The following is a 57,671-nucleotide window of genomic DNA, read 5'->3' as shown; positions in this document are numbered from 1 at the left end:
CTCGGGCAACAGGGTCAGATCCGATTTGAAGCCCCGCCAATCGCCGCCATGGGTGACCATGCGACGGCCGAGCGCTGAGTCCACCAGCTTGAAGCCGAAGCCGTACGGCACCTTGCTGCCATCTGACAGCGTGGCCGACGTCGTGGCCAGCGCCCAGTTGGCCTTGGACATCGCCCGGCCCTGCTGGAGCGCATCGGCCCACAGCTGCAGATCGTGCGTGGTGGAATAGATGCCGCCGGGACCGACGGGATAGAAGTTCGGAATCTGGTCGAACGGCTTGCGGCTGCCGTCCGGGCGGACGATGAAACCCCATGCGCGCGGCTGGATCAGCGCATCGTTGTCCGGCAGGCGCACGCGCGTGTGCATCATGCCCAGCGGCTTGAAGAACTCCCGCTGCAGGTACTCGGCGTAGTCCATGCCCGAGACGCGGCCAACGATCTGCGCGAGCAGGATGTAGCCGGTGTTGCTGTACTCGAAGGCCGAACCGGGCGCGAACAGCGGCGGCGCCTTGTGCTGCGCCAGCAGCGCGACCGCCTCGTCGCCGCGCATCGCCGTGGCGACCTCGCCCCGCTTGAGGAGCTGCGTGTAAAGCGGGAAGACATCGGGCACGCCCGAGGTGTGGGTGAGCAGCTGGCGCAGCGTGATGTCGGCATAGGGCAGCTGCGGCAGGTACCTGGCGGCCGGGTCGTCCAGGGTCAGCTGACCCCGCTCGGCCAGACGCAGCACGGCCGCGGCCGCGAACTGCTTGCTGACCGAGCCGATGTCGAAGGCATCCTCTACCGTCAGCGCGACCTGCGCGCTGGCGTCGGCCTCTCCCAGGGCGCCCTGGTAGACGACCTTGCCGTGCTGCGTGACCAGGAAGCTGCCGTTGCAGACCCTCACGGCATGGCAGTTCTCGAAATAGCGCGCGACCTCGGCGGACCGAGCGGGGCCCGCGTCGGGCACGCGCGCGAACACGGGCAGGACCGCACAGGACATTGCAACAACGGCCAGGCGCGGCATGCGCTGGGCCAGCTTGCGTAGAGCATCCATCGGAGTTTCCTCTGTTTTTCTGTACTAATACAATTAGTACAGATGGGATAAAAAAGACGCCTGCCGATGCAGGCGCCGTGGCGATCGGCCAACCGTGCTGGACAGCCGTCGAAGGCAACTGTACTATTTGTATTAGTACACATCAACAGGAGCGACGACGTGGCCCGTACCGCAGCGCTGATGATCCAGATCGCCACCGGCGATCCACGTCCCATCGTGCGGCAGATCACCGATGCGGTCCGCATGCGGATCGCGACCGGAGAGCTGGCCCACGGGCAGCAGCTGCCCAGCGTGCGCGGGCTGGCGCAGCAGCTGACGATCAATCCCAACACCGTGGCCAAGGCCTATGCCGAGCTGGTGTCCGAAGGCTGGCTCGATTCGCGGCAGGGCATGGGCTTCTACGTCGCGCCACCTCGGCAACGGCTCTCCGATGCCGAGCGCGAACGCCGGCTGGATGAGGCGGTCGCCACGTTCGTCAACGACGTCGTCCCACTCGGACTGCCGGCCAAGACCGTGCAGCAGCGCATCGCCGACGCGTTCGAGCGCGCGCTTCCGCGCAAGCGTGCGTGATGGAGACTTCCGACACGTTCGGCGCCAGGGACGGCGCGCACGATCTGGCGATCGAGACCGTGCGGCTGAGCAAGCGCTACGGCGACAAGTTCGCGCTGGACGGGCTGGACCTTCGCATCCAATGCGGCCAGATCCACGCCATGGTGGGCGCCAACGGCGCGGGCAAGTCCACGCTGTTCCGCATCTTGCTCGGTTTCCTCTCGCCCAGCGGCGGACAGGCGCGCATCCTGGGCCGCGACAGCCAGCGGCTGACGCCCGGCGACCGCGCCCGCATCGGCTTCGTCAACGAAGAACACACGCTGCCGGGCTGGATGCGGGTCGAGGAGATCACCGCGATGCAGCGACGCCAGTATCCGCAGTGGCGGCAGCCGATCTTCGATGAGGTCATCGGCCACTACCGGCTGCTGCCCACGCAGAAGATCGCCCAGCTCTCGCGCGGCGAGCGCGCCGGCTTCAACCTGGCCCTGAGCCTGGCGCAGTGTCCCGAACTGCTGATCCTGGACGAGCCCACCCTGGGACTGGACGTGGTCGCCAAGCGCGCCTTCCTCGAATCGCTGCTGCACAGCAACGTCATGGAAGACCGCACGGTGATCTATTGCTCGCACCAGATGGAAGAGATCGAGCGCGTCGCCGACAACCTCATCCTGCTCGAGGACGGCAGGCTCAGGCATATGTCGGCGCCGGAAGGCTTCTGCGAGCGGGTCACCTACTGGATCGCGGACATCCCGTTCAAGGGTCCGCCGCACGAGACGATTCCCGGCCTGATGGAAGCGCGCCGGCTCGACGGCCTGCATCACTACCTGGTGCTGGATCAGGACGAGACCTTCGCCGACTTCCTGCGCGCCGCGGGCGCCCGCTCGATCGACGCCATGCCGGTCAGCCTGGACCGCGCGGTCAACGCCTTCCTGTCGATGCGCCACGCGGCCCCGCCCGCCCACTGACGCCAGTCCTGAGACACATCATGTGGAGCCTGTTCAAGGTCGAATGCGTGCGCTTCCGCACCTGGGCCGTCATCGCCGCGCTCGTGCACCTGTGCGCGCTGGGCTTCGGCACCCGCCTGATGGATCTGGCGCAGCAGACCCTGCCCATCCATCGCGCCATCGGCGGCGTCTACGCGCTGGCCGGTGCGCTGCTGGGGCTGTATCAGATAGGCGGCTATCGCCGCGGCAGTCACTGGGTCACGCTGCTGCATCGCCCTGTGCCACCGACGCGCATCGCGCTCACGTTATGCGGCGCGGCTGGCGTGGTCCTGCTGGTCGCGGTGCTGCTGCCGACCTTGCTGCTTGCCGCCTGGCAGCAGGGCACGACGGCGCGCGTGGTCGATCTGCGTCATTGGCTGCTGCCGGGCGCCGCATGGCTGAGCGCGATGGCGGGCTATCTGGCGGGTGCCTTCTGGGCATTGCGCGGGCCGCGGACCGCGCTGGCGGCCGTGGCGCTGCTGGCCTGGCTCGCGTTCGCCGATGCGACCGGGATCGCGATGCTGGCGGTCGAGCTGCTGGTCGCCGCCTGGCTGCTCGCCCTGGTGCTGTGCGCCTTCAGGCCCGATGTCGGGGCCACGCCGCGTGGCCCGTGGGCGAGCGCGCTGCTGGCGCTGCCCCTGAGCGCGGGCGCATATCTGGTCGTGCTGCTGATGCTGTTCGGCGTGGAGTTCCTGTGGATCGCGCAGGGCTCGCATCCCCTCAACACCGCCGTGCCGCCGCCCGGCGGCCACACGGAGGCGGAGAAGATGGAGCCGCGCGCGCGCATGCTGAGGGCGCTGCACGACGCGCGGCCTGCCGATCTGGAGCGGCTGCAGGCTGCGGTCGAGGCGGGCAAGCCGCAGCGCCTGATCGTTCGCTTCCGGCAGCTGCCCCAGCGCAACGCACTGAGCAACCTCACATCCCTGCAGTTCGACGATCCGGAGCGCCACGTCCGCTGGACCTTCAGCCATGACCGGATGCGCCTGCAGGGCGAGAACCTGCTCAACGGGCGCGCCGTCGGCACGTTGGGCATCGGACCGCAGCGCGAGGCGTTTCCGCGCGTGGCCGTACCGATCGGTCACCTGCCCGGCCTGCCCGACGACGACACGGTGCTGCTCGCCGGCGACACCTTGTACCGGTACGACAGCGCCTACCAGATCATCACGCGCTGGCTCGCTGTTCCCAACGACGAGACCATCGCAGGCGTCGGCCGCATCGGTGGGCGATGGGTCCTGATGAGCGACAAGGCGCTGTACTTCTTCCGTGCCGATCCGGCCCTGGATGATGCGGCTTCGTCGAAACTCCTGACGCGCATCGCGTTACCTGCTGCCGCCGCACGACTGAGCAGCCTCGACATGATCGCCCTGAGCGACGGCGTGCTGGTCTGCCTGGTGGACTCGGAACTGGCGCATACCGAGGACGGCACGCGACCCGCGCTGTTCCTGCTGCGCGGCTTCGATGACGGAAGGTCGGCAGTGCTGCATTCCACGCCCCTGTCCTTCGACTACCCGGCCCTGCATCGCTATCGGAGCTGGTGGCCTTCGCCCGCGCTGCACGCTGCGCTGGGACAGGCGCGCGCCGTGTTCGCGCCCACCTCGCCATTGTCCGCTGCGACGCCCGCGCCCATGCCCATGCCCATGCCCATGCCCATGCCCATGTCGATCATGGCGTTCGCAGGGTGCCTCTTGTTGGCTTCCGCCGCGTGCGCCTCTTACTACGCGCATCGCAGAGGTCTTGCAGGACGAGTCCGCCTCGCGTGGATCGTGTTCTGCGGACTCGTCGGTCTGCCGGGGCTGGCCGCCATGATGCTGATGAGACCGCGCGCACGGCCCAGCTTCTGATGTTCGTCTCTCAGCGCTGAGGCGCGCGCCGGGGCCGTCCCGGCAGCGCCTTGCGGTCACGCCGATACCCATGGTCGCCGACACCTAAATTCAGCGCACTCAGATCGCACCGACGCGCTCCAAATTTCCGGCGCGATGCGTGTACGATCGGGCGCGGGGAGGCGGCGCGACACGGACGGGGACACGCAGGATGGATCCAGTACGGTCCAAGACGGCACTGCTGTACAGCACGGTCAGGCGCGCCCTGCAGTCGGGGCGCTATGTCCCGGGCGAACGCATCGACCCGGCATCGCTCGCCCACGAGTTTCATATGAGCCCGACACCAGTGCGATGCGCGCTGTATCGCCTCGCGGGCGAAGGCGTGATCGCCGATCACCCACGTCATGGCTTCCAGGTGCCGCTGCCGACCGAGCTGGGCCTGCGCGACCAGTACGACTGGATGGAGCAGCTGCTGGTCCTGGCCTGTACCTCGCCAGTTCGCAAGGTGTCGCCGTATCCCAGTGTGCTGGCCGCAGCTGACGACGACGTGCCGAAACGGACGTGGAAGCTGTTCGATGCGATCGCACGCAGCGGCGGACAGTGGTCGCTGCATCAAGCCGTGCGCCGTAACAACGACCGCCTGGCGCCGATCCGCCGCGCCAAGCGGGAGTTGATGATCGACGATACGGAGGAGCTGGATCGGCTCCAACAGCTTTTCCTTGATCGTGACGCTCGGCACTTGGAGCAGGCGCTGCGGGAGTATCACGCCCGCCGCAAGCAACTGGTCCCGCAGATCGTCGCCCTGCTGGCCGAGCGCTGCGACCGCCTGCATTGAAGCGGGTCAAAAGAATTCTTCAAATACACAACAGAAATTACTTGAGAACACGCCCTCGCCATCCCAGGCTGACCCTGTCATGGAATCGCCATGACACAACCCAAGGAGACAGCGATGGACACCAACGAGAAGGCACGCGATACCGCTTCCACGGACATCATCGAGCTGGGCGTGGCCAGTGTGGAGACCAGGGGGAGTGTCGGTTCCAATGAACCGATAGGGGGCCACCCCGGTCCGGGGATTTCCGAGGAGTAAGGCAGGGGCGCGCCGAAAGGCGCGCCTCTCTCCAGGGGGCCGCATGAGCATCCAATTGAATCCTGATCTTTCGTTCTGCGAGCTGGATGGCCGGCTCGTTTTTCTGGATATCGAAAAGGACCGGTACTTTTCGCTTTCCGACGAGCTCGAGCGCAGCTTTCGCCGCTACTGCGAGACTCACAATCCGCGAGACCTGGATATCGAACGCCTCGTCGCGCACAGAATTCTGCAACAGGAGCCGCCAACGAGTTTCTCCAATCCGCCCGCGCCTCTTGAAACTCCGGAGTGGAGCGCAGTGGAGGCGAGTCGGGCGCCGAGGGGGTTCCCGTTTCGCCTGATCATCGATGTCTTTCGCGCTGTGATCGGGGCGCGAAATTGGCTCGGGACACGCACCCTTGGAGAGGTCGCCAGAGCGCTGCGCAGGAACCGGACACACGGCAGGACCTCTGATCGCACGGCGCCGAGCGACGAGCTGCTCCTGCTGGCCGCCAGTTTCAACATCGTCCGACCCTACGTCCCCATCCAGATGCGCTGCCTGATCGACTCTCTGGCCCTTATTCGCTTCCTGCAGGAGCATGGGCATGACGCACAGTTGGTAATTGGCATCGCGTGCGATCCGTTCTCCGCGCACGCATGGGTGCAAAGCGGCTGTTGCGTACTGAACGACACGCTGGGCTCCGCGGAGTCCCATGTGCCGATCCGGGTGATCTGATGCCCTACGACTACATCGTGCTCTTCGCCGAAGATGCAGAACGCGCAAGCGTCCTCGCTGAACTCACCCGTCTGGGGATGCGATCTCGCGGCCAGGTTGGCCGGGCGACGCTCTTCGCGCCGTACACGACGCCTGTGGCAAAGCTGCCCGGCGGCGGTCTATGCGTGGGAAAGCTCTACGACAGTCGCGGGCGTGAGGCTGAGCTCACATCCGTCCTTCCGCAGCGGACGGAGAAAGGAATCATATTCAGATGGCTGCTCGAGCACTTCTGGGGCCAATATGTGCTGCTGCTTCCTGACGACGACCAGAGCGAGGCCATCTCGGTATTGCGTGATCCTTCCGGCGCCGTGAGTTGCGCCTTTCAGGCGCGTGAGTCTTGCCGCTTTTTGACCTCAAGCGTCGCCATCGCCGCCGCTGCTGGACTGTATCGCAGCGTGATCGACTGGACGTTCATCCAACACTGTGTGGCCTACCCTCACCTCAAGCTGGAACGTACGGGGCTGGACGGCATCCAGGAGCTGCTTCCTGGCAGCACCGTTACTCTGACCGCGCAAGGCGGCGCGGACGGCCAAGCGGTGTGGACGCCGTGGCAGTTCATGGGAAGAGCGCAGCACCAGCGCGATCCTGAGGCAGCGGCCGGCGCGGTACGTGAGTCGGTGACCAAGGTGGTCGATGCCCTGGCCAGCGAGGATGGCAGTCTATTGCTTGAGCTTTCTGGCGGGCTGGATTCCTCCATCGTCGGCGCATGCCTGGCCAAAACGTCCGCGCGAGTAGCGTGCTGTACCGCAGTCACGCCGCTGCGCGGGGCGGACGAGCGCCGCTATGCCGCGCTGATCGCCGAGCTACTGGATGTGGAACTTCGCGCATGCACGCTTGACTTCGATGATGCACAGATCGACTTCCCGGTGCCGGCGTCGTCGTTGCGCCCGGCCGTGTGGGTCCTGAGTCGTAGTGTCGGCCGGATCATGGACGAGGCGGCCGAAAAGGCCGAGGTGAGCGCGATGTTCTCCGGCGGCGGCGGAGACACGGTGTTCGCTTACCTGACCACGGCCTCGCCAGCTGCGGACGCGTTCCGGGCTTGCGGATTGGCGGAGGGATTCAAGGCGATCGGCAACCTCAGCCGGCTGCACGGCTGCACCTTGGCCAAGGCCGCAAGGCTGACCCTGCGCAAGCTCTATCGGCGGCCGCACTGGCCTCCCGCACCGGACACACGGTTTCTCAGCGCAAGCTGGCAACTGCCTCCCCTGAAACCCCACCCCTGGTTCAGCGCGCCTCGGAGCGCGCTCACTGGTGACCGGGAGCGCGTCCTGGGGCTGATCGGCACCCAACTCTTCGGCGACGCAACGCCGAGGGGCAGCGGGCGTCGCGTCCGTATGCCCCTGCTCGCCCAGCCCGTGGTGGAGGCCTGTCTGCGCGTCCCCAGCTGGATGTGGATTGACGGCGGACGGAACCGTGCCATCGCACGCGATGCGTTCTGCGGGAATCTGCCCAAAGCCATCCTCAACCGACGCAGCAAGGGCACTTTCATGAACTACACCGCCGGCGTGTATCGCAGGCGCAGGCAGGCCATCGCCAGCTTCCTGCTGGAGGGCAGCCTTCAATCCCAGGGCCTGCTGGATCGAGCGGCGCTCGAGCGTTATCTGACACAGCCCCCGGTCGCGCGGGACAACACTTTCATGCGCCTCTTCGATCTCTGCATGATCGAGAACTGGGTGCGTCATCATCGCTGACGCGACGGTGCGGAATTCTCGGCAGGCATGGGTTTGCCTTGCCTGCGCATCTCACGCCAGTGAACGTACTGGGCCTGCTTGTTCGGGGACGGGTCTTCGGCGCCCTGCAGCCAGAACCTGAACCAGTCCACATTGCGCTCATAGACCGCCAGCTTGTGCCGGGGCTGGAACTTCTGATGCGGCTCGTTCGGGAACACGTAGAGATCCGCCCTTCCCCGTCGTATCAGCTCCACCGCATAGTCCAGCGCCGGAAGGTATTCCTGCTCCGGCATCTGGAACAGGATAGGCGCCTGGATGCGGTCAACATTGAATTCCGGCGACAGCAATTTCCAGCGCTCGGGCGTCTGGTCGGGAGCGCCCAAGCCCCAGAGTTCCTTCAACCCGGCCGTGAACATATCGCCTTTCAACGATCCGAACAGATAATAGGTGGAAGAGACCGAGGGCGAACTGACCGACGCCGCCGAGAGCAGATCGGTTTGCATGGCGACCCACAACGTCACTTCGCTGCCGAAGCTCAGGCCGCCCATGCCTACGCGGTGCGGGTCGATGCGATGCTCGCCGGCAAGCTGCCTGACCGCGCTGTCCACCGCCGAGCGCGCGTCCTCGTAGCGCGACAGCGGATCCAGCCGATACGGCGTGTCGTTAATGCACAGTGCGGAGATCCCGTTTGCCGCGAGGCTGGCGAAGGGCCACTCATCGCCTACCCCGCCACGGACGAAGCCCGAGCACAGGTAGTAGTTGACGAACAAGGGCGGCGCCGGCTGCCCAGGCGATAACCTGGCGGCATAGAACTGGCCAGTGAAGACCTGCCCGCGCGCGTCGCTCCAGCGCAGGGGAATGGCGGGCGTCGAAGCGGCGAGCGCATGACCCAGGGCGGCGTTGGGATCATGCAACACGTACGTACTTCCACGATCGATGTCGATGGCCTCCAGACGTGGCGGCTGGTTCGCGCTGGCGCGGACGCACACCAGCGTGTGGGCGGATACCCCGCATCGGCTGCCGATCTCGCGGCCGCCGTTGAGCAGCCCAGCCGCCCTGGCCACCGCGTGGACCTCGCCCGTCCGCACATTCCATCGAAAGATGGACTGCGCGCCGCCGGCCAGACGATCGGTCACGGTGAACAGGACCTCGTCGCGTCCCGGCCGCCACTGGATGGTCGAGATCGCCTGACCCGTACACAGCGCATGCGTGCATACGACGGGCGGGCGGCGGTCATCGAGCGTGGCCGCCGACAGCCTGACGTTGGGCGGCGACTGCAGACCGGCCTTCTCGCCGAAGCGGGTGAGCGAAGCGACCCAGCGACCGTCGGCGGACACGGCGGTTTTCCACGCATCCGGGAACCGACGGACGATGCGCGCTTCGTCCGGGGTGACGCCCTCCGACGCCTGTCCGGCCTCGACGAGCGCTCCGGTCCAAAGATCCAAGGCCTTCCAGCGGTCCGGCACATCGGCCAGCAAGGAGGCGCGATCGAACCAGACGCCAGCGTAGCGCTGGGTCGCCAGCCTCCCATCGACGGCACCAGAGCGCACCAGCCCCTGCCCGATGGGCACCGTGCCGTCGATCCGGACGCCCCGGTCGTACTCGGCCTGCTCTGCGGCCGCGACAACCTCGCGCTCGGCGCCAACGCTGTAACGCAGGCTACGACCATCCCGCGAGAGCGAGAATGCCCGCACATCAGACGAGTCTTGTGTGGCGGGCCGCGCCCCGCGCCCATCGGCCGAGGCACGCCAGACATCGAGCCTGCCGTCGATCAAGGCGCGGTAGTAAAGCCATCGCCCATCGCCAGACCAAAGCACCGTGGCGGGCAAGGGCGTGCCGGCCGAATCGCGCAGCACCACACCACCGTCGGCGACCCGCCTGGGCAAGGCGCCCGGCTCCAGCGACTGCACGTACCAAAAGGCGTCGTAGGTATTGCGCTCCACCGAGGCCTGCTCGACCCGATAAGCCACTGAGCGGCCATCGGGCGAAATCACCGGCGCCCCGAAATCGGCGACTTCCACCAGATCCCGTGGCTCGACCGCGGTCATGGCGACCGCGTATCCGGGCACCAGCAGGGTCAGCAATATCAGCCGTCGCATGTCCATCACCAGTGCTTGGAGATGGACATGCTGAGGAAGCGCCCGATGGCCGAGTAGTTCGTCGAGTCATAAGGTGCGTAGCTCGGCGAGGGCGCGAGATAGGAGGGCGGCGCGCGATCAAGCAGGTTCTGTCCTGCAAGCTCGAACGCAAGTTCGCGCCAGGGCCCTCTGCCGGGGTCGGTCTCATAGCGGAGCGTGGCGTCGAGGGTGGTGAAGGAGGCGCCGCGGGTATCGCGCGTCACATCCCTGACGCCTTCTTTGTAATTACCAAACAGACTCGCCGTCATGCCCCGCCGGTCCCACACCATTCCCAGCCGGGCGCTGATGCGGGCTGGATGAAAGAGCGTGCCTGCCAGCGCAACGGGTGCCTGATCCGCCGCGATGGATTGGTTGCTGTCCAGCCAACTCGCCGCGCCCCGGACCGTCAGATCGCCCTCGCCGGCCTCGAAGCGATAGGCGCCGGAAAGATCGACCCCTTTGATCCGCTGGCGCGACGCATTGACATAGCGGCCATCGATGATTGCCGCCACTTTGTTCGAGTCATAGGGCGAGCCGGCGTAGTTGTAGAAATCGCTCACCCCGACCAGTGCCGCGGACTGCTCGCCGGCCGTCGGCGCCAGCGTCACAAAATCCGCATAGGTCGCGTTGCCGAACACATCGTAGGAGGTGATGGGCTGCAGAATGCGCTGGGTGTAATCGATGTCGAACCAGGTCAGCTCGGTCTCCAGCCCCGGCAGGGCCTCGGGATGCAAGGCCAGCGACGCGCTCCAGGTCCGCGCACGTTCCGGTCGCAGATCGCGGTTTCCGCCGGAGAGCCAGAGCGCGGTGGCATCCGCCGGAAGGCCCGTCGCGCCGAACGTCGAAGCGAGGTAATAGATACCGGTCTGCCCGGAGAATCGCTGCATCAACGTTGGGGCCTTGAATGACCGACCCCACGCCGCCTTGAACGTGATTCCGGAGCTCGGCGAATAGATCAGTCCCAGCTTTGGCGTGTTGACCCTGCCGTAATCGCCATCCTCGGTGCGGACCGCGCCGGTCAGTTCGAGACGGTCCACCCCACCAGCGCCCTGCGCGGCATCGATGAGTGGGACGCTGACCTCCGCGTACGCGAAGCGGCTGGCCTGGGCGCCGTCGGCATATCGCTGGTAGAGAAAATCGTTAGAACGGTATCCCGCGCCAGCCGCCAGCCGCGCATTACCGGCAGGCAGGGACAAGAGCGCGCCCTCCACGCCAAGCTCATAACTGTGGCTGGCGTTGCTGTAGGCGCCGGTGCCGCTGCTCAGCGACTGTCCTGTCGCGGCCAGGATCGCCGGCTGGGCGAACGCGGTCTTGTCCTTGCCGAGCGCTGCGTCCAGCTGCAGGGTCCAGTCGTCGCTCAGGCGCCATAGCAGGCTCGGTGCCACCAGCGTGGTATGGGTTTTGGCCCGATAGGGGTAATAGACGCTTCCGTAGGACTGGGAGGTCTGCGTTTCCCTCGCGCTACGCAAGCCGTCCAGCCGCAGCTCGAGCGTCTCTCCCAGTGCTTGGTGCAGGCTCAGCACGCCGCTGCGCAGTTCGCCATCGGGCCACAGCGTGGAGGGGCGCAGCATGGCACCCGTGTAGTCCCGTTGATCGGAACGGATGGGGTCGTTCGAGGCCTGTTTCCACGCCGCCACCAGTCCACCGCCTGCCCAGGTGGTGCCGGCGGTCGCGGTGGCCTCATGCGTGGCCAGGCCGCCATCGGTCGCGCCGCCATAGCGTGCGCCGAGCGTGATCCCCTCGAAGTCGAGCTTGAGGATGACATTGGCGACACCGCCGACCGCGTCGGAGCCGTACACTGCGGAGGCCCCGTCCGGCACGATCTCAAGCCGATCGACCGCATCCAGCGGAATCGCGCCGAGGTCGACAGCCTGGGCGAATCCGCTGTACGCCAAGCGGCGGCCGTTTAGCAGGGTTAGGCTTGCATCCGGGCCCAGGCCGCGCAGGTTAAGACTCGATCCCCCGGTGATGTTCTGGTTGGCCGGGCCGCCCGCCGCCGCGCCGGTGGCCACCCCCGGATTCTGTCCGCCCCCGAAGTTCTGCGGCAGGCTGCGGATCACCTCACCCAGGTCGGTGAAGCCTTCCTCGCGGATGCGCGTGCTGTCGATGGTGATCACGGGCGAAGGCGTGGTGCCGCCCTTGATGCGGGTGCCGGTGACCTGGACGGTGTCGAGTTGAACGGCGGACGGGGTCGACTGGTTGTCGTGCCCTGAGTCCGTGGGCTGCTTGTCGCTATCGGTCTTGCGTGTGACTTCCTGTGCGTCGACCGCGCCGCTCAGCGCGACTGCGACCCAGAACAGCATGCTGCGAACGACATGTCGTGATTGCCGCGAATCCATGATGCGTCTTCCCCGTTGGCATCCGACAGGCACGACCTGAGCGTTGCGGCTGTCGGACAGCCGCAAACGAAGGCGTATTCCCGTCTGTTGACTTGCTTTCCCCACGCCCACGCCGAGCGGCGGCCGCACGCGCCAGCTCTCAAGGCGAAAGGCCCCATGGCTACGATATACGTAGCACTGTGAACACTACGTTTTACGTAGTATCGATGTCAAGCGCCGTTTCTGAAGCTTCCGCATATCGAGGACTGATATGCACGCATGACGCGGAAGCCGCCAGGCAATGTCTACGGCCGACGCCTGCGCGAGGCGCGGGATTTCTACGGGTTCTCCCAGATCCATCTGGCGGTCGCCGCGCGCCTGGATGAGTCCGGTGCCAGTGCGCGGATCAGTCGCTATGAAACCGGCGTCCATCAGCCCAAACTCGGGTTGCAGAAGCTGTTCGCCGACGTTCTGGCGCTGCCGATCAGCTTCTTCTACATCGAGGATGACGCAGAGGCGCTGAGCGTCCTGGACGCGCATCGGAGTGAGGAGCCCTTCCGCACCCTTGCCAGGGTCATGCGCCAGCTGGGACAGGCCTGATCTTCGAGGAAGTTGATCGCGGGAGAGGTCTGACGACGCGGACTCGACGGCCACGTCGAAGCCATGGGCCGACCGCTGCCCAAAAGAAGCGCTGAAACAGTTCTGCTTTAGCAGAGTCAGCACACACCTGACCAAGACACGCGCCTCGGCGCGTGCAGCCGCACCGCGGCCGACCAAGACAAACTTGGCCGTACGCCGCGTTCTACTTGCGCAACTTCATCGCCGCGCTCGCTAGGCTACGTAAATCGTAGTATCGAGGCAGCCCGGGCGACCGGAAGCTTTCCTGCATGGAAGGCACACAAGTACGCGCCCGTGGCTGACAAGCCGCCGCTCCCCGTCTACAGCCGCAGGCTACGTCAGGCGCGCGAGGCGCATGCGATCTCGCAGCGCGCCCTCGGCATCGCCGCCGGCCTGGACGAATTCGTCGCCAGCACGCGTGTGAACCGTTACGAGACCGGCGTCCACCAGCCCGACCTGCAGACCCTGCAGCGGCTGGCCGCCGTGCTCGAGCGCCCTGTCGCCTACTTCTACGCTGAGGACGATGACCTCGCCCAGCTGATTGCCGAGTTCAAGGAGCGGCCGAGGAGCAAGCGCTAGTCCGAAGCTGCGACGCTAGCGGGGCCTCGCGCGTTCCGTCCCGCACAACGGGCCGCCAGCGGGTGTCGACGAGACGTCCTTACAGTCGTCCCGATTGCCGCGTGCTTCATGGCCCGGACTTAGACGTGTCGTACCGCCGTTCGAAGACAAAAGCGCCCCGGCGGGGCCGGGGCGCTTGGTGGGTCAGGCTTCCAGGCCCCACTTGTCGGGGTCGGCGGGCTTTTGCTTGTAGATCGTGCCGGCGAAGTCGACGTGCAGTTCGGTCCAGTCGCCCTCTCCCTGATAGGCGAGCACTTCGAAGTGTTTCGGTTTGCGTTCCGGCTTGCCGTGGGTGGTCCATCCGGCCTGTTTGACGGCGGTCAGGGCGGCTCGCGGATCGGCGGGCACATCCGGGTGGTGATGGTGGTGATGCTTGGGACCGTGGTGGGGCTTCTTGTGCTCCACCTCGACGAAGCGTCCACCCTTCTTGCTGATGCGGGTGACCTTGATCTCCGAGGGGCGTTGTTCGCCTTCCAGTCTCACTGAGAGGCCCTGATGGAGGGGAAAGGCTTCGGCGCCTTCGGGACCCAGGTCGGCCAGGTGAACCTGGTCGCCGGACTGCAGGGTGAAGCGATGCGCGAAGACGTGTTCGACGACGCCGGTCAACGCGACGGTTTCATGGTGCGGCATGCATTTCTCCTAAGAGCGCCCAACCGCGGGCGCGGCAAGGGAATGCGTGCGGGCTGGGCGCGTTTCAAGCGGAGTGCTGCGAGCGGTTGGCGGGCGTGCAGGTTTGTGGGTGGAGATGCATGCCGCAGTTCTTCTTCACCGCGGCATGCAGGGAGACTCACCACTCATCGCTACGCGGCCCAGCCGACACGACAGCCGGGGGGCCCGGCTGTGGCGGCGTGGGACGCGGTGCGGCGGGTCGCGGGTGGTGAGCGGAACGTCCATGGATTCCCGCTTCCGCGGGAATGACGGGCTGATGGAGATCCTGTGGGAGCCGCCATGGCGGCGACGGGGCTCTCACCTGTAGAGCGGAGCTTGCTCCGCTGGGGCCTTCCCCACTAACCGAACGAAAAGCAGCGGAGCGAGCTCCGCTCTACAGACGGGCGGCTACGAGATTTGAGGAGAGTTGCTCCCATCTTGCAGTCGGCGACCGGATCAACCCGGCGCGGCCGGGCGCTCTCCGGGTCGGCGCAGGCGTGCGCGACGAGTGGAGACTCGTGACGGGTTATCCGAACCTGCCCGTATGCGGTGGCGTTGAGGCGATGCCTAGGTCCCAGTAGATGCCTGGGACCCGGTACACGCCAGGGCCCCGCGTCACGCGGGGCCCGACCGGCTTACTCGCCCTCGCCGCGGTTGGCCAGTTGCTCGCGGATCTGGGCGTCGACCGCGGCGATGGCGGTCATGTTGAGCACGCGGCGCGGGGTGGCGCTGGCGGTGAGGATGTGGACCGGCTTGGACACGCCCATCAGGATCGGGCCGATGGCCACGCCCTCGGTGAACACGCGCACCAGGTTGTAGGCGATGTTGGCGGCCTCCAGGTTGGGCAGCACGAACAGGTTGGCGCGGCCCTTGAGCGTGCTGTTGGGCATGATCTGCCGGCGCAGGGTCTCGTCCCAGGCGGTGTCGCCCTGCATCTCGCCGTCCATGTTGAGATCGGGCCGGCGCTTGAGCAGCAGTTCGCGCACGGCGCGCATCTTCAGGGCGTCGCGCGAATCGTGGCTGCCGAAGTTGGAGTGCGACAGCAGCGCGACCTTGGGCTCGATGCCGAACAGCTTCAGGCGGAAGGCGGCCTGCAGCGTGGCCTCGGCGATCTGCTCGGCGGTCGGATCTTCCTGCACGTGCGTGTCGACGAAGAAGAACGCGCCCTGCTGGTTGATCACGCCGGTCATGGCCGAGGTGGAACTCACGCGCGGCTCCAGCGGGATGACGCTGCGCGCATAGCCGAGCTTCTTGTGGAAGCGTCCGACGATGCCGGTGAGCATGGCGTCGGCCTCGCCGCGGGCCACCATCACCGCCGCGATCAGGGTCGGCCGCGAGCGCATCAGCTCCTTGGCCGCGGCCACGGTCACGCCGCGGCGTTCGGTCAACGCGTGGTAGGTCTGCCAGTACTCGTTGAAGCGCGGGTCGTCGTGGATGTTGGTGACCTCGAAGTCCTGGCCGGCGACCAGGCGCAGGCCCATGCGCTTGATGCGCTGGTCGATCACCTCCGGGCGGCCGATCAGGATCGGGAAGGCCACGCCTTCATCGACCACGGTCTGCACCGCGCGCAGCACCACTTCCTCCTCGCCTTCGGCGTAGACCACGCGCTTGCGATCGGCGCGGGCGCGGTCGTAGACCGGCTTCATCATCAGGCTGGTGCGGTAGACGAACTGGCTCAGCGTGTTGCGGTAGGCCTCCATGTCCTCGATGGGGCGCTCGGCGATCCCCGAGTCCATCGCCGCCTGCGCCACGGCGCTGGACAACTCCACCAGCAGGCGCGGGTCGAGCGGACGCGGGATCAGATAATCGGGGCCGAAGCTGGGCGTCTCGCCGCCATAGGCCGCGCCCAGGTCGGAGGCCTCGCGCCGGGCCAGGGCGGCGATGGCGCGCACGCAGGCGACCTTCATCGCCTCGTTGATGCCGGTGGCGCCGCAGTCCAGCGCGCCGCGGAACAGGTAGGGGAAGCACAGCACGTTGTTGATCTGGTTCGGATAGTCCGAACGACCGGTGCCGATGATCGCGTCCGGGCGCGCCTCCTTGGCGACCTCGGGCATGATCTCCGGGTTGGGATTGGCCAGGGCGAAGATGATCGGCTGCGGCGCCATCGACTTGACCATCTCGGGCGTCAGGATGCCCGGGGCCGACAGGCCGAGGAAGATGTCCGCGCCCTCGACGATCTGCGCCAGGGTGCGCTTGTCGGTGTCGCGCGCGTAGCGCTGCTTGTCCGGATCCAGGTCGGTGCGACCGGTGTGGATGACGCCTTCGCGGTCGAGGGCCAGGATGTTTTCGGGCTTGAGGCCCAGCGAGACCAACATGTTGACGCAGGAGATGCCGGCCGCGCCCATGCCCGTGGTCGCCAGCTTGACCTCCTCGATCTTCTTGCCGGTGACGATCATGGCGTTGAGCACCGCGGCGCCGACGATGATCGCGGTGCCGTGCTGGTCGTCATGGAACACCGGGATGTTCATCTTCTCGCGCAGGGTGCGCTCGACCTTGAAGCACTCCGGGGCCTTGATGTCCTCCAGGTTGATGCCGCCGAAGGACGGTTCCAGCGAGGCGATGATCTCGATCAGCTTGTCCGGGTCGGTCTCGTTGATCTCGATGTCGAACACGTCGATGCCGGCGAACTTCTGGAACAGCACGCCCTTGCCTTCCATCACCGGCTTGGCGGCCAGCGGGCCGATCGCGCCCAGGCCCAGCACCGCGGTGCCGTTGGTGATCACCGCCACCAGGTTGCCGCGCGCGGTATAGGTGCTGGCGGCCTTGGGATCGGCGGCGATCTCCTCGCAGGCATAGGCCACGCCGGGCGAATAGGCCAGGGCCAGGTCGCGCTGGGTGATCATCGGCTTGGTGGCGATGACCTTGATCTTCCCGGCGGGCGACTGGCTGTGGTAATCCAGCGCGGCTTGCTTGAATTCTTCTTTGGACATCGGCGTGGTGGGCATCTTCGATGGGGGTTGGATTCTAGCGCCGCGATCCTGAGTGGACCGGCAGTGGCGGCGGCGGGGGGTCCCACCTGGCGGGAACCGGGCGCTTGCGCTCGGTCATGGCGTCAGACGCAAGAGGCCGGGCTTGTGGGCCCGGCCTCTTGAGGCATCTGGCGCGGCAGGGCCTTACGCGGTGATCGGCAGGCGGTCCGGATCGGACTCCAGCTTGCCGTCCAGGGCCGCGTTGAGCTTGTCGCGGTCCAGCGCGTTCTCCCAGCGCGAGACCACGATGGTGGCCACCGCGTTGCCGGTGAAGTTGGTCAGCGAGCGGCATTCGGACATGAAGCGGTCCACGCCCAGGATCAGCGCCATGCCGGCCACCGGGACTTCCGGGACCACCGACAGCGTGGCGGCCAGGGTGATGAAGCCCGCGCCGGTGACGCCGGCCGCGCCCTTGGAGCTGAGCATGGCCACCAGCAGCAGCGTGATCTGGTGACCCAGGGTCAGCTCGGTGTTCGTCGCCTGGGCGATGAACAGCGCGGCCAGGGTCATGTAGATGTTGGTGCCGTCCAAGTTGAACGAGTAGCCGGTCGGCACGACCAGGCCCACCACCGACTTCTTGCAGCCGGCCTGCTCCATCTTCTCCATCAGCGAGGGCAGCGCCGACTCGGAGGAGGAGGTGCCCAGCACCAGCAGCAGCTCGGCCTTGAGGTAACGGATCAGCTTGAGGACCGAGAAGCCGCACAGCCGGCAGACGATGCCCAGGATCACCAGCACGAACAGCAGCGAGGTGATGTAGAAGCTGCCCACCAGCCAGGCCAGGTTGGCCAGCACCGCCAGGCCGTACTTGCCGATGGTGAAGGCGATCGCGCCGAAGGCGCCGATCGGGGCGGCCTTCATCAGGATGTGCACCAGGCGGAACACCGGGGTGACCAGCGCGTTGAGGAAATCGACGATGGGCCGGCCGCGTTCGCCGGTCATCGCCAGCGCGATGCCGAACAGCACGGCCACGAACAGCACCTGCAGGATGTTGTCGCCCACGAACGGGCTGATCAGCGTCTTGGGGATGATGTCCATCAAGAAGCCGGTGACCGTCATGTCGTGGGTCGCGTTGACGTACTGGTCGACCTTGGTGTGGTCCAGGTCGGCGACGTTGACGTTCATGCCCGCACCCGGCTGCACGACGTGGGCGACCACCATGCCCACGATCAGCGCCAGCGTGGAGAAGAACAGGAAGTAGATCATCGCCTTGCCGAAGACCCGACCCACGCTGCGCAGATGGGTCATGCCGGCGATGCCGGTGACGATGGTCAGGAAGATCACCGGGCCGATGATCATCTTCACCAGCTTGACGAAGGCATCGCCCAGCGGCTTGAGCGCCTCGCCCAGCTTGGGGTCGAAGTAGCCGACCAGCACGCCGATGATGATGGCCACGATCACCTGGAAGTACAGGTGCCGGTAGAACGGGAGCGGCTTGGACGGCGCCACGCCGGCGCTGGGAATGTGCATGGTCGGTGGACTCCTGAGGAGAGAGGCGCGGGCGGACGGTACGACCCACGGAACGAGGCGCACGGTAGCCCCTGCCGCGGCGGCGGGCATTAGCACATTGGTACTAAGCGTCATTAACAGGCCTTTGGCGGCGTTTCCACGGCTGGCCGCGACGCTTTTGCCCCTCCCCTTGCCCGCAACGCGGGCAGGGGAGGTTGGGAGGGGGTCGCTTCTTGCGCGGTGGCTGGAGAAGCGAAGCAAAAGCGACCCCTCCCCCTCAGTCGCTAGCCGCGACTTCGAGCTCCCCTTCGCCTTCGGCGAAAGGAAGCGACCGTTTCTGCGAGCTGCTGGCGCTTCGCATGCGACGGAGGAGGCCGGGAGGCGACGCTCGCGCTCGGCCGCGCTTTGCGCCCCTCCCCTTGCCCGCAGCACGGGCAGGGGAGATTGGGACGGGGTCGCTTTTTTGCGCAGTGGCTGGAGAGGCGAAGCAAAAGCAACCCCTCCCCAGCCCTCCCCTTCGCCTGCGGCGAAAGGGAGGGGGCCGGTCTTGCGCTCTGCGGGTCTCTCGCACATGCCGGAGGAGTGCGCGCGCTCAGGCTCCGCTTTCCATTTGCTCTTGGCGTACAGGAGCAGCACGCTCTTTCGCTTGGTTCGCCCTAATCGCGGCGCGGCGTCGGCGCCTGCGTCGCGGCATGCTCGCCGTGTGCGACCATGCCGCGCTCGTGCCCTGCGCGTTCGTTTCCATGCCTCAGCCGTGCCCCGCCTCTCTCCACGCCTGATCCGGATCGCCGGCTGGTCGCTGCTGGCCGTGGCGATCGCTTCCACCGCCATCGGCGCGGCGGTGCTGGCGCGCAAGGCCGCGCTGGAGAGCGAGCAGCGGGCGCTGGCCGACCAGCTGCACCTGCGCGCGCAGTCGCTGCAGCGGCTGATCGAGCGCTACCGGGTGATGCCCACCGTGCTGGCGCTGGATCCGGAACTGCGCGCGGCGCTGCAGCAGCCGCAGCAGGCGCGCGATGTGGCCGCGCTCAACCGCAAGCTGGTGGTGGCCAACGGCGCCACGCACGTGTCCACGCTGACCCTGATCGACCGCGAAGGCATCGCCGTGGCGGCCAGCAACTGGGACGACCCCAGCAGCAACGTCGGCCAGGACTACGCCTTCCGCCCGTATTTCCGCAACGCGATGCGCGACGGCACCGGCACCTTCTACGGCATCGGCGTCACCACCGGCGTGGCCGGCTACTTCATCTCCGAGGCGATCCGCGATGCGCACGGGCGCCGGCTCGGCGTGATCGCGGTGAAGATCACCCTGGACGCGCTGGAGACCGAGTGGCGCGACAGCCGCGACCTGCTGTTGCTCAGCGACAGCCACGACATCGTGTTCCTGGCCAGCCAGCCGCGCTGGCGCTACAGCGAGCTGCGCCCGCTGACCGAGCGCGACAACGCGGACCTGAACGCCACGCGCCAGTACGCGGGCCAGCCGCTGCATCTGGCCGGCCTGCAGGTGGTGGATACCCTGCCCGGCGGCGACCGCCGCGTGCAGCTGCGCAACCCCAGCGCACGCGGGCTGTGGCTGTGGAAGTCGCTGCCGCTGGACGGGCCCGCGTGGACCCTGCACGCGCTGCGCCGCGATCGCAGCGTCGCCGCGGCCTGGAGCGCGGTCGCGGTGGCGGTGGCGTGCTGGCTGCCGCTGATCCTGCTGGGGCTGTTCGTGCGCCAGCGCGTACGCCTGGCCGAGCACCGCCGTCGCAGCCGCGAGGAACTCGAACGCATGGTCGCCCACCACGCCGAGGCGCTGCGCTCGGCCCAGGACGGGCTGGTGGATGCCGCGCGCGCGGCAGCCTCGGGCCAGTCCAGCCTGGAACACCTGCCGCAGGGCGTGAGCGTGGTCGATGCGCAGCTGCGCCTGATCGCCTGGAACAGCCGTTACCAGGAGATGTTCCAGTTCCCCGCCGAGATGATGCAGGTGGGCCGGCCGATCGAGGACTTCTTCCGCCACAACGCGCGCAAGGGCTGGCTGGGGCCGGGCCAGGCCGAGGAGGCGATCCAGCGCCGCCTGGACCATCTGCGCAGCGGTGGGGCGCACATGCACGAGCGCGAGCTGCCCAACGGCCGCGTGCTGGAGATCCGCGGCAATCCGATGCCCGACGGCGGCTTCGTCACCAGCTTCGCCGACATCACCACCTACGTGGCCGCCGCGCGCGACCTGCGCACGCTGGCCAGCACGCTGGAGCGGCGCGTGGAGGAGAGCACGGCCGACCTGCGCGCGGCCACCGCGCTGGCGGAGAACGCCAACCGCTACAAGGCGCGCTTCGTCGCCTCGGCCGTGCACGACCTGCTGCAGCCGCTCAACGCCGCGCGCATGTTCCTGGGCGCGCTGCGCGGCAAGCTGCACGGCGAGGAGGAGCGCGACCTCATGCAGCGCGCACAGACCGCGCTGGCCGCGCAGGACGACCTGCTGGCCTCGATGCTGGAAGTGTCGCGGCTGGAGGCAGGCGTGCTGCAGCCCAAGCTGGAGGACGTGGCGCTGGGCCCGCTGCTGGCCGGGTTGGCCGAGCAGTTCGGCATCCTGGCCCAGGCGCAGGGCCTGGTCCTGCACACGGTCGGCACCCGCGCGCGGGTGCGCACCGACCCAACCCTGCTGCGCCGGGTGCTGCAGAACCTGCTGTCCAACGCGCTGCACTACACGCCGCACGGCAAGGTGCTGCTGGGCTGCCGCCGCGTGCCCGGTGCGGTGCGCGTGGAGGTGTGGGACACCGGCGTGGGCATCCCGGAGAACAAGCACGCGGCGATCTTCGAGGAGTTCGCGCGGCTGGACAACGGCCTGCGCCACGACCGCCGCAGCGCCGGTCTGGGCCTGTCGATCGTCGAGCGCACCGCGCGGCTGCTGGAGCATCCGCTGTCGCTGCGCTCCTGGCCCGGACGCGGCAGCGTGTTCGCGATCACCGTGCCGTTGGCGGCGGCGCCCCCTCCGGCGGCAGCCGCCCCGCGTGCGCCGGTGCCGGGCGCGCTGGCCGCACAGCCGCTGCAGGGCACGCGGGTATGGTGCCTGGATGCCGATGCGCAGGCCTGCGAGGCGCTGACGGCGTTGCTGCGCAGCTGGGGCTGTCAGGTCGCCGGCGGCAGCGCGCCGCAGGCGCTGGAGGCGCTGGCCGGCCAGGAGGCGCCGCCCGACCTGGTGCTGATGGATCTGCGCTGGCGGGACGGGCGCGGTGCGGCGGCCGTGGCTGCGCTGGAGCCGGTGCCGCCGCTGGTGCTGATCGGCGCGCCGGGCGAGCGCGCCGAAGCGCTCGAGCACGGCCACGGCTTTCTCGCGCGGCCGATCACGCCGGCTGCGCTGCGTGCGGTGCTGACCCAGCGCCTGATGGCGAGTGGGAGGCTGCGCTGAGGCTGAGGCGTTGGTCTTGTCGCAGGGGATGATCGGGCTTTCCCGGGAGAGCCTCATCGCTGCCATTGGCTGAAAAAGGCCAAAAGGGCGGCAGCCCGTGTAGAGCGGAGCTTGCTCCGCTGCTCTTCGTTCGGTTCTTGGGAAGGCCCCAGCGGAGCAAGCTCCGCTCTACAGGCAGGATGCTGCGAAATTTGAGGACACAGTTGCTCCCACCAAGACCCTACAAGGCGTCGTCGTGGCTGGGGACGTCGTCCAGCTCGAGGGAGCGCGCCATGACGGCGGCCTGGGTGCGCGAGCGGCAGCCGAGCTTGGACAGCACGGCGCCGACGTGGATCTTGACCGTGTTCTCGGCCAGCCCCAGCGCGGCGGCGATCTGCTTGTTGAGCAGGCCCTCGGCCACCAGCATCAGCACGCGGAACTGCTGCGGCGTCAGCTGCGCCAGGCGCGCGGCCAGCTGGGCGTCGGCCTCCGAGCGCGCGGCGGTCAGCGGCGGGAACCAGGTGCCGCCCTCGAGCACCGTGGCCACCGCCTCGCCGATGGTTTCCACCTGCGAGGACTTGGGGATGAAGCCGGCCGCACCGAACTGCTGGGCGCGGCGGATCACGCGCGGATCGTCGTTGGAGGAGATCACCACCACCGGCAGCTCAGGGCGCTCGCCGCGCAGCAGCGCCAGCGCCGACAGGCCGCGCGCGCCGGGCATGGCCAGGTCCAGCAGCACCAGGGCCACGTCCGGATGCTGCTCCAGGGCCACGCCCAGGGTGGAGACGCTGGAGGCCTCGACCGTGGACACGCCCGGGAAGCGCGAAGCCAGCGCGTGCAGGACCGCGGCGCGGAACAGCGGATGGTCGTCGGCGACGAGCAGGGTCGGTGGCGTCATCCGCACAGTCTAGGACACCGCGGGCGGGCGGCGCTCAGGCCGGCGCCGCGCGCAGATGTCGGATTCGCCATGTGGCCGGACCCGCGCGTGCGGGTTGTTGTGGATTCGTAAAACGCGCCGGACATGCGCAGGCATCCCGTGGACAATTTTTCACCACATCAAAGTTGCTCGCACTTGCTGCAATAACGCTTCGCGTCGTTGAACCCGATGTAAAGAATCCATGAAGCGTCGCCAGCGCGATCGTCGCGATGGACCGCGCTTGTCATGCAACGTTCATGCATCGCTTGTCGACTCGAGAAATTCGTGGCTAGTCTCGGGATGTCGCTTGTACGGAAAGACACCCAACGCATGTCCTCGTTCGTCCTGACCCTTGCCCTGCTGGCGATGGCCTGTCTGTTGTTGATGTCCGGCCGCGGGCGAGTGTGGAAGGCGTGCGTGCTCTCGCTCCTGGGCGTGCTGCTGAGTACGTGGTGGTTCATCGACCGCCTCAGCGGCGATGGCCTCAACGCGGCCACGCTGTATCACCTCAGGGCCGGGATGGAAGGCGCGGGCGTCTCGGATTTCGCGGGCGACATCGCCGCCTATGTCGCGTTGCTGCTGGCCTCGCTGCTGCCGTTGGGTCTGGCGCGTGTGCGGCGCTGGCGCCTGCACGGCCATGCGCGCGCCACCTCCGCCGCCTTCCTCGCCGCTGCCGCGATCGCCATCACCGCCAGTCCGCTGCCGCGCGATGGCATGCGCCTGTATCGCCTCGGTCAGCCGGTCGATGGCAGCGTGGTGGCGGGCGAGTACCGCGTCCCGCGCGCACCGCTGCCCACGCGCAAGAACATCGTGTGGATCTATGGCGAGAGCCTGGAGCGCACCTACTTCGATCGGAAGGCCTTCGGGGGGATCACGCCGCACCTGCAGCAGCTGGCCAGCGAAGGGCTGGACTTCCGCAACGTGACCTCGGCCGACGGCGGCGGCTGGACCATCGCCGGCATGGTGTCCTCGCAGTGCGGCGTACCGCTGACCGCCGCGCCGGGCGATGAGAACAGCTTCGGCCGCATGCACAGCTTCCTGCCCGAGGCGCAGTGCTTGGGCGACTATCTGCGCACGCAGGGCTATCGCAACGATTTCATCGGCGGTGCCGATGGTGCGTTCGCCGGCAAGGGCAGCTTCCTGGCCAGCCATGGCTACGACGATGTGCGCGATCTGGCCTGGTTCCAGCGCCAGGGCATCGATCGCCGCCACTTCTCGGCCTGGGGCGTGCACGACGATGTGCTGCTGGACCAGGTGTGGGACAGGTTCCAGGCGCTGTCGCGCGCGGGTCAGCCCTTCATGCTGACCACGCTGACCATGGACACCCACCATCCGGCCGGGCACCTGCCGGTGGCGTGTCAGCGCCAGGGCCAGGACGCGGTGAGCATGCGCGAGGCGATCGGCTGTTCGGACCGATTGATCGGCGAGCTGGTCGCCAGGATCCGCAGCAGCCGCTGGGCCGACAATACGGTGGTGGTGGTCGCCTCCGATCACCTGGCCCTGCCCAACGAGCTAGCCGACACGCTGCGCATGCTGCACCGCGAGAACCTGCTGCTGATGCTGGGCCCGGGCATCGCGCCCAAGCAGGTGGACACGCGGGGCGGCAGCACGCTGGATTCCGGCGCCACGCTGCTGTCGCTACTGGATCCGGCGCTGGGCGCGATCGGCTTCGGCCGCTCGCTGCTCGACCCGCACGCCAAGCCCAGCGCCAGCGCCGCCTTCGCGCAGGCCGACGGCCGCGACTATCGCCGCTATCTGGCCTACGCCAACCAGCTGTGGACAGGGCGGCAGACGCGCACGCTGCGCGTGGACGACGATCGCCTGGTCGTCGGCGTGCAGGAGCTGCGCCCGCCCGTGCTGCTGGATTACGACAGCAGCTGGAACCTGAAGAACATCACCCTGGAAGACACGCCGCGCCGCTTCCGCAAGGCCAGCCCGGAGAACACGCTGGCCTATGTCGACCGCTGCACCGCCTTCGACAACGACTCACCCGACAGCGGCTGGTGCGCGCTGCTGATCAACAACGCCCGCGATGCGCGGCTGTACCGCAGCGGCGAGCTGGCGCACGGCGTGCGCGTGGACGCGCCGCTGCAGCGCATGGCCGGCGCGCGGCTGGAGCCGCGCCAGCCGGTGATGGTCGGCTCGGCCTTGCGCCAGACCGCGCCCGGCCACTACCAGGTCACGCTGACCACCTCGCACCGGCCCAGCCACGCCTTCTGGATCGAGGCCATGGATGCGCAGGGCAAGGTGCTGGCCCAGCACTGGGCGCTGCCGGATCCTTCCGGCCGCATCGAGATGAGCCTGGACCTGGACCGCGAAGTGGACGACATGCAGATCCGCGCCTGGCTGGGTTCGCCCGACGACATCGGCGTGGACCACGATGTGGCCCTGGTGCCGGCGCCGACGCGCGGCAAGCGCTCGTAACCGCGCTCAGTAGGTATAGGTGATCGCCCAGACCGCGCCGGGCTCGGTGCGCCGCACCAGCAGCGGGCTGCCCTGCACCTGGCCCCCGTAGCGCGTGGAGGTGAGCTGGGTCGTGGAGGTCCAGTGCGTGTCGAACTTGTGTTCCCAGCCCAGGCCCAGCGCACCGGCGTACAGCCCGGCATCGGCCTGGAACGGCGCGAAGTCCGAGCGCGCAGCCTGGGCCTGCGTCACGCCGAACGCGGCCTGGTTGTAATGCGCATCGCCCCACCAGGCATCTACGTCCACGGCCATGCCGTCGTGCGCGGTCTGGAACAGCCCCAGCTCGGTGCCCAGGTGGAACTGGGTGCGCGGCGCGGACTGGCGCAAGGTGCGCTCGGCCTCGGCGCTGACCGACAGCCAAGGCGTGAACTGCGCCTCCAGCATGGTGTGCGAGGTGAAGGCGTCGGGCACCTGGCCGATGCCGGCCAGGCGCGTGCTGCCGGAGCGCCAGCGGCTGTCGTGATCGACGCGGCCAAAGTCGTAGGCCACCGACTGCGACAGGGTGAACACCGGCCCGAGCTGGAACTGCAGGCCGGCGCCGTGTTCCTGATCGGCGAACAGCACGCCGTGCTGCAGCGAGAACACCGGCATGGGCGCGAAGCGACTGCCGCCGCCGCCCGGATAGCGCGACTCGAGCTGGGCGGCCATGCCGATCACCTGTTCGTTATCGCTGGTCGGCTGAGTGACGGTCGCGTCCTGCGCTCTGGCGGGCAAGACCGCCAGCGTGCCGAGGGCCGGCACCGCCAGCAGGAGAGAAATCAAGCGCACATGCATGGTCTAAGGTCCTAGGCGGCCCGGCCTCGCCGGCGGCCTCCCGCCGGGCGAGGCGTGGGTCGGCGCGGCGCGAATCCGCTGGCGAGCCCGGGCCCATCGGTGACCATTTTCTGGCAGAAAATGTCGGGACGATGTCGTACTTGCCGGAGCCGGAACGGTTCCGTTCATGCCCCACGCGTCCGCCGCGGCGCGCGATCGGCCTCAAGGCGCCTGCGGCTGGACCAGCGCGTGCCAGTTCTCCAGGAACTGGCGGCGTTTGAGCGTATCCAGGTACACCAGCAGGCCGGGCCCCAGCGCGATCGGCCGCAGCGCCTCGCCGGCCGGCAGGACCGAGCCCAGGCGCGCCTGCTCGGTCAGCACGCGCTGGCCGCGCGGCGAGAGCAGATAGTCCAGGAAGGACTGCGCCTGCGCGGGGTGCTGCGCCGTGCGCGGGATCACCGCGGTGCGCAGCGCCAGCAGCGTGTAGTCCTCCGGCTGCACCAGACCCAGCGGCGCGCCGGCGTCGATGCGCGCCTGCGCGTAGGAGCCCAGCACGTTGTAGGCCAGCAGCAGCTGGCCGCGCGCGACCCGGTCCAGCAACGGGCCGGTCCGCTCCTCCAGCTGCACCGCGTTGCGGCCCAGCGCGGCCAGCAGCGCGGTGGACACGCTGCCGCGCTGCGCGTCCTGGGTCGCGAACAGATAGCCCACGCCGCTGCGCGCGATGTCGTAGGTGCCCACCCGGCCGCGCAGCGGCGCGTCCGGATCGCGTAGCAGGTCCAGCAGCTGGCGGCGCGTGCGCGGCACCTGGTCCGGCTTGAGCAGGCGCGTGTTGTAGACGATGGCCACCGGCTCGGTGCTGACGGCGAAGACCTCGTGCCGCCACTGCGCCCAGTCGGGCAGCGCCTCGGTCTGCGGCGAGCGATAGGCCAGCGCGTGGCCGTCGTTGGCCAGCTTGGTCTGCAGGTCCATGCTGGCGCTGATCATCAGATCCGGGCCGTGCGCGTCGTTCGGGGCGCGCAGGTAGCGCGCGTACATCTCCCAGGAGACCACTTCCTCGTACAGCACCTCGACGTCCGGATGCAGGCGCTGGTAGTCGGCGATGACGCTGGCGAACACCGGCAGATCGGTCGAGCCCTGCACGCGCAGCTGCGCCCCGGCCTTGCCGGCGGGCGCGGGGAAGCGGCGCGCCTTGTCCGACTGCGCCCAGGCCAGGGGCACCACGCACAGCAACAGCAGCACGGCGAACAGACGCATCGGGCGCATCAGGCGATCCTCGGCAGGCGCAGGGTCACCACCAGCCCGCCCTCGGGCTGGTTGGACAGGTCGATGTGTGCGCCATGGCTGTCGGCCACGCGCTTGACGATGGCCAGGCCCAGGCCGGCGCCGCCCTGTGCGGCCCGCGCGCCGCGGGCGAAGCGCGCGAACACGGTGTTGGCCTCGGCCGCCGGGATGCCCGGCCCGTGGTCGGCGATGGTCACCACGCACTGCGCCGGCTCCACGCGCAGCGCGATCTCCAGCGGCCCTTGCGCGCCGCCGTGCTTGAGCGCGTTGTCGATCAGGTTCTTCAACGCCTCGCGCAGCAGCAGCGCATCGCCGCGCACGTACGCTGGCGCCGGGTCCATCTCCAGCACCAGGACCGGCTGCGGGCCGACCGCCGGCAGCGCGTCGTGCAAGGCCTGGCGCAGCGCCTCGGCCAGGTCGCAGCGCGTGAAGTCCTGCAGGTTGGAGCGGTGCAGCACGCTGGCATCGCTGAGCAGTTGGTTGAGCAGGCGGCTCATGTGGGTCGCATTGCGCTCCACCGCGACCAGGCTGCGGCGCATGTCGGCCGGGTCGTCCTCGTCCAGGCCCAGCTGCGCCTGCGCGCGCAGCGCCGCCAGCGGCGTGCGCATCTGGTGCGCGGCCTCGGCCATGAAGGCGCGCAGGTTCTCGTTGCTGGCCTGCAGGCGCTGCATGAAGCGGTTGAGCGCGCCGACCATCTGCTGCATCTCCTGCGGCGCGCCCTCGGGCAGCGGGCGCAGGTCGGAGGGCTCGCGCCGCGACAGGTCGCCCTCCAGCCGCGCCAGCGGCCGCAGCGCGCGCTGCACGCCCAGCCAGACCAGCGCAGCACTGAGCAGCGAGAGCAGCGCCAGCGCGGCCAGCGCGCGCAGCACCAGCTCGCCGGCCAGCGCCTCGCGCGCGCGGCGGGTGTGCCCAACCTCCACCAGCACCTGCGCCTGCGCCGCCGGCGTGGTGATGCGCCGGGCCACCGCCGCCACGCGCACCGGCTCGCCGCTGTAGCGCGTGTCGAACAGCACCGGCTGCCCATCGCCCGGCGGCCGGCGCGGCATCGGCAGGTCGCCGTAGCCGGTGATGGTGCGGCCGCTGCCGTCGAGCACGCGGTAGAAGACGCGGTCCTCCGGCGCCATCGACAGCATGTCCAGCGCCGCGTACGGCAGATCCACCTGCCACTGGCCATCGGCCAGGGCGACGCTGTCCAGGATCGACATCGCCGAGGACACCAGCAGGTGGTCGTAGGACTGGTTGGCGGCGCGGTTGCCATACGCGCGTGCGGCGAAGAACAGCACGGCGATGGCCAGCGCCGACAGCGCGCCCAGGTACAGCAGCAGCGTGCGCCGCAGCGAAGGCGCGGCGCGGCTCATGGCGCGGCGGCCTCGGCCTTGTAGCCCACGCCGCGCACGGTGGTGATGCGCAGCGGTCCGTGTTCGCCCAGCTTGCGGCGCAGGCGGCCGATGTACAGCTCGATGGCATTGGGCCCGGCCTCGTCGTCGAAGCCGAACAGGCCCTTGGCGATCTCGTCCTTGCTCACCACCTGCTCCAGCCGGCCCAGCAGGATCTCCAGCAGGCGGAACTCGCGGTTGGGCAACTCCAGCGCCACGCCATCCACATGCACCGTGTGCGCGGCGGCGTCGAACACCAGCGTGCCCACCTGTATCGCGGCGGTGGCCTGGCCGCGGCTGCGCCGCAGCAGCACCCGGCAGCGCGCCTCGAACTCGCGGAAGTCGAACGGCTTGGCCAGGTAGTCGTCGGCGCCCACGTCCAGTGCGTGCACGCGGTCCTCGATGCCGTCGCGCGCGGTGAGCATCAGCACCGGCGTGGCGTCGCCGCGCTCGCGCAGCTCGCCCAGCACGGTCAGGCCGTCCATGCGCGGCAGGCCGATATCCAGCACTACCAGGTCGAAGGCTTGGTAGCGCAGCACGCTGGCCGCGCCCAGGCCGTCGCGCTGCCAGTCCACCGCGTGGCCGCTGCGCCGCATGCGTCGCACGATGGCGTCGGCCAGGTCCTCGTTGTCTTCGACCAGCAGCAGGCGCATCGGCACGGCCAGCACGGCATGGGGCGCCGCAGGATTCCATCTGCGCGCGGCCGCGTCCATCCCACCTTTGCTGCGCCGCAGCGACAGGACCATGACAGCTTGCGGCCCCTAGCCTGCCTCGCAACCTCGGCGCCCGGGCTCGATCCGCGGCGACCGGTCCGAACCTGGGAGGGTCCGTGTCCACCACCACCAACACCATCGCCGCGCTGGCCGCGGTCCTGGGCGCCTGCGTCGCCGCACCGGCCCTGGCCGCGGACGAGGACACGCGCCCGATCACCGCCGAACTGGGCGGCCGCCTGCACTGGGACTTCGCCGTGTTCGACAACGACGAGCGCGGCGCGCCCAACCGCAACGACACCCAGTTCCGCCGGGTCTGGCTGGATGTCTCCGGGCGCTTCTACGGCTTCACCTACAAGGCCGAGGTCGATCTGGCCGGCCTGCAGTATGCGCCGGGCAGCGCCGGCATCGTCGCGCGCGATGTGTACATCGCCAAAGCGTTCGACGCCGGCACGCTGACGGTGGGCCAGTTCAAGCAGTACTTCAGCCTGGACGATCGCACCGGCTCCAACTATGGCGCGTTCCTGGAGCGCGGCATGGGCCCCAGCACCCTGGCGCCGATCTACCGCAAGGCGGTGTCGTGGCAGGCCACCCTGCCGCATGGCACCTGGGCGGCGAGCGCCTACAGTCTGGAGAGCATCGACAACAGCGCGACCAAGGGCGCGGCGGTCGGCGGAACGCGCGACCTGGCTGCCGCTGGATGCGGGCAGCACCCTGCGGCACCTGGGCCTGTCGCTGGCGCACGAGGCCTACGACCATCCGGGCACGCGCCGGGCCACGGCGCTGGTGCTGCGGCCGCGCCCGGCCAACGACCTGGCCGACAACAGCCGCCTGACCCTGGCGCGCTTCGACGCCGGCCGCGACACCGACGTGGACAAGTGGTCGCTGGAATACGCCGAGGTCCACGGCCCGCTGTCCTGGCAGGGCGAATACAGCGGCGCGGTGCTGGACGACGGCGCGCAACAGGCGCAGGTGCAGGCCGCCTACGGCTTCGTCAGCTGGTTCGTCACCGGCGAGTCGCGCGGCTACGACCGCAAGACCGGGCGCTTCTCGCGCATCAAGGCCATGCGCCACCGCACCGGCGCGCTGGAATTGGCGCTGCGCTACGACCGCATGTGGGGTCGGCAGCATCCCGACGGCATGGCCGACACGATCGATGCCTCGATGCGGGCGGTGACGCTGGGCGCCAACTGGTACTTCCAGCCCAACCTGCGGGTGATGTTCGACGTGATCGACAGCCGCAACCGCGACCACCGCACCGGCACCACGCTGGACCACACCCTGGCCTACACCGGACGCTTCCAGTACGACTTCTGATCCACCGCCGCACCGCCGGTGCGGCCTTCAACCCTTGAGGAAACGCGAATGCTGACGCTGCTCGGCTTCGGGATGGTCATCGCCTTCATGTACCTGATCATGTCCAAGCGGCTCTCGCCGCTGGTGGCGCTGATCACGGTGCCGATCGTGTTCGCGCTGCTGGGCGGCTTCGGCGGCGGCATCAACGAGATGATGCTGGAGGGCATCAAGAAGATCGCGCCGACCGGCGTGATGCTGATGTTCGCCATCCTCTACTTCGGCGTGATGATCGATGCGGGGCTGTTCGACCCGCTGGTCGGGCGCATCCTGCGCCTGGTCAAGGGCGATCCGCTGAAGATCGTGATGGGCACGGCGATCCTGGCGATGCTGATCTCGCTGGACGGCGACGGCTCGACCACCTACATGATCACCGCCTCGGCCATGCTGCCGCTGTACCACCGGCTGGGCATGAACGCCCTGCGCATGACCTGCGTGACCATGCTCGCCAGCGGCGTGATGAACCTCACCCCGTGGGGCGGGCCGACCGCGCGCGCGGCCACCGCGCTGCACGTGGACCCGGCCGATGTGTTCGTGCCGCTGGTGCCGGCGATGGTGATCGCGCTGCTCAGCATCCTGGCGCTGGCGTGGTGGCTGGGCCTGCAGGAGCGCCGCCGCCTGGGCGTGATCCAGCTGCCGCCGGGCCAGGACTGGATGGATGCCTCGGTGGCCGAGGACGGCAGCGACGCCCTGCCCACGGTCGAGGATGTCGAGCACATCAAGCGGCCCAAGCTGCTGTGGGTCAACTTCGCCCTGACCTGCGCGCTGATGGCCGCGCTGGTGGTGGGCGTGCTGCCGATGCCGGTGCTGTTCATGATCGGCTTCGCCATCGCGCTGGTGATCAACTACCCGGACCTGGCCGAGCAGCGTCGTCGCCTGGTCAACCATGCCGGCAACGTGCTGTCGGTGGTGTCGCTGATCTTCGCCGCCGGCATCTTCACCGGCATTCTGTCCAACACCGGCATGGTCGAGGCGATGTCGCGCAGCTTCCTGGCGGTGATCCCCGATGCCTGCGGCCCGTACCTGGCGGTCATCACCGCGCTGGCCAGCATGCCCTTCACCTTCTTCATGTCCAACGACGCCTTCTACTTCGGCGTGCTGCCGATCCTGTCGCAGGCCGCGGGCGAATACGGCATCACGCCGGTGGAGATGGCGCGCGCCTCGCTGGCCGGCCAGCCGGTGCATCTGCTCAGCCCGCTGGTGCCTTCGACCTATCTGCTGGTGGGTCTGGCCAAGGTGGAGTTCGCCGATCACCAGAAGTTCACCCTCAAGTGGGCGGTGCTGGTCTCGCTGGTGCTGATGGCGGCGGGGTTGGTGTTTGGGTTGTTTCCGTTGGTGGCTTGAGTGGCGGGAATCGGGAATCGGGAATCGGGAATCGGGAATCGGGAATCGGGAATCGGGAAAGCAAACGCCACTGACGCTTCACAGGCCACGCTCGCTTTTTACGGGGCCCGGTTCCCGGGTCCCGACACCTCTTCGAATACTTCCAAGGTCCATCCAATGACACTTCGCATCGCTTACGTCACCAGCGGCATGGGCAGCCTTGGCACCGCCATCTGCCAGAAGCTGGCCCATAGCGGCCACACCGTGGTGGTCGGCTGCGGGCCCGATTCGCCGCGCAAGGCCGGCTGGCTGCGCGAGCAGCGCGCGCTGGGCTTCGACTTCATCGTCTCGGAAGGCAACGCGGCCGACTGGGACTCGACCGTGGCCGCCTTCGACCAGGTGCGCTCGGAGGTCGGCGAGATCGACGTGCTGGTCAACAACGCCGGCGGCCACCGCGACCAGCTGTTCCGGCAGATGCAGCGCGCGGACTGGCAGGCGGTGATCAACGGCAACCTCAACGCGCTGTTCAACGTCACCAAGCAGGTGATCGACGGCATGACCACGCGCGGCTGGGGACGCATCGTCAACATCGGCTCGGTCAGCGCGCACCGCGGGCAAATCGGCCAGGTCAACTACGCCACGGCCAAGGCGGCGATGGGCGGCTTCACCCGTGCGCTGGCGCAGGAAGTGGCCACGCGCGGGGTGACGGTCAACACGCTCTCGCCCGGTTACATCGCCAGCGCGGCGATCAGCGGCTTCCCGCCCGACATGCTGGAGCGCCTGGCCTCCAGCGTGCCGGTACGCCGCCTGGGCCAGCCGGCCGAAGTCGCCGGCCTGTGCGCCTGGCTGGTTTCCGACGAGGCCGCCTACGTCACAGGCGCCGACTACGCCGTCAACGGCGGCCTGCATATGGACTGAGCGCGACTCCTGCTCGGTGGGTGCAACTGTCTTCTCAAGTCTCGCAGCCGCCTGCCTGTAGAGCGGAGCTTGCTCCGCTGGGGCCTTCCCACGAACCGAACGAAGAGCAGCGGAGTCCCCAAGAGGGGATTGCCACAAGCTCCGCAAAGGTGGGAGCCGCCGTGGCGGCGATGGGGCCTTCCCGGTAAAGCCTCATCGCCGCCATGGCGGCTCCCACAGGGTTTGCGAGGACTGTGCGCGCGGCCTGACCCGTGCTGTGCCACGCCCTGTCGGGTCGAGGCTCTGCGGCCAACAGGTCAGGATTTCTTTCGAGCCGAAGTCATGAGACATGAAGCGCGCCGCAGCGGGCCGGCGGGCGGTGGCCGCGACGAGCGAGGCAGGAGGCCCGAGCGCCCGAATCAGGGCGCCGATGCCCTGACTGAGGGGAAAGCGGACGCCGCCCGCCGGACCGCTGCCCCTTTTCGAAGTCGCAACGCCCACGCACTGCAATCCCTATAGCGACAAGAACAAAAAAGGACGGCCAGAAGCCGTCCTTTTTCATATCTCCCGCCGAACTCGGCGGAAAAACTGCCTCACTTCAGCCCGCGATTCTCCAGCAGCGGCGCGACGCTGGGATCCTTGCCGCGGAAGTCGCGGTACAGCGTGGCCAGGTCGACCGTGTTGCCGCGCGAGAGGATCTTGTCGCGGAAGATGTCGCCGTTCTTGCGGCTCAGCCCGCCGTGCTCCTTGAACCACTCGAACGCATCGTCGTCCAGCACCTCGGCCCAGAAGTAGGCGTAGTAGCCGGCCGAATAGCCGCCGCCCCAGATATGGTCGAAGTAGGTGGTGCGGTAGCGCGGCGGCACTTCGGCCAGATCGACCTTGTACTTCTTCAGCGAATCGGCCTCGAACTTGTCCACGTCCTGCAGCGGCGCGTCGGCCGGCAGGGTGTGCCAGGACAGGTCCAGCAGCGCCGCCGAGAGGTACTCGGTGGTGGCATAGCCCTGGTTGAAGGTGCGCGACTTCTTGATCTTCTCCACAAGATCGGCCGGCATCGCCTCGCCGGTCTGATAGTGCTTGGCGTAGTGCGCGAACACCTTCGGATCGGAGGCCCAGTGCTCGTTGAACTGCGAGGGGAACTCGACGAAGTCGCGCGAGGTGGCGGTGCCGGCCAGGGTCGGGTACTTCACGTTGGAGAACATGCCGTGCAGCGCATGGCCGAACTCATGGAACATCGTGGTGACGTCGTCGAAGCTCAGCAGCGCCGGCTGGCCTGATGCGGGCTTGGTGAAGTTGCAGACGTTGTAGACCACCGGCTTGGTGCCGCTCAGCCCATTCTGGCCGACGAACTCGTCCATCCAGGCGCCGCCGGACTTGCTGTCGCGCTTGAAGTAGTCGGTGTAGAACAGCGCCAGCGACTTGCCGTCCTGGTCGAACACCTCGTAGACCTTCATCCCGTCGTGGTAGGTCGGGATGTCGGTGCGCTCCTTGAAGGTGATGCCGTAGAGCTGGGTGGCGGCGTAGAACACGCCGTTCTTGAGCACGTTGTCCAGCTCGAAGTACGGCTTGATCTGCGCCTCGTCCAGGTCGTACTTGGCCTTGCGCACCTGCTCGGCGTAGAAGTCCCAGTCGGCCGCGGTGAGCTTGAACCCGCCCTGCTGCGCGTCGATCACCTTCTGCATCTCGGCCGCCTCGCTGCGCGCCTTGGCGGTGGCGGCGGGCACGGTGTCGGTGAGCAGCTTCAGCGCGGCATCCGGCGTCTTGGCCATCTGGTCGCTGAGGCTGTAGGCCGCATAGCTGTCGAAGCCGAGCAGCTTGGCCTTCTGCGCGCGCAGCTGGGCCAGGCGCTGCACGGTCTGGCGGGTGTCGTTGGCGTCGCCCTTCTCGGCGCGCGTCTGCGAGGCGCTCATCACCTGCAGGCGCAGGTCGCGATCCTTCAGCGAGGCCAGCACCGGCTGCTGGGTGGTGTTCTGCAGGGCCAGCAGGTACTTGCCGTCGAGCTTGCGCGCGGCCGCGTCCTGCGCGGCCGAGGCGATGTCGCCGTCGGACAGGCCGTCCAGCTTGGCCTTGTCGTCCACCACCACCGCGCCGGCGGCGGCGGCCGCGACCAGCTTGGTGTGGAACTGCGTGGCCAGGGTGGTCTCTTCGATGTTGAGCTTGCGCAGGGTGGCCTTGTCGGCGTCGGACAGCTGCGCACCGGCGCGCACGAACTCCTGGTACTGGTACTCGACCAGGCGCTTCTGCTCCGGGTCCAGGTTCAAGGTGTCGCGCTGGTCGTAGAGGCTCTTGATGCGCGCGAACAGCTTCGGATCCAGGTTGATCTCGTCCTGGTGCGCGGCCAGCTTGGGCGCGATCTCTTCCTGGATCTTCTGGCGCGCATCGTTGGTATCGGCCTGGACCAGGCCGAAGAAGATGCGCGAGACACGGGTCAGGGTCTCGCCGCTGCGCTCCATCGCCTCCAGCGTGTTGGCGAAGGTGGCCGGCTCCGGGTTGTCGGCGATCTTGCGGATCTCGGCCAGGTGCTGCTGCATGCCTTCCTCGAAGGCCGGCAGGTAGTCGCTGTCCTGGATCTTGTCGAACGGCGGCGCCTGGAAGGGCAGCGTGCTGGCGCTCAGCAGCGGGTTGGCGCGCTGCGGCGCGGCGTCGGCGGCCGGGGTGGACGCGGCGGGTTTCACGGCATCGGCCTCCGTTTGTGCGTGGCAGGCGGCCAGCGCCAGGCTGATGGCGGTGGCAAGAGCGAGGGTGCGGGTCATGCGGGATCCAGCCATTGCGGAAGAGCCGCGCACGCTACCCGATCTGCCGGTCGGTGGCACGTGCCGGACGCTGGCCGATTGGGCCAAAGGTCAGCGTCAGGACGCACCGACGCCCGGGCCCGGCCTGCCCGGCCCGGGCACCGGATAAGCCACGCTTAGGGCGCCGCCTGGCCGGCCGGCAGCGGCAGTGCGTCGTCCTTGTAGATGGCCACGTGCGGCACGCCGTCGGCGCCGATCCAGCCGCGGTACATGCCCTCGGTATTGAACGGGAAGGCGACCACGCCATCGGCGGCCAGCCCGATCGCGCCGCCGTCGCCGCCGGCGGCCGGGATCTCCCGGTTGATCACCGTCTGCGCCGCGCGCACCAGCGACTGGCCGGCGTACTTCATCCGCGCGCAGATGTCGTAGGCGGCCACCGCGCGGATGTAGAACTCGCCCCAGCCGGTGCCGGACACGGCGCACTGCGCGTTGGCATAGGTGCCGGCGCCGATGATCGGCGAATCGCCGACCCGGCCGTAGCGCTTGTCGGTCATGCCGCCGGTGGAGGTGCCGGCCGCCAACCGCCCGGCGCCGTCCAGCGCCAGCGCGCCGACGGTGCCGAAGTGCCTGGCCGTGGCCAGGTCCCCGTGGGCCAGGCCCTGGCGGTCTTCCTTCAGCGCCTGCTGCAGCTGCTGCCAGCGCTTCTCGGTGCGGAAGTACGACGGATCGACCAGCGTGATGCCCTGCTCGCGGGCGAAGACCTCGGCGCCATCGCCGACCATCATCACGTGCTGGGAGTGGTCCATGACCGCCTTGGCGAGCAGGATCGGATTCTTGACCCGGTGCACGCCGGCGATCGCGCCGGCCTTGCCGCTGGCGCCGTCCATGATCGCCGCGTCCAGCTCGTTCCTGCCGTCGTGGGTGAACACCGCGCCCTTGCCGGCGTTGAACTGCGGCGAGTCCTCCAGCACGGTGATGGCCGCGGCCACCGCTTCCGGCGCCGGCTTGCCCTGGGTCAGCAGCGCATGGCCGACCTGCAGCGCGGCGGTCATCGCCGCGCGCGCCTCGGCCTCGTCGGCCGGCGTCATCCCCTTGCGCTCCACGCCGGCCCCGCCGTGGATCACCAGCATCGGCGCATCCAGCAGGACCAGCACGCCGTCGCGCACCGCGTAGCGGCGCTGGAAGACCGGCGCGTCCACCGTGCCGGCCGGCAGGTGCAGCACCGAGCCGGCGCCCACGCCCAGCGTGCGCACCTGCGCCAGCCGCATCGGGCTGTCCTCGGCCTGGCGCTCGGCGAAGCCGCCCTGCACCACCGTCGCGCCCGCGCCGGGCGCGGTGGCGTACACGCGGGCGCTGCCATCGCCTTCCACGGCCACCGCCGCGCTCTCGTCCACGCCCAGGCCGATCAGCGGATGCCCGGCCAGGGTCTCGGCCTTGGCCACGAAGCCGATCAGCCGGCCCAGCCGGTTGCGTTCGCTGAAGTGCGTGTCGGTGACCACGCCCTTGAGCGCGGCCAGGTGCAGGAAGCCGGTCTCGATGGTGTTCTCCGGCCCCAGCGGATCGGCCAGCGCGCGCGGACTGGTCTGGCTGCCGCCGTCCATGGCGCCGTACAGATACTCGCCCTGCATGGCCAGGCCGGCGCTGGTGCCGCCCAGCGGCTTGTCCGCGGCCACATGCGCATCCAGCGCGGCGGCCACCGGCGTGTCCTTCCAGAAGCGCACGTAGCGCGACTGGTCGCCGCCGGCGATGAAGATGCCGTCGGCCCGCTTCAGGGCCTGCAGCATCTTCGGATCGTAGGCCGCCTGGCGGTCGTGGAAGACGAAGGTCTCCACCGACACCGGGCCGCCGACCTCGCGATAGAACTCCTCGCCCACCTCGCCGGCCTGCGAGGCGCGCAGCACCACCAGGTGGCCGTTGCCGGCCTTGGCGAAGAACCAGCGCAGCGCATCATGGTTGCGGTCGCCGCCGCCCATCAGCAGCAGGCCCGGCTGGACCTTGCCCGGCGTGGCGGCCTTGGCATCGCCCAGCAGGTAGCGGTCCAGCGAGGCCGGCGCGGCCAGCGCCACACCCGACCACAGCAGCGCCGCCAGCAGCGGCCAGGACTTGCGCGAAACGGAGGGCATGGGCAGGGGTTCCTTTGGAGGGCGGCAGCCATGCAGGACGAACGAGCGGCGCCGATCCCCCTGTGGGCAACAGCGCGCCCGCTCGGCTATGGTGCAGGCCATGCGCACCGCCCTGGACGATTGGTTCATCCGCGAGATCCTGATCCACGAGGCGTCGCTGAGCGCGTATCTGCGCCGCAGCTGGTCGCGGCCCGACGAGGTCCACGACCTGCGCCAGGAGATCTACGTGCGCGTCTACGAGGCCGCCGGCAAGGCCCTGCCGACCGCGCCCAAGTCCTTCCTGTTCGCCACCGCCCGCCACCTGATGACCGACCGGCTGCGCCGCGGGCGGGTGGTGTCGATCGAGGCAGTGGGTGATCTGGACGCCTTGCACGTCTTGGTGGATGAGGCCTGTCCCGAGCGCGTATGCGGCGGACGGCAGGTGCTCAGGCGGCTGGCCGAGGCGTTCGACCGGCTGCCGGACCGCTGCCGGGAAGTGGTGTGGCTGCGGCGGGTGGAGGAACTGTCGCAGAAGGAGGCGGCCATGCGCATGGGCATCAGCGAGAAGACCGTGGAGAAGCACCTGGCCAAGGGCATGCGCCTGCTGGCCGGGGCCTATCACGGCGGCGGCCCGGCGCGCCCGGCCGCCGCCGCATCGCAAGCGACCGGACACCGGCATGTCGACGGACAGCGCCAGGATTGAGTCGCGCGCGGCCGCGTGGCTGGCGCGGCGCGACTGCGGCGACTGGGACACGCAGGCGCAGGACGCGCTGGAGGCCTGGCTGGCGCAGGCCACCGCGCACCGCATCGCCTTCCTGCGGCTTGAGGCGGCCTGGGAGCAGAGCGGGCGCCTGGCCGCGCTCGGCGCCGGGGTGGCGCCGGGCGCGGTGCCGCCGCGCGGCGCCTGGTCTTCCGGCCCAACGCCATCGTCCGCCTCCGTCGCGACCCCCGGCCCGGGCGCCGACCTGTCGCAGGTGGTCTTCGCCCCACGCCCAGCGCGCGCGCGCCGCCGCTGGCCTGCCCTGCTGGCCAGCGCGGCCGTGCTGCTGCTCGCCCTGGTCGTGGCCGGCGCCGGCTGGAGGCGCTACGCGGTCACCGAAAGCGTGCGTTACGCCAGCGCGCTGGGCCAGCTGCAGCCGGTGGCGCTGTCCGACGGCTCGCGCGCCACGCTCAGCAGCGACAGCCTGATCGAGGTCGCGCTGTCGGCCGCACGCCGGCGCATCGCGCTGGAGCGCGGCGAGGCCTACTTCGAGGTGGCCAAGGACGCCGACCGGCCGTTCGTGGTCGAGGCCGGCGAGCGCCGCGCGGTGGCGGTGGGCACGCGCTTCTCGGTACGCCGCGACGGCGCCACCACGCGCGTGATCGTCACCGAAGGCACGGTGCGGCTGGAATCGGACGACCACGGCGACCGCCCCGCCCCGACCACGCTGCTGCCGGCCGGCAGCATCGCCATCGCCGGCCCGGACGGGGTGCTGGTGCGCAGCGTGCCGCTGGCCGAGGCCGAGGCCGCGCTGGACTGGCGCGGCGGCCTGCTGAGCTTCCGCGACACCGCCCTGGGCGAGGCGGTGGCCGAGTTCAACCGCTACAACGCGCACAAGCTGGTGGTGGCCGACGCCCGGGCCGCTGCGCTGCGGGTGTCGGGCACCTTCCAGTGGGACAACGCCGACGGCTTCGTGCGCCTGCTCGAACGCGGCTTCCCCGTGCACGCCGAACGCCGCCCCGGGACGGTGCTGCTGCACAGCCGCTGAGCGCGCCGCGCGTCGATCGCGTGGGGGGAGTGGCGGACTTGTTCGTCCTGAGCCTTGCATGGGCGCGCCCCCCGCACGCCCGCCACTCTGGGGAGAGTCGAATGCATTCCAAGCTGCGAACGCTGCTGTTGAGCGCTGCCTGTGCGGCGGCCCTGTCCGCCCAGGCCCAGGCGGCCAGCCAACTGGACATCCCGGCCGGCAGCCTGGACGGCGCCCTGCAGGCGCTCTCGCGCCAGACCGGCGCGCAGCTGCTCTACCGCCCCGAGCAGCTGGCCGGCCTGCAGACCCGCGGCGTGCGTGGCGAGCTGAGCCCGGCGCAGGCCGCCGAGCGCCTGCTCGAAGGCAGCGGCCTGGTCGCCCGGCGCGACGCCTCCGGCGCACTGCTGATCGCCCGCCAGGACGCGACCCCGCGGCCTGCGCCCGGCGCGCGCCCGAAGCCCGCGCCGCAGGCCGACAGCGACGCCCCGACCGACCTGGAGCGCCTGCAGGTCACCGGCTCGCGCATCCCGCGCGCCCAGGTCGAGGGCCCGGCGCCGATCACCACCATCACCGCCGAGGACATCAAGGCCAAGGGCTTCACCACCGTGCCCGACGTGCTGCGCGCGATCACCCAGAACGGCGGCGAGACCCAGAGCCAGCAGTCGGCCAACGGCGCGGACTTCTCGCCCGGCGCCCAGCAGGTGGACCTGCGCGGGCTGGGGCCCAACCACACCCTGGTGCTGGTCAACGGCCGCCGCATCGCCGACTTCCCGCTGCCGTTCAAGGGCCGCAGCAACTTCACCGACATCTCCAACATCCCGCTGGGGATGATCGAGCGCATCGAGATCCTCAGCGGCAGCGCCTCGGCGGTGTACGGCTCGGACGCGATCTCCGGCGTGGTCAACTTCATCCTGAAGAAGCACGCCGACGGCACCACCGTGGACTACCGCTTCGGCACCACCAGCCGCGGCGATGCCGACTCGTTCGACCTGAGCATCTCCAGCGGCTTCGAGCGCGGCGCCTTCAGCGCGGTGTACGGACTGGAGTACACCGGGCAGAACCCGCTGTGGGCCTATCAGCGCGGCATCCAGGACTCCTCGCAGGATTCCCCCGTGGCCAGCGGCCGGATCGCACGCCGCGGCTTCCTGCGCACCGACTACTACGACACCTACCTCGACCCGGGCCGGGACACCTGCGAGGCCCTGGCCCGCTTCAACGGCAACTCCACCTACTACGCCTCGCGCCCGCGCTACGGCGACTACGACCCCGCGCTGGACGACTACGGCCCCGGCTACTACTGCGGCAGCGACAAGGCGATCGGCTACGGCACCATCATCAGCAAGCGCGAGGGGCTCAACGCCTACGGCAGCTTCAACTACGACTTCGGCGACGGGCTGCGCTGGTTCGCCGACGTGCAGGCCGGCTACCACACCATCGACCTGTTCCGGGACGTGCGCAGCTGGTCCTACCAGCAGCCCAACGGGCAGAAGGACGGCTACTTCTACAACCAGGCCACCGAGCAGGTGGAGTACTGGCAGCGCCAGTTCACGCCCGAGGAAATGGGCGGGCTGAACACCGGCACGGTCCGCAACCGGCAGAAGACCTTCAGCCTCACCACCGGCCTGGCCGGCCGCTTTGGTCAGGCCTGGGACTGGGAGGCCTCGCTGTCGCATTCGCAGTACTCGCTGGCGGTGAGCTGGCCGCAGATCGTCGCGTCCAAGGCCAACGACCTGTTCCTGGGGCCGATGCTGGGCATCGACGAGGACTCGGGCTATCCCATCTACGACGCCGATCCGGCGCGCCTGTACACCCCGCTGACCCGCGCCGAATACGACGGCATCTTCGCGCGCTCCACCTACCACCCCGAGTCGCGCAACGACACGCTGGCCTTCACCCTGACCAACACCGAGCTGTTCGGCCTGCCCGGCGGACCGGCCGGGCTGTCGGCCACCGCCGAGCTCGGCAGCCAGGGCTACGACCTCAAGCCCGATCCGCTGGCCACGCAGGACTACTACTACAGCTGGAAGGACTCCGACGGCCACGGCAGCCGCAACCGCTGGGCGGTGGCCAGCGAACTGCGCCTGCCGCTGCTGGAGCGCCTCAACCTGAGCCTGGCCGGGCGCTTCGACCAGTACCGCTTCGCCGGCCGCAGCATCGACAAGCCGACCTGGAGCGCGGGCGTGGAATGGCGCCCGATCGACGCGCTGCTGCTGCGCGGCTCCTACGGCACCGCCTTCCGCGCGCCGGACCTGCACTACCTGTTCGCCCAGCAAGGCGAGGACGAGACCTCCGGCGTGGACTACTACCGCTGCGACACCGAGGAGGCCGGCACGCCGTACGAGGACTGCAGCTACGGCGACGAGGGCATCGTGCGCACGCGCGTGGGCAACCGCGACCTCAAGCCGGAGACCAGCACCGCGTGGACCGCCGGCCTGGTGTTCTCGCCCACACCGGGCTTCGACATCTCGCTGGACTGGTTCGACATCGACATGCGCGACCAGGTGCAGGACCTGCGCGTGGACGTGGTCCTGCGCAACGAGCGCGACTGCCTCACCGGCGCGGTCCCGCTCAGCTCGGGCACGTGCGTGGACGCGCTCTCGCGCGTCACCCGTCTGGCGGACGGCAAGCTCTACGGCGTGTCCGTCGAACCGATCAACATCGCCCGCGAACGCACCTCCGGCGCAGACCTGGCCGCGCACTGGAAGCTGGACACCGGCCTGGGCCTGTTCACGCTGGGCCTGGACTACACCTGGGTGCACCGCCACGACATCCAGGTCTATGCCGGCGATCCGATGGTGGACGAGTTCGCCATCAACAGCGGCTACGACATCCCGCGCACCAAGACCAGCGCCAGTGTGGGCTGGAGCAAGGCCGCCTGGTCGGCCACGGTGTACGGCCAGCGCCTGGGCAAGCTGCCCAACTACGCCTCCTACGACCAGGACTTCGACGAGGACTCGGGCCAGAGCCCGTGGGTCGAGGCGACCTGGCGCTACAACCTGTCGCTGTCGCGGCAGTTCGGCGACCGCGCGCGCCTGTCGCTGACGGTCAACAACGTGCTGGACAAGATGCCGCCCAAGGACGCCAGCTACACCGCCTATCCGTACTACGACGTGTCCTGGTTCGATTCGCTGGGGCGCAGCCTGTATCTGGACTTCACCTACAAGTTCGGCGGCAAGGCCTTGTGAGAACCGCGTGCTGAGGAATGAGTAACGGGCGCGGGCAGAAGATCCGCGCTCACTCGCGCCTCGTTCCTCTCCGCCCGTTCCTCAGACAGTGCCGCGCGTCTTCCCCATCCACGGCCGGTACCAGGCGCGGATGGCGGCCATGTCGGCCTCCATGTCGGCGCTGGTATGGAACACCGGCCCCAGGCCGATGATCTTCTCGGGGTAGTGGAAGTAGGCCATCAGCACCGGCACATCGGCGGCGCGGGCGATCTTCCAGAAGCCCGCCTTCCACTTGTCCACGCGGTTGCGCGTGCCCTCGGGGGTGACCACGAACCAGATGCGCTCGCTGCGGCGGATGGTGTCCACCGCGGTGCTGACCACACCGCCGGCGTTGGCGCGGTCCACCGGCACCACGCCCAGCTTGTGCAGCAGGATCGACAGCGGCCACCAGAACAGGCTGGCCTTGGCCAGCACCTTGACCTCGAAGCCCATCGCGATCTTGGCCGCCATGCCCCACAGCCCGTCCCAGTTGGACGAATGCGGGGCCACGATCATCACCAGCTTGGGGATGTCCGGCAGCTCGCCGGCGATGCGCCAGCCGCTCAGGCGCAGCAGCGTGCGCGCGCACCAGCGGTTGAAGCGGTTGGGCTTCACACGCGGCATGTTGCGGGGGGTGGCCGGCATCTGGCCCGGCGGCCTCGGGGTCGGGTCAGTCCCAGTCACGTGCGGTCCGGTTGCGCTTGATCTGGCCACGGGTCTTCTTCTCATCCAGCCGGCGCAGCTTGGAGGCGCGGCTCGGTCGGGTCGCCACGCGCGCCTTGGGCACCGACAGGCTGGCAGCGATGATGTCGGCCAGGCGCTCGCGTGCGTCCTGGCGGTTGCGGTCCTGGGTGCGGAAGCGCTGCGCGTCGATCACCAGCACCCCCTCGTCGGTCAGGCGCCGGTCGCGACGCGCCAGCAGGCGGCTGCGCAGGGCCTCGGGCAGCGACGGCGAGCCAGCCACGTCGAAACGCAGCTCCACCGCGCTGGACACCTTGTTGACGTTCTGCCCGCCGGCGCCGCTGGCGCGCACGAAACGCTCGACCAGCTCCTCCTCGGGGATCGACAGCGCAGGGGTGATCTGGAGGGAACCGGCCGGCATGGCCGCGATTGTAGGACAAGGCGATGACACGCCGTGCGATGCCGCGACACGCGGGCTATCGCCCATCGCGGTCCTGAACCCCGGCCCGCGCGCGCACCTGACGAGTCTGTCATCGCGCTTTGCGAGCGAGGCGAACCGACGCAGAATCGCCGCCCTTGCTTAGTGAAATTTTTACACGCACCCCGCGCCGGCTCGGCACCATCGCCGGTCACGTTGCGCGCCTTTTCGAGATCCACATGCCACGCCGTCGATTCACGTCCGTCCTGTTGTTGCTGTCCCTGCTGGCGGCGGTCTGCGCGCCCGCGCTGGCCCGCGTGCCGACCGACGAGGAGATCGACCGACTGCTGGCCGCCTCGCGCGCGCAGAGCATGCTGGCGGCGATCCAGCCCCAGGTCGAGGCCATGCAGCGCGAGCAGTTCGCCCAGCTGACCCAGGGCAAGACGCTGACCCCGCAGCAGCAGGCCGAGATCCAGCAGATCCAGGCCAAGACCTCCGAGATCGTGCGCCAGTCGCTGGCCTGGGAGCAGATGCGCCCGGTCTATCTGGACGTGTACCGCAAGACCTTCGACGACGACGACGTCAAGGCGATGACCAAGTTCTACGAGAGCAAGGCCGGCCAGCGCCTGCTGGACCGCACGCCGGCGGTGATGCAGAGCCTGATGGTCGGCATCCAGCAGAAGATGATCCCGCAGCTCGAGGCGCTGCAGGCCGAGGTCAAGACCGTCTCGGCCGAGCCCCTGCCCGCCCCGCCGGTGTCCCCGCCGGAGGAGCGCCGCAAGTCGGCCACGACCAGCAGCACCCGCAAGAAGGCCACCTCGACCAGCAAGAAGTCGAGCACCAAGTCGAGCACGAAGAAGTCCAGCTCCAGCAAGTCGAGCAGCAGCAAGTCCGGCTCGACCAAGGCCAGCACCACCAAGAAGGCCACCACCAGCAAGACCCCGGCCAAGAAGACCACCACGACCAAGAAGGCCTCGTAGCGCCGCACCCCGGCGCAGGGCGGCAGCCCTGAAGACGGCGTCCGCGACCTTGCCGCAGCCGCAGCCGCAAAGCCTCACGCCTCTCTCGGCGCGCAGACGAAGCGGAACCGCCCACAGCCCCCTTTCGTCCCCCGAAGTCCCGAACAGCCCCTCCCCTTTCGCGAAGCGAAGGGGGAGGTTGGGAGGGGGTACTCTTGCTTTTGACTTCCCCGCGAAGAGCACCCCTCCCCATCCCTCCCCTTGGCCTGCGGCCAAAGGGAGGGGGCAGAAGCAGAATGCGCGCCCTTCAGGAATGGCTGATCAAGAAGTCGTTCCTCGCCAAGCGGGAAACAACAGAGGCGCTTCTACCGGAAGCCCTAAAGCGCCAACTGCGACCGCGGCGGCAGACGCCAGTCCACCGCCCCCAACCCGTGCCGATCGAGATACTCGTTGGCCTGCGAGAAATGCCGGCAGCCCAGGAAGCCGCGGTGCGCCGACAGCGGCGAAGGATGCGGCGCCTTCAGCACCCGATGCCGGCGCGGATCGATCACCTTGCCCTTGGCCTGCGCATAGCTGCCCCAGAGCAGGAACACCAGATGCTCGCGCTCCTGCGCCAGCGTCTGGATCACATGGTCGGTGAAGCCCTCCCAGCCCTTGCCCTGATGCGCGCCGGCGCGGCCTTCCTCGACCGTCAGCACCGAGTTGAGCAGCAGCACGCCGTGGCGCGCCCACGGCGTCAGGCAGCCGTGATCCGGCGGAGTGAAGCCGATGTCGCTGGCCAGCTCCTTGTAGATGTTCTGCAGCGACGGCGGCACCGGTACACCCGGCAGCACCGAGAAGCACAGCCCATGCGCCTGCCCGGTGCCGTGATACGGATCCTGGCCCAGGATCACCACCTTGACCGCCTCGAACGGTGTGGCATCGAACGCCGCGAAGATCTGCGGCCCCGGCGGAAACACATGCGCCCCGGCCTGCTTGCGCTGACGCAGGAACGCCGACAGCGCCTGCATCTCCGGCCGCAGCAGCCAATCGCCCACCCGCGCCTTCCACGAAGGCTCGAGCTGGATGCGGGGCTGGGAAGCGTCTTCGGTCATCGCGTCATTGTAGGCGGCGCCGATGCTTGCTTGTGCAGGTGGGAGCCGCCTGTAGACCTGTAGAGCGGAGCTCGCTCCGCTGAAGCCTTCCCCACAAACCGAACGAAGCGCAGCGGAGCAAGCTCCGCTCTACGCCACCGCCGGCAGCGTGGCCATGTCCCAGCGTGGGGTGACGTGCACCTGCGCGTCGCTGCGCTGGCCGGCTTCCAGGCGCAGCGCGCCGGCGAAGGCGATCATCGCGCCGTTGTCGGTGCACAGCGCCGGGCGCGGGAAGCAGGCACGGCCGCCGCGCTGTTCGCACATGGCCTGCAGCCTGGCGCGCAGACGCTTGTTGGCGCCCACGCCGCCGGCGATCACCAGCGTGTCGCTGCCGGCCGCCTCCAGCGCGCGCTGGCACTTGATCGCCAGGGTGTCGACCACCGCGTCCTCGAAGCCGCGTGCGATGTCCGCGCGCGTGGTCTCGGACTGATCGCTGTCGCGCCAGGCCAGCAGCACCTGCGTCTTCAGGCCGGAGAAACTGAAGTCCAGGCCCGGGCGGTCGGTCATCGGCCGGGCGAAGGTGTAGGCCCCCGGCGTGCCGGTCTCGGCCAGCCGCGCCAGCTGCGGGCCGCCCGGATACGGCAGGCCCATCAGCTTGGCGGTCTTGTCGAAGGCCTCGCCGGCCGCATCGTCCAGGGTCTCGCCGAGCAGGCGGTACTCACCGATCCGGTCCACCGCCACAAGCTGGGTATGCCCACCGGAGACCAGCAGCGCGACGAAGGGCGCCGCGGGCGGGTCGTCCTCCATCAGCGGCGCCAGCAGGTGGCCTTCCATGTGGTGCACGCCGATGGCCGGCAGGTCCAGCGCCCAGGCCAGCGCGCGGGCCACGCCGGCCCCCACCAGCAGCGCGCCGACCAGGCCGGGCCCGGCGGTGTAGGCCACGCCGTCCAGATCGCGGGTGGACAGGCTGGCCTCGCTCAGGGTCTGGCGGATCAACGGCAGCAGCTTGCGCACGTGGTCGCGGCTGGCCAGCTCCGGCACCACGCCGCCGTACTGGGCATGCAGGGCGATCTGGCTGTAGACCGCGTGGGCGCGCAGGCCGGCCGCGCCGCCCAGGGCGGTGTCGTAGACCGCCACGCCGGTCTCGTCGCAGGAGGTTTCGATGCCGAGGACTTTCATGGCCACAGGATGCGCCCGGCGCAGGCCCTTTTCCAGCCCGCGCGCTTGCACGGCACCGGACGAGCCGCTATAGTGCGCGGCTCACCGGGTCAGAGCCCGGTCATTTTGTGTCCCGGAGATTCCATGCCCAGCGTCAAAGTCCGCGAAAACGAGCCGTTCGAGTTTGCGCTCCGTCGTTTCAAGCGCACCTGCGAAAAGGCCGGCGTGCTGGCCGAAACCCGCAAGCGCGAGTTCTACGAAAAGCCGACCCAGGAGCGCAAGCGCAAGGCCGCTGCCGCGGTGAAGCGCCAGCTGCGTCGCTCCTCGCGCGACGTCACCAAGCGCCAGCGCCTGTACTGAGCGAAGGCGGGTCGTTGCGTCGGCCACCGCTCCGCGCGGTGGCTCGGCGGCAAGCCAGACCAAGAGCCGGCACGCGCGAGCGTCGCCGGCTTTTTGTCGTCCCTTAGATTCCTGTTCCCGCGCGGGTTCGACCCGCGCGCCCTGCCCCGGAGGATGGCCATGAGCCTCAAGCAGCAGCTGACCGAAGACATGAAGACCGCCATGAAGGCCGGTGAGAAGGATCGCCTGGGCGTGATCCGCCTGATCAACGCGGCGATCAAGCAGCGCGAAGTCGACGAGCGCATCGAGCTGGACGACGCCGCGGTGCTGGCCGTGCTGGAGAAGATGGTCAAGCAGCGCAAGGACTCGGTCAGCCAGTACGAAGGCGCCGGCCGCGAGGACCTGGCCGCGATCGAGCGCGCCGAGCTAGCCATCATCGACACCTACCTGCCGGCCAAGCTGGACGAGGCCGCCATCGCCGCGGCGATCGATGCGGCCATCGCCCAGACCGGCGCCGCCGGCCCGGCCGACATGGGCAAGCTGATGGGCGTGCTCAAGCCGCAGCTGGCCGGGCAGGCCGACATGGGCCTGGTGTCCAAGCTGGTCAAGCAGAAGCTGGCCGGCTGAGCCCGCGCCCCGGCGCGCCGCCTGCGGGCCGCGCGCCGTCCGCCCGCCCGCGCGAGCTGCAATCGAAAGCCATTCTCATCTACACTTCCCGGGCTGGGTGCAAGCCTCTCGCCGCGCCCGCCAGCAGGTCCGCCTTGCAAGGACCTCCCGGGGAAGTTCCACATGTCCGCTTCCACTCACCGCGCCGGCCTGCGCCCGACGTTGTTGACCCTGGCCGTGTTGGCGGCCCTGCCCGCCGCGGCCCAGCAGGCGCCCACGGCGGCCACCGCCACGGACCTGGACAAGGTCACCGTCAAGGGCGAGAAGACCGACCGCTCGCTGCAGGACACCGCCTCCAGCGTGGCGGTGACCACCAGCGCCAGGATCGAGCAGGAGAACCTGCTCTCGCTGTCGGACCTGATCAACCGCACGCCCAACGTGACGCCGATGTACGGCCAGCGCGGCTTCACCATCCGCGGCATCGCCGACGAGTCCGGCGCGCCCAACCCGCTGGCCACCATCTATCTGGACGGCGCGGCGATGCCCAGCCAGGCCAGCGACAGCCTGCCCACCGACCTGTGGGACCTGTCCCAGGTCGAGATCTTCCGCGGCCCGCAGTCCACCATCCAGGGTCAGAACGCCCTGGCCGGTGCGATCGTGATGCGCAGCGAGGACCCGACCATGGACTGGAGCGGCCGCGCCCGCGTACTGCTGTCCGACCCGTCGGACAAGCGCTACGCCGTCGCCGGCGGCGGCCCGCTGGTGAGCGACGAACTGGCCTTCCGCGTGGCCGCCGAGAAGCGCGATTTCGACGGCTACGTGTGGAACCCGACCCGCCAGACCGGCGAGGACGCGCTGGAGAGCACCAACGCCCGCTTCAAGCTGCTGTGGACGCCCAAGGGGCTGCCGGGCCTGACCGCGCGCCTGACCTGGATCAACGACAACCGCGACGGGCCGTACATGTACACCTACGCGCGCAGCGATGTGCGCGACCCGTTCGACCATCCGATCAACACCTCCGACTTTCCCAACACCACCAGGTCCCACGCGCAGATCGGCACGGCGCAGGTGGACTACGACTTCGGCAACGCCTGGACCCTGTCCTCGGTGACGGCCTGGAGCAAGGTGACGACCGCACGCAGCGCCGACAACGACCTGGGACCGGTGGATTCCGCCCACACCCTCACCGACGGCGACTACCGCGGCCGCTCGCAGGAGCTGCGCGTGCACTACGCCGGCGAGCGCCTGGACGGGCTGCTGGGCGCGTACTGGTCGCGCGCGGAGGATGGCAACATCCAGTCCAGCCGCACCAATGTGACCACGCCGGTGACGACCATCGCCGGGGTGCTGCGCGCCTCGGGGTTCCCGGCGGCTAACGCCACGGCCATCGCCGCGCGCTACGCGCAGGCGCTGCCGGTGATCCCGGTGGACTACGACAGCGATGCGCCGACCGAGTCGGAGAACAAGGCGCTGTTCGGCGATGGCCAGCTGCGGCTGGCGCCGGCGTGGACGCTGCTGGGCGGGTTCCGCTACGACCGCCAGGACTACACCTTCTCCAACGACACCAATGCGGTGTTCGCCGGCACCCTGCCCGATCCGGGCGGCTTCGGCGCGGCCGGCTCGCTGCTGTACCGGGCGGTGGTGGGCATCAACCAGGCGGTGCTGGGCCTGGTGCGTTCGGCCAGCGGCGGCTACGTGGCGCCGACCACGCGCAGCTTCACCGCCTTCCTGCCCAAGGCCGGGCTGCGCTGGGACTTCGCCGCGGACAAGTCGCTGGCGCTGACTGTGCAGCGCGGCTATCGCTCGGGCGGTTCGAGCTTCAACATCGCCCGCAGCCAGGTGGTCGCCTACGACCCGGAATACACCTGGAACTACGAGGCGGCCCTGCGCACGCAGTGGCTGGACGGGCGCCTGACCTTCAACGCCAACGCCTATTACATCGACTGGAAGGACAAGCAGGTCACCGCCTACTTCGGCCTCAACACCTACGACTACAACACCGTCAATGCCGGCCGCGCGCACCTGTACGGGCTGGAAGCCGAGACGCGCTACCGCGTCAGCGAGGGCTTCGACCTGTACGCCGCGCTGGGCGGCACGCGCACGCGCTACGACGAATTCCGCACCATCCAGGGCGCGACCATCACCGACTACAGCGGCCAGGAGTTCGCCTATGCGCCGCACTGGACGCTGGCGGCCGGCGGCAACTGGCGCTGGGCGCAGGGCTGGTTCGGCAACCTCAACGCCAACTTCCGCGACAGCGTGAAGTTCAGCGTGGGCAGCGGCGCCGAGGGCGCGCCCTCGCGCACGCTGGTCAACGGCAAGCTGGGCTACGGCAACCTGGACTGGAGCGCCTACGTGTTCGGCAGCAACCTGCTGGACAAGGGCTATGTCCAGTACGCCTGGGCCGATCAGCCCAACATGGTGATCGGCGCGTCGCGCGTGATCGGGATCGGATTCGAGGCCTACTGGTGAGGCGATGAAGCGCATGTGCGAGGCAATCCGATGACCGTGCTGTATCTGCTCGGCGGCCTGCTGGCCGCGCTGGCGTTCTATCTGGCCTGCGCGCATCAGCGCCTGCGGCCATCGCTGCGCGCGCATGCGCGCGCCCTGCGCGTGGCCGGCTGGCTGCTGTGCGCGGCCTGCCTGGGGCTGGCGATCGCGGTGCTGGGGCCGTGGGCCGGTGCGTTCGCCGCATTGAGCGCGGTGATGCTCGGCCTGGTCGCGCTGCCTTATCTGGATGCCTGGCGCCAGGCGCGCAAGGTGGCCCCATGACGGGCAAGTGGCTGGCGGCGATCCTGCTGGGCCTGCCGCTGTCCACCGGCGTGGTCGGGCTGGCGGCGCTGCTGTGGCCGGGCCGGCTGGAGGTGCACACCTTGCCGCTGTTGCTGCTGTTCTTCCCGGTGTGGATCGGGACGATGTCGGCGGCCTTCGCCTGCCGCAGCGGCGCGCGCGCCTGGCTGTGGCTGGGCGGGGCCACGGTGCTCGCCTACGCCGCGCTGTATGCGGCCAAGGCGCTGGGTTGGGCCGCGGAGCTGCCGGCATGAAGGCCGCGACCCTGCGCAGCTTCCTGTCGCTGCATACCTGGGCCGGGCTGCTGGCCGGGATGGCGCTGTTCATCGCCTTCTATGCCGGCGCCTTCAGCATCTTCACCCACGACTTGAACGACTGGGCGCCGCGCCCGGCCGTGGCCGATGCCAAAGAGGCGGACCCGGCGCAGACGCTGGCCCGCGCGCAGGCCCTGGTGGACACCATGCAGCGCCAGCATCCGGACGCGCGCGATGCGATGTTCCTGGTGTTGGCCGGCGACCACGGCCCGGTACCGCGCGTGTTCCATCAGCCGCCCGGCGGGCGGGAGACCTTCCAGTACCGGCTCGACGAACACCGCGCCCTGCAGCAGCTGCCGCAGCGGGTGGGCTTCGTCGATTTCCTCTACGACCTGCACTTCACCGCCGGCCTGCCGCGCACCTTCGGCACCTATCTGTTCGGCGTGGTGTGCGTGCTGTACGGGCTGGCGCTGGTGTCCGGCGTGGTGGCCTACGCGCCGGTGCTGCTGAAGGACCTGTTCGCGCTGCGCGTGGGCAGCAACCTCAAGCGCCTGTGGCAGGACGCGCACAACGTGATCGGCATGCTCTCGCTGCCCTTCCACATGATCTTCGCCTGGTCGGGCGCGGTGCTGACGCTGGGCCTGGTGCTGCTGGCGCCGTTCCAGTACCTGGTGTTCGGCGGCAAGCTGATGCAGGTGCTGGCATCGGACTTCGAAGTCGTCCCCCACGTCGCGCCGGCCAAGGTCGCCGCGCCGACGCTGCCGGTGGCCGAGCTGATCCGCCGCGCGCAGCTGGCGCTGCCGGGCATGGAGGTGGACTCCATCGCCTACCACGACGCCGGCGATGCCAATGCCCAGATCGAGCTGTATGGCGAGATCGACCAGCGCCATCTCAACACGCTGGCGGTGGTCGCGCTCAACGGCGCCAGCGGCCAGGTGCTGCGGGTGGTCGATCCGCGCGCGATGTCGCCGGGCACGGCGATGCTGCGCGGGCTGCAGGCGCTGCACTTCGGCAACTACGGCCACGGCGCCGTGCACTGGCTGTACTTCGTGCTGGGCCTGGGCGGGGCGTTCCTGTTCTACAGCGGCAACCTGCTGTGGATCGAGGCACGGCGCAAGCGGCGCACGCCGCAGCAGCCGACGCGCACGCAGGTGATGGCGCGGCTGACGCTGGGCGTGTGCCTGGGCTGCGTGGGCGGGGTCTCGGCGCTGTTCATCGCCGGCGCCCTGCTGCCCGAGGCGCAGGCGAAGTTCGCCTACTACGCGGTGTTCTTCGCGCTGCTGCTGTGGGCGCTGCTGCGTGCGCCGGCCAGGGCCGGTGCGGAGCTGCTGTTCGCCTGCGCGGCGCTGACCGCGCTGGTGCCGGTGGCCGGGTGGATCGGCACCGGCGAGCATCTGTTCGCCGCGCTGTGGCACGGGCACTGGACGCGCTTCGGCGTGGGCGCGATCGCGCTGCTGCTGGCGCTCGCGTACTGGCGCATGGGCCTGGCCGCGCGCCGTCGCGCTCGTGCCGGCGAGGCCAACAGCGTGTGGTCGGCCCAGACGCCCGCCAGCGCGGGCTGATCCATTCGATCACCGACTGGTGACACCCCTGCGGGGCATGCTGATCGGCAACCGTCGCAACGCCGATCAATGCCGTGCATCTGCCCTCGTCCGACAAACTGAGCCGTCGCCTGCAGAAGCTGCAGGACAGTTTTCCGGTGGCGCTGGCCAAGCGCTTCTCCGAGAGCGACCTGATGACCCAGGCCGCGGCCCTGACCTTCTATGCGCTGCTGTCGCTGGCGCCGCTGCTGGTGCTGCTGCTGTGGATCGTGGCCTCGCTCTACCCGCCGGCGCAGGACGAACTGCTGCGGCAGATCGCCGGGCTGGCCGGGCCGCAGGCCGGGGCCGTGGCGCGCACCGTGCTGACCAACGCCAAGGCCCAGCCCAGCGTGGGATCGCTGGCCGGGCTGTGGAGCACGCTGCTGCTGTTCGTCGGCGCCACGGCGGTGTTCGCGCGCCTGCAGGCCGCGTTGAACCTGATCTTCTACACCGACCGCACCGCGCTGACGGGCGGTGTGTGGGATTTCCTGAAGAAGCGCGTGTTCTCCTTCGGCGTGGTGCTGGGGCTGGGCTTCCTGCTGATCGTCTCGATGATGGCCGCCACCGCGCTGCAGGTGGTGCTGGCCAGCGTGCCCTCGCTGCTGCCGGTGCTGGGCAATGCGCTGACCTTCGTGCTGTACGCGGCCGCGTTCGGCTTCCTCTACCACTATCTGCCCGACCGGCCGGTGGAATGGCGCCAGGCGCTGCTGGGCGGGGTGATCACCGCCGGGCTGTTCATCGCCGGGCGCTACGGCATCGGGCTGTACCTGGCGAGCACCGACCCGGGCAGCGCCTACGGGACGATGGGCGCGATGGTGATCATGCTGGTGTGGCTGTACTACGCCACCGTGGTGTTCTTCGTCGGCGCGCTGCTGACCGCGGTGATCGACGAGCGGATGGACGCCCGGGCCGCGCACCGGGCCGCCGAGCGCGAGGCCGTCTTGCGCCAGAGTTCCACCGAGCGTCCCGAGGCGGTCGATCCCGACGCCCAGGCGCTGCCGGCGCAGGAGCTGCCTTCGCATCAGGATGGGGCGCCGCGGGCCTGAGGATTGTGGGGCGCGCCTCGGCGCGCTGGCTGCTTTAGGAATCGCTGGGTCTTTGCCTCTTTGCGGAACGCGGGAGAGGGAGGCTGGTTGGGACGGTTTGTCGCGAAGAGCGACCCCTCCCCCTCAGTCGCTAGCTCGCGACTTCGAGCTCCCCTTCGCCTTCGGCGAAAGGGAGGGGGCCGAAAACGGGCTGGCGCGAGGGAGAGGGCACGCACGACCGGGTACAAGGGAAGGCCGGGGCGGCTTGGCTTGACGGGCGTGGCATCCTAGTCGTCTGCCATGGCCCGTATTCCCGACGCTTTCATCGATGACCTGCTCGCCCGGACGGACATCGTCGAGGTGATCGGCACGCGCGTGCCGCTCAAGCGGCAGGGCAAGGAGTATGCGGCGCGCTGCCCGTTCCACGACGAGCGCTCGGCCAGCTTCACCGTCTCGCCGGTCAAGCAGTTCTATCACTGCTTCGGCTGCGGCGCGCACGGCACGGCGATCAGCTTCCTGATGAACTACGACCGCCTCGAGTTCCTCGATGCGGTCGACGAGCTGGCCAAGCGCGCCGGTATGGAGGTCCCGCGCGAGACCGCTCAGCGCAACCAGAGCGACGACAGCCGCGAGCTGTACACGATGCTGGAGGCCAGCGCGCGCTTCTTCCAGCGGCAGCTGGAGGCCAGCGACAAGGCCAGGGCATACCTGGACGGGCGCGGCGTGGACGCGGCCACGCGCGCGGCGTTCGGCATCGGCTATGCGCCCGACGGCTATTCGGCGCTGAAGGACGCGCTGGGCACCGACGCGCGCCGGATGCAGCTGCTCGAACGCGGCGGCATGTTCTCCAAGAACGACCGCGGCCACGTCTACGACAAGTTCCGCGACCGGGTGATGTTCCCCATCGCCGACCGGCGCGGCCGCACGATCGCCTTCGGCGGGCGCGTGCTGGACAAGGACGACGGCCCCAAATACCTCAACAGCCCCGAGACCGCGCTGTTCCACAAGGGCCGCGAGCTGTACGGCCTGTGGCAGGTGCGCCAGGCCAACCAGAAGATCGAGAAGCTGGTGGTGGTGGAGGGCTACATGGACGTGGTCAGCCTGTTCCAGTTCGGCGTGAAGTACGCGGTGGCCACGCTGGGCACGGCGACCACGCCGGACCATGCCGAGCTGCTGTTCCGCAATGCGGCCGATGTGTACTTCTGCTTCGACGGCGACGCGGCCGGGCAGCGCGCCGGCTGGCGCGCGCTGGAATCGGTGCTGCCGCGGATGAAGGACGGGCGGCAGGCGTTCTTCCTGTTCCTGCCCGATGGCGAGGATCCGGACACCATCGTGCGTAAGGAGGGCGCCGAGGGCTTCGCCGAGCGCCTGGCCCAGGCCACGCCGCTGTCGGCCTTCTTCTTCGAGGAGCTCTCGCGCGAGATCAACCTGGGCACGCTGGACGGCAAGGCGCGCCTGGCCGAGCGCGCCAAGCCGCTGCTGGCGCAGATCCCCGACGGCGCCTTCGGCGACCTGATGCGCGCGGAGCTGGCGCGGATCACCGGCGTGGGCGCCAATCCGCCGCCGGCCCCGCCCGCCGCGCGCCCGGCCGCGAGGCGCGCTGCATCCGGCCCGCAGCAGCGGCCCAGCCTGGTGCGCAGCGCGATCCTGCTGCTGCTGCACGCACCGTCGCTGGCGCTGGAAGTGCCGATGCCCTACACCTTCGCCGGCCTGCGCCTGCCCGGCATCGCGCTGCTGACCGAGCTGCTGGACATCATCCAGGCGCGCCCCGGAGATCACCCCCGGCGCGCTGCTGGAGCACTTCGCCGAACGCGAGGAGCTGCCCGCGCTGCAGAAGCTGATGATGCAGGCGCTGCCCGGCGAGGAAGCCACCTGGCGCCAGGAACTGCACGACGCGGTGGTGCAGCTGGAAAAGCAGACCCTGCAGCAGCGCCTGGACGAGCTGCTGGCCAAGCAGCGCGCGCAGGGGCTGGACGACACCGACAAGTACGAACTGCGCGAACTGCTCAAGGCGCGCGCGTCGGGGCACTGAGCGCAGGGAGTTCCCCGTCGTCGTTCCCGCGAAGGCGGGAATGACGAGACTTGGTGTGGAGCAACTGCCTCTCAGATCGAGTCGCAGCCTCCCTGTAGAGCGGAGCTTGCTCCGCTGCTCTTCGTTCGGTTCGTGGGGAAGGCTCCAGCGGAGCAAGCTCCGCTCTACAGGCGGGCCGCTGCGAGATCTGAGGAGACAGGTGCTCCTACCTACAGCCCATGCTCCAAAGCGCTCGGACTCATCGACAGGGCCGGTAGAATCGAAGTCCCCACTGCCGCATTGCCCCGCTCGTGAACCTGCTCAAGCGTCTGCGCATCGACACCTTCACGCTCTGCCTGCTGGGCACGGTCCTGCTGGCCTCGCTGCTGCCGGTGCGCGGCACCCCGGCGGGCTGGATGGACGACATCACCGACGTGGCCATCGCCGCGCTGTTCTTCCTGCACGGCGCACGGCTGTCGCGCGAGGCCATCGTCGCCGGCATGACCCACTGGCGCCTGCATCTGACCATCCTGGCCTGCACCTTCGTGCTGTTCCCGCTGCTGGGTCTTCTGGTGCATCCGCTGGCCGTGCATGTGCTGACGCCGGGGCTGGCGCTGGGCCTGCTGTTCCTGTGCGCGCTGCCGTCCACGGTGCAGTCCTCGATCGCCTTCACCTCGATGGCCGGCGGCAACGTGCCGGCCGCGGTCTGCGCCGCTTCGGCCTCCAGCCTGCTGGGCGTGTTCCTCACCCCGGCGATCATGACCCTGCTGGCCGGCACCCAGGGGCAGATGGCCGATCCGCTGCAGGCGATGTTCAAGATCCTGCTGCAGCTGCTGGTGCCGTTCGTGGCCGGTCATCTGCTGCGGCCGCTGATCGGCGGCTGGGTCGAACGCCGGCGCGCGGTCCTCAAGTACACCGACCAGGGCACGATCCTGCTGGTGGTCTACACCGCCTTCAGCGCGGCGGTGGTCGAAGGGCTGTGGCACGACACGCCGCTGCTGGCGCTGCTGGGAGTGGTCGGCTTCGCCGCGGCGCTGCTGGGCGTGGCCATGGCCCTGATCACGCTGCTGGCGCGCCGGCTGGGCTTCGCCCGCAGCGACGAGATCGCCATCGTGTTCTGCGGCTCCAAGAAGAGCCTGGCCACCGGCGTGCCGATGGCCAAGGTGATGTTCGCCGGCGGCGCGCTGGGCGCGATCGTGCTGCCGGTGATGATCTACCACCAGGTGCAGCTGATCACCTGCGCGGTAGTGGCCCAGCGCTATGCGCGCGGCAAGGCGCGCACCGACGCGCCGATCGCCGACTGAGCAGGCGCGCCGCGTTTCCCCTGATCCCTGGCCTCCGCCCCCTGGCCCCTGCTCCTACGCGAACAGCTCGAACTGGCTCAGATTCTCGGGCGTGATCAGGCGGAAGCGCGTGCGCTGCTCCGGCGCGCGCTCGAGTTCCTCGTTGGCGTGCAACAGATGCTGCAGGCCGGAGAGGATCTGCCCTTCCGGATCCTGGTCGATCACCGCGGCCAGATCGCCGGCGCGCAGCAGCTCGGCATGTTCGCGCGTGGCCTCGTGGCCGATCCACACCGGCGCCACCGCCAGCGGATGGCGGCGCAGCGCGCGGCGGATGCCGCCCGAGCACGCGCCGGTGCTGTAGATCGCCACGATGTCGTGGCGCTGGCGCAGGGTGTCGTGCAGCAGGGCGTGGGCGCGCTCGTTGTCGTCGGCCACTTCCACCGGCGGCAGCGGGTCCAGGTGCGGGAACTGCTCGGCCAGGATCTGGGTGAAGCCTTCCACGCGATCCAGCTGCGAGCGGAAATCCAGCGAGGCCACCGGCATCCACACCTTGCCCGCCTGGCGGGTGAAGCGCCCGGCCAGGTAGCCGGCGGTGCGCCCCGCCAGCACGTTGTCGATGCCCACATAGGCCAGGCGCTGGATCCCGGACACGTCCGAGGTCATGGTCA

At 69.2% G+C, this 57,671-nt stretch carries 43 protein-coding genes and 3 pseudogenes (2 of these 46 cut by a window edge); 27 read left to right on the top strand and 19 right to left on the bottom strand.

Going from position 1 to position 57,671, the window contains the following annotated elements; translation table 11 throughout:
- Positions 1–1,032, bottom strand: partial view of a serine hydrolase gene (locus tag ACFJIT_RS18125; protein ID WP_379654497.1) — the 5' portion only. Its footprint begins 468 nt before the window's first position; 1,032 of the gene's 1,500 nt are visible here — the first part of the coding sequence; its start codon is at positions 1,030–1,032; its stop codon lies off the left edge, out of view.
- Positions 1,033–1,191: 159 nt separating this feature from the next.
- On the opposite strand from ACFJIT_RS18125, the gene ACFJIT_RS18120 reads away from it, so the two are divergent.
- The 7 genes from ACFJIT_RS18120 (at position 1,192) to ACFJIT_RS18090 (ending at position 7,913) form a co-directional block, all read left to right on the top strand.
- Entirely contained in the window at positions 1,192–1,602 is a 411-nt protein-coding gene (locus tag ACFJIT_RS18120; RefSeq protein WP_205953642.1) for a GntR family transcriptional regulator, read from the top strand.
- Entirely contained in the window at positions 1,602–2,543 is a 942-nt protein-coding gene (locus tag ACFJIT_RS18115; RefSeq protein WP_379654496.1) for an ABC transporter ATP-binding protein, read from the top strand. The genes ACFJIT_RS18120 and ACFJIT_RS18115 overlap by 1 nt, the downstream gene beginning before the upstream one ends.
- A gap of 20 nt (positions 2,544–2,563) precedes the next feature.
- A complete protein-coding gene (locus tag ACFJIT_RS18110; RefSeq protein WP_379654495.1) occupies positions 2,564–4,402 on the top strand; it encodes a hypothetical protein in 1,839 nt (612 codons plus the stop codon).
- A gap of 190 nt (positions 4,403–4,592) precedes the next feature.
- Positions 4,593–5,216: a GntR family transcriptional regulator gene (locus ACFJIT_RS18105; protein WP_379654494.1), complete on the top strand. Its 624-nt coding sequence runs from the start codon at positions 4,593–4,595 to the stop codon at positions 5,214–5,216.
- Between the two features lie 114 nt (positions 5,217–5,330).
- On the top strand, positions 5,331–5,471 hold the full coding sequence (locus ACFJIT_RS18100) for a benenodin family lasso peptide (RefSeq protein WP_379654493.1): 141 nt from the start codon (positions 5,331–5,333) through the stop codon (positions 5,469–5,471).
- A gap of 43 nt (positions 5,472–5,514) precedes the next feature.
- Positions 5,515–6,183 (top strand): lasso peptide biosynthesis B2 protein, encoded by a 669-nt coding sequence (locus tag ACFJIT_RS18095; protein ID WP_379654492.1) that lies wholly within the window; start codon positions 5,515–5,517, stop codon positions 6,181–6,183.
- A complete protein-coding gene (locus ACFJIT_RS18090) occupies positions 6,183–7,913 on the top strand; it encodes an asparagine synthase-related protein (protein WP_379654491.1) in 1,731 nt (576 codons plus the stop codon). The genes ACFJIT_RS18095 and ACFJIT_RS18090 overlap by 1 nt, the downstream gene beginning before the upstream one ends.
- Here ACFJIT_RS18090 and ACFJIT_RS18085 read toward each other — a convergent pair.
- Together ACFJIT_RS18085 and ACFJIT_RS18080 are read right to left on the bottom strand one after the other, a co-directional pair.
- Complete coding sequence (locus tag ACFJIT_RS18085; protein ID WP_379654490.1) at positions 7,904–9,976, bottom strand: Atxe2 family lasso peptide isopeptidase; 2,073 nt, start codon at positions 9,974–9,976, stop codon at positions 7,904–7,906. The two genes, ACFJIT_RS18090 and ACFJIT_RS18085, sit on opposite strands and share 10 nt — an antisense overlap.
- A 20-nt stretch (positions 9,977–9,996) precedes the next feature.
- The gene (locus tag ACFJIT_RS18080; protein WP_379654489.1) at positions 9,997–12,312 is read right to left on the bottom strand and encodes a TonB-dependent receptor plug domain-containing protein; all 2,316 of its coding nucleotides are present in this window, start codon (positions 12,310–12,312) and stop codon (positions 9,997–9,999) included.
- Positions 12,313–12,606: 294 nt separating this feature from the next.
- On the opposite strand from ACFJIT_RS18080, the gene ACFJIT_RS18075 reads away from it, so the two are divergent.
- A complete protein-coding gene (locus ACFJIT_RS18075) occupies positions 12,607–12,927 on the top strand; it encodes a helix-turn-helix domain-containing protein (RefSeq protein WP_205953641.1) in 321 nt (106 codons plus the stop codon).
- Positions 12,928–13,239: 312 nt separating this feature from the next.
- The gene (locus ACFJIT_RS18070) at positions 13,240–13,524 is read left to right on the top strand and encodes a helix-turn-helix domain-containing protein (protein WP_130535961.1); all 285 of its coding nucleotides are present in this window, start codon (positions 13,240–13,242) and stop codon (positions 13,522–13,524) included.
- Positions 13,525–13,707: 183 nt separating this feature from the next.
- Here the strand turns inward: ACFJIT_RS18070 and ACFJIT_RS18065 are convergent, their stop codons facing one another.
- The 3 genes from ACFJIT_RS18065 to ACFJIT_RS18055 form a co-directional block, all read right to left on the bottom strand.
- Positions 13,708–14,193, bottom strand: coding sequence for a hypothetical protein (locus tag ACFJIT_RS18065; RefSeq protein WP_379654488.1), 486 nt, complete (start codon positions 14,191–14,193; stop codon positions 13,708–13,710).
- 653 nt (positions 14,194–14,846) lie between these two features.
- Positions 14,847–17,141: an NADP-dependent malic enzyme gene (locus ACFJIT_RS18060; protein ID WP_130535963.1), complete on the bottom strand. Its 2,295-nt coding sequence runs from the start codon at positions 17,139–17,141 to the stop codon at positions 14,847–14,849.
- A gap of 183 nt (positions 17,142–17,324) precedes the next feature.
- Positions 17,325–18,647: a dicarboxylate/amino acid:cation symporter gene (locus ACFJIT_RS18055; protein ID WP_130521572.1), complete on the bottom strand. Its 1,323-nt coding sequence runs from the start codon at positions 18,645–18,647 to the stop codon at positions 17,325–17,327.
- 733 nt (positions 18,648–19,380) lie between these two features.
- On the opposite strand from ACFJIT_RS18055, the gene ACFJIT_RS18050 reads away from it, so the two are divergent.
- Positions 19,381–22,011 carry a PAS-domain containing protein gene (locus tag ACFJIT_RS18050; protein WP_379654487.1) on the top strand — a complete coding sequence of 877 codons (2,631 nt, stop codon included), beginning with the start codon at positions 19,381–19,383 and terminating at the stop codon, positions 22,009–22,011.
- 220 nt (positions 22,012–22,231) lie between these two features.
- Here the strand turns inward: ACFJIT_RS18050 and ACFJIT_RS18045 are convergent, their stop codons facing one another.
- A complete protein-coding gene (locus tag ACFJIT_RS18045) occupies positions 22,232–22,888 on the bottom strand; it encodes a LuxR C-terminal-related transcriptional regulator (RefSeq protein ID WP_379654486.1) in 657 nt (218 codons plus the stop codon).
- Between the two features lie 348 nt (positions 22,889–23,236).
- Between ACFJIT_RS18045 and ACFJIT_RS18040 the strand changes: the two genes are divergently transcribed.
- Positions 23,237–25,330: a phosphoglycerol transferase I gene (locus tag ACFJIT_RS18040; RefSeq protein ID WP_379654485.1), complete on the top strand. Its 2,094-nt coding sequence runs from the start codon at positions 23,237–23,239 to the stop codon at positions 25,328–25,330.
- Between the two features lie 6 nt (positions 25,331–25,336).
- On the opposite strand, the gene ACFJIT_RS18035 is transcribed toward ACFJIT_RS18040, so the two are convergent.
- From ACFJIT_RS18035 to ACFJIT_RS18020, 4 genes are all read right to left on the bottom strand, one after another.
- The gene (locus ACFJIT_RS18035) at positions 25,337–26,131 is read right to left on the bottom strand and encodes a MipA/OmpV family protein (RefSeq protein WP_379654484.1); all 795 of its coding nucleotides are present in this window, start codon (positions 26,129–26,131) and stop codon (positions 25,337–25,339) included.
- A 213-nt stretch (positions 26,132–26,344) separates the two neighbouring features.
- The gene (locus tag ACFJIT_RS18030) at positions 26,345–27,376 is read right to left on the bottom strand and encodes an ABC transporter substrate-binding protein (RefSeq protein ID WP_379655802.1); all 1,032 of its coding nucleotides are present in this window, start codon (positions 27,374–27,376) and stop codon (positions 26,345–26,347) included.
- An 8-nt stretch (positions 27,377–27,384) separates the two neighbouring features.
- A complete protein-coding gene (locus ACFJIT_RS18025; protein WP_379654483.1) occupies positions 27,385–28,761 on the bottom strand; it encodes a sensor histidine kinase N-terminal domain-containing protein in 1,377 nt (458 codons plus the stop codon).
- Complete coding sequence (locus ACFJIT_RS18020) at positions 28,758–29,432, bottom strand: response regulator transcription factor (protein WP_286577792.1); 675 nt, start codon at positions 29,430–29,432, stop codon at positions 28,758–28,760. The genes ACFJIT_RS18025 and ACFJIT_RS18020 overlap by 4 nt, the downstream gene beginning before the upstream one ends.
- 176 nt (positions 29,433–29,608) lie before the next feature.
- Here ACFJIT_RS18020 and ACFJIT_RS18015 point away from each other — a divergent pair.
- From ACFJIT_RS18015 to phbB, 3 genes and pseudogenes are all read left to right on the top strand, one after another.
- Positions 29,609–30,806 (top strand): annotated as a pseudogene (locus ACFJIT_RS18015) (OprO/OprP family phosphate-selective porin).
- Positions 30,807–30,854: 48 nt separating this feature from the next.
- Entirely contained in the window at positions 30,855–32,186 is a 1,332-nt protein-coding gene (locus tag ACFJIT_RS18010; RefSeq protein ID WP_130521558.1) for a CitMHS family transporter, read from the top strand.
- 156 nt (positions 32,187–32,342) lie between these two features.
- Positions 32,343–33,083, top strand: coding sequence for an acetoacetyl-CoA reductase (gene phbB / locus ACFJIT_RS18005; protein ID WP_130521557.1), 741 nt, complete (start codon positions 32,343–32,345; stop codon positions 33,081–33,083).
- 572 nt (positions 33,084–33,655) lie between these two features.
- Here the strand turns inward: phbB and dcp are convergent.
- From dcp to ACFJIT_RS17990, 3 genes and pseudogenes are all read right to left on the bottom strand, one after another.
- Complete coding sequence (gene dcp / locus ACFJIT_RS18000) at positions 33,656–35,815, bottom strand: peptidyl-dipeptidase Dcp (RefSeq protein WP_379654482.1); 2,160 nt, start codon at positions 35,813–35,815, stop codon at positions 33,656–33,658.
- A 155-nt stretch (positions 35,816–35,970) separates the two neighbouring features.
- A complete protein-coding gene (locus ACFJIT_RS17995) occupies positions 35,971–36,924 on the bottom strand; it encodes an isoaspartyl peptidase/L-asparaginase family protein (RefSeq protein WP_379655801.1) in 954 nt (317 codons plus the stop codon).
- A 237-nt stretch (positions 36,925–37,161) separates the two neighbouring features.
- Positions 37,162–37,578: pseudogene (locus ACFJIT_RS17990) on the bottom strand (Type 1 glutamine amidotransferase-like domain-containing protein); the annotation flags it as partial.
- Between the two features lie 439 nt (positions 37,579–38,017).
- Between ACFJIT_RS17990 and ACFJIT_RS17985 the strand changes: the two are divergent.
- From ACFJIT_RS17985 to ACFJIT_RS17975, 3 genes are all read left to right on the top strand, one after another.
- The gene (locus ACFJIT_RS17985; protein ID WP_379654481.1) at positions 38,018–38,599 is read left to right on the top strand and encodes an RNA polymerase sigma factor; all 582 of its coding nucleotides are present in this window, start codon (positions 38,018–38,020) and stop codon (positions 38,597–38,599) included.
- Positions 38,574–39,644: a FecR family protein gene (locus ACFJIT_RS17980; RefSeq protein ID WP_379654480.1), complete on the top strand. Its 1,071-nt coding sequence runs from the start codon at positions 38,574–38,576 to the stop codon at positions 39,642–39,644. The genes ACFJIT_RS17985 and ACFJIT_RS17980 overlap by 26 nt, the downstream gene beginning before the upstream one ends.
- A gap of 101 nt (positions 39,645–39,745) precedes the next feature.
- Complete coding sequence (locus ACFJIT_RS17975; protein WP_379654479.1) at positions 39,746–42,808, top strand: TonB-dependent receptor domain-containing protein; 3,063 nt, start codon at positions 39,746–39,748, stop codon at positions 42,806–42,808.
- Positions 42,809–42,889: 81 nt separating this feature from the next.
- Here ACFJIT_RS17975 and ACFJIT_RS17970 read toward each other — a convergent pair whose 3' ends face one another.
- Positions 42,890–43,450 (bottom strand): lysophospholipid acyltransferase family protein, encoded by a 561-nt coding sequence (locus ACFJIT_RS17970; protein WP_130521547.1) that lies wholly within the window; start codon positions 43,448–43,450, stop codon positions 42,890–42,892.
- A gap of 46 nt (positions 43,451–43,496) precedes the next feature.
- Complete coding sequence (gene arfB / locus ACFJIT_RS17965; RefSeq protein WP_130521545.1) at positions 43,497–43,928, bottom strand: alternative ribosome rescue aminoacyl-tRNA hydrolase ArfB; 432 nt, start codon at positions 43,926–43,928, stop codon at positions 43,497–43,499.
- Positions 43,929–44,194: 266 nt separating this feature from the next.
- Here arfB and ACFJIT_RS17960 point away from each other — a divergent pair, with 266 nt between their 5' ends.
- Entirely contained in the window at positions 44,195–44,905 is a 711-nt protein-coding gene (locus ACFJIT_RS17960) for a DUF2059 domain-containing protein (protein WP_228257934.1), read from the top strand.
- 356 nt (positions 44,906–45,261) lie between these two features.
- On the opposite strand, the gene ung is transcribed toward ACFJIT_RS17960, so the two are convergent.
- Both ung and tsaD read right to left on the bottom strand, forming a co-directional pair.
- Positions 45,262–45,978, bottom strand: a complete 717-nt coding sequence (gene ung / locus ACFJIT_RS17955; RefSeq protein ID WP_379654478.1) for a uracil-DNA glycosylase — start codon at positions 45,976–45,978, stop codon at positions 45,262–45,264.
- A gap of 129 nt (positions 45,979–46,107) precedes the next feature.
- Complete coding sequence (gene tsaD, locus ACFJIT_RS17950; protein WP_379654477.1) at positions 46,108–47,136, bottom strand: tRNA (adenosine(37)-N6)-threonylcarbamoyltransferase complex transferase subunit TsaD; 1,029 nt, start codon at positions 47,134–47,136, stop codon at positions 46,108–46,110.
- Between the two features lie 123 nt (positions 47,137–47,259).
- Here tsaD and rpsU point away from each other — a divergent pair, with 123 nt between their 5' ends.
- From rpsU to ACFJIT_RS17905, 9 genes and pseudogenes are all read left to right on the top strand, one after another.
- The gene (rpsU, locus tag ACFJIT_RS17945) at positions 47,260–47,475 is read left to right on the top strand and encodes a 30S ribosomal protein S21 (RefSeq protein ID WP_002808376.1); all 216 of its coding nucleotides are present in this window, start codon (positions 47,260–47,262) and stop codon (positions 47,473–47,475) included.
- 159 nt (positions 47,476–47,634) lie between these two features.
- Positions 47,635–48,081, top strand: a complete 447-nt coding sequence (locus tag ACFJIT_RS17940; RefSeq protein ID WP_130521536.1) for a GatB/YqeY domain-containing protein — start codon at positions 47,635–47,637, stop codon at positions 48,079–48,081.
- 162 nt (positions 48,082–48,243) lie between these two features.
- Positions 48,244–50,532, top strand: a complete 2,289-nt coding sequence (locus ACFJIT_RS17935; protein ID WP_379654476.1) for a TonB-dependent receptor — start codon at positions 48,244–48,246, stop codon at positions 50,530–50,532.
- A 30-nt stretch (positions 50,533–50,562) separates the two neighbouring features.
- Positions 50,563–50,832 carry a hypothetical protein gene (locus tag ACFJIT_RS17930; protein WP_130521532.1) on the top strand — a complete coding sequence of 90 codons (270 nt, stop codon included), beginning with the start codon at positions 50,563–50,565 and terminating at the stop codon, positions 50,830–50,832.
- Positions 50,829–51,104: a hypothetical protein gene (locus ACFJIT_RS17925; RefSeq protein WP_130531984.1), complete on the top strand. Its 276-nt coding sequence runs from the start codon at positions 50,829–50,831 to the stop codon at positions 51,102–51,104. The genes ACFJIT_RS17930 and ACFJIT_RS17925 overlap by 4 nt, the downstream gene beginning before the upstream one ends.
- On the top strand, positions 51,101–52,666 hold the full coding sequence (locus ACFJIT_RS17920) for a PepSY-associated TM helix domain-containing protein (protein WP_379654475.1): 1,566 nt from the start codon (positions 51,101–51,103) through the stop codon (positions 52,664–52,666). The genes ACFJIT_RS17925 and ACFJIT_RS17920 overlap by 4 nt, the downstream gene beginning before the upstream one ends.
- 74 nt (positions 52,667–52,740) lie before the next feature.
- Positions 52,741–53,730 (top strand): YihY/virulence factor BrkB family protein, encoded by a 990-nt coding sequence (locus ACFJIT_RS17915; protein WP_130531982.1) that lies wholly within the window; start codon positions 52,741–52,743, stop codon positions 53,728–53,730.
- A 279-nt stretch (positions 53,731–54,009) separates the two neighbouring features.
- Positions 54,010–55,741, top strand: a pseudogene (gene dnaG / locus ACFJIT_RS17910) (DNA primase).
- Positions 55,742–56,031: 290 nt separating this feature from the next.
- A complete protein-coding gene (locus ACFJIT_RS17905) occupies positions 56,032–57,024 on the top strand; it encodes a bile acid:sodium symporter family protein (RefSeq protein WP_379654474.1) in 993 nt (330 codons plus the stop codon).
- A gap of 54 nt (positions 57,025–57,078) precedes the next feature.
- On the opposite strand, the gene ACFJIT_RS17900 is transcribed toward ACFJIT_RS17905, so the two are convergent.
- Positions 57,079–57,671: the 3' portion of a LacI family DNA-binding transcriptional regulator gene (locus ACFJIT_RS17900; protein ID WP_130524649.1), read on the bottom strand. It continues 457 nt past the right edge of the window; only the last 593 of its 1,050 coding nucleotides appear in the window; the start codon falls outside the window, past its right edge; it ends in the stop codon at positions 57,079–57,081.

It is taken from the genome of Pseudoxanthomonas sp. UC19_8 (assembly GCF_042700505.1).
GTDB classification, from domain to species: Bacteria; Pseudomonadota; Gammaproteobacteria; order Xanthomonadales; family Xanthomonadaceae; genus Pseudoxanthomonas_A; species Pseudoxanthomonas_A winnipegensis.
This window is presented reverse-complemented; position numbering and strand designations above follow the sequence as displayed.

Bases quoted from the DNA above. Each gene is read 5' to 3' on its own strand.
- ACFJIT_RS18065 (WP_379654488.1), bottom strand. From the start codon at position 14,193: ATGCCGCACCATGAAACCGTCGCGTTGACCGGCGTCGTCGAACACGTC.
- phbB (WP_130521557.1), top strand. From the start codon at position 32,343: ATGACACTTCGCATCGCTTACGTCACCAGCGGCATGGGCAGCCTTGGC.
- ACFJIT_RS17975 (WP_379654479.1), top strand. From the start codon at position 39,746: ATGCATTCCAAGCTGCGAACGCTGCTGTTGAGCGCTGCCTGTGCGGCG.
- ACFJIT_RS17930 (WP_130521532.1), top strand. From the start codon at position 50,563: ATGACCGTGCTGTATCTGCTCGGCGGCCTGCTGGCCGCGCTGGCGTTC.
- ACFJIT_RS18105 (WP_379654494.1), top strand. From the start codon at position 4,593: ATGGATCCAGTACGGTCCAAGACGGCACTGCTGTACAGCACGGTCAGG.
- ACFJIT_RS17940 (WP_130521536.1), top strand. From the start codon at position 47,635: ATGAGCCTCAAGCAGCAGCTGACCGAAGACATGAAGACCGCCATGAAG.
- ACFJIT_RS18040 (WP_379654485.1), top strand. From the start codon at position 23,237: ATGTCCTCGTTCGTCCTGACCCTTGCCCTGCTGGCGATGGCCTGTCTG.
- ACFJIT_RS17980 (WP_379654480.1), top strand. From the start codon at position 38,574: ATGTCGACGGACAGCGCCAGGATTGAGTCGCGCGCGGCCGCGTGGCTG.
- dcp (WP_379654482.1), bottom strand. From the start codon at position 35,815: ATGACCCGCACCCTCGCTCTTGCCACCGCCATCAGCCTGGCGCTGGCC.
- ACFJIT_RS18100 (WP_379654493.1), top strand. From the start codon at position 5,331: ATGGACACCAACGAGAAGGCACGCGATACCGCTTCCACGGACATCATC.
- ACFJIT_RS18020 (WP_286577792.1), bottom strand. From the start codon at position 29,432: ATGCGCCTGCTGCTGGTCGAAGACAACGAGGACCTGGCCGACGCCATC.
- ACFJIT_RS18115 (WP_379654496.1), top strand. From the start codon at position 1,602: ATGGAGACTTCCGACACGTTCGGCGCCAGGGACGGCGCGCACGATCTG.
- ACFJIT_RS18110 (WP_379654495.1), top strand. From the start codon at position 2,564: ATGTGGAGCCTGTTCAAGGTCGAATGCGTGCGCTTCCGCACCTGGGCC.
- ACFJIT_RS18010 (WP_130521558.1), top strand. From the start codon at position 30,855: ATGCTGACGCTGCTCGGCTTCGGGATGGTCATCGCCTTCATGTACCTG.
- ung (WP_379654478.1), bottom strand. From the start codon at position 45,978: ATGACCGAAGACGCTTCCCAGCCCCGCATCCAGCTCGAGCCTTCGTGG.
- ACFJIT_RS18030 (WP_379655802.1), bottom strand. From the start codon at position 27,376: ATGCGTCTGTTCGCCGTGCTGCTGTTGCTGTGCGTGGTGCCCCTGGCC.
- ACFJIT_RS17985 (WP_379654481.1), top strand. From the start codon at position 38,018: ATGCGCACCGCCCTGGACGATTGGTTCATCCGCGAGATCCTGATCCAC.
- ACFJIT_RS18095 (WP_379654492.1), top strand. From the start codon at position 5,515: ATGAGCATCCAATTGAATCCTGATCTTTCGTTCTGCGAGCTGGATGGC.
- ACFJIT_RS17935 (WP_379654476.1), top strand. From the start codon at position 48,244: ATGTCCGCTTCCACTCACCGCGCCGGCCTGCGCCCGACGTTGTTGACC.
- ACFJIT_RS17995 (WP_379655801.1), bottom strand. From the start codon at position 36,924: ATGCTGGTGATCCACGGCGGGGCCGGCGTGGAGCGCAAGGGGATGACG.
- ACFJIT_RS18090 (WP_379654491.1), top strand. From the start codon at position 6,183: ATGCCCTACGACTACATCGTGCTCTTCGCCGAAGATGCAGAACGCGCA.
- tsaD (WP_379654477.1), bottom strand. From the start codon at position 47,136: ATGAAAGTCCTCGGCATCGAAACCTCCTGCGACGAGACCGGCGTGGCG.
- ACFJIT_RS18045 (WP_379654486.1), bottom strand. From the start codon at position 22,888: ATGACGCCACCGACCCTGCTCGTCGCCGACGACCATCCGCTGTTCCGC.
- ACFJIT_RS18060 (WP_130535963.1), bottom strand. From the start codon at position 17,141: ATGTCCAAAGAAGAATTCAAGCAAGCCGCGCTGGATTACCACAGCCAG.
- ACFJIT_RS18055 (WP_130521572.1), bottom strand. From the start codon at position 18,647: ATGCACATTCCCAGCGCCGGCGTGGCGCCGTCCAAGCCGCTCCCGTTC.
- ACFJIT_RS18075 (WP_205953641.1), top strand. From the start codon at position 12,607: ATGACGCGGAAGCCGCCAGGCAATGTCTACGGCCGACGCCTGCGCGAG.
- ACFJIT_RS17970 (WP_130521547.1), bottom strand. From the start codon at position 43,450: ATGCCGCGTGTGAAGCCCAACCGCTTCAACCGCTGGTGCGCGCGCACG.
- ACFJIT_RS18025 (WP_379654483.1), bottom strand. From the start codon at position 28,761: ATGAGCCGCGCCGCGCCTTCGCTGCGGCGCACGCTGCTGCTGTACCTG.
- rpsU (WP_002808376.1), top strand. From the start codon at position 47,260: ATGCCCAGCGTCAAAGTCCGCGAAAACGAGCCGTTCGAGTTTGCGCTC.
- ACFJIT_RS17925 (WP_130531984.1), top strand. From the start codon at position 50,829: ATGACGGGCAAGTGGCTGGCGGCGATCCTGCTGGGCCTGCCGCTGTCC.
- ACFJIT_RS17920 (WP_379654475.1), top strand. From the start codon at position 51,101: ATGAAGGCCGCGACCCTGCGCAGCTTCCTGTCGCTGCATACCTGGGCC.
- ACFJIT_RS18080 (WP_379654489.1), bottom strand. From the start codon at position 12,312: ATGCTGTTCTGGGTCGCAGTCGCGCTGAGCGGCGCGGTCGACGCACAG.
- arfB (WP_130521545.1), bottom strand. From the start codon at position 43,928: ATGCCGGCCGGTTCCCTCCAGATCACCCCTGCGCTGTCGATCCCCGAG.